The sequence below is a fragment of the Streptomyces sp. NPDC047028 genome, from assembly GCF_040644095.1.
GTDB lineage: Bacteria > Actinomycetota > Actinomycetes > Streptomycetales > Streptomycetaceae > Streptomyces.
The window spans coordinates 171,836-228,424 of record NZ_JBEYVS010000005.1; the positions used below are offsets into that span (position 1 = coordinate 171,836).

The following is a 56,589-nucleotide window of genomic DNA, read 5'->3' on the forward strand; positions in this document are numbered from 1 at the left end:
CGTCACCGCCGAGGAGCTGGGCGGCGGCGAGGTGCACTCCCGCACCTCGGGCGTCACCGACCACCTCGCCGAGGACGACGCGCATGCGCTCAGGATCGTCCGGAACATCGTCGCCACGCTCCCGGCCCGGCGGTCCCTGCCCTGGGAGGTCGTGCCGGCCGTCGAGCCGAAGGTGGACCCCGCCGGGCTGTACGGCGCGGTTCCGGTGGACTCCCGCACCCCCTACGACGTGCGGGAGATCATCGCGCGCGTGGTCGACGGCTCGCGGTTCGCCGAGTTCAAGAGCGAGTACGGCCAGACACTGATCACCGGCTTCGCCCGGATCCACGGCCACCCGGTGGGGATCGTCGCCAACAACGGCATCCTGTTCGGCGAGTCCGCCCAGAAGGGCGCCCACTTCATCGAGCTGTGCGACCAGCGCGGCATCCCGCTGGTGTTCCTGCAGAACATCTCCGGTTTCATGGTCGGCAAGGACTACGAGGCGGGCGGCATCGCCAAGCACGGCGCCAAGATGGTGACGGCCGTGGCGTGCACGCGCGTGCCCAAGCTGACCGTCGTGGTCGGCGGTTCGTACGGGGCGGGCAACTACTCGATGTGCGGCCGGGCCTACTCCCCCCGCTTCCTGTGGATGTGGCCCAACGCCAAGATCTCCGTGATGGGCGGCGAGCAGGCGGCCTCCGTCCTCGCCACCGTCAAGCGCGACCAGTTGGAGGCGCGCGGCGAGGAGTGGGCGGCTCAGGACGAGGACGCCTTCAAGGCGCCGATCCGCGCGCAGTACGAGCGCCAGGGCAGCGCCTATTACGCCACCGCCCGGCTGTGGGACGACGGCGTGATCGACCCCATGGAAACCCGTCAGGTGCTCGGGCTCGCCCTGACCGCCTGTGCCAACGCGCCTCTGGGAGACCCCCAGTTCGGCGTCTTCCGGATGTGAGGACAGGAACCGTGTTCGACACAGTGCTGGTCGCCAACCGGGGCGAGATCGCCGTCCGGGTGATGCGGACGCTGCGTGCCATGGGCGTGCGTTCGGTGGCGGTCTTCTCCGACGCCGACGCCGACGCACGGCATGTGCGCGAGGCCGACACGGCGGTCCGGATCGGCCCGCCGTCCGCGACGGAGAGCTATCTGTCCATCGACAACATCCTTCAGGCGGCCGCCCGTTCCGGCGCGCAGGCCGTCCACCCGGGGTACGGGTTCCTCGCCGAGAACGCGGCCTTCGCGCGGGCGTGCGAGGAGGCGGGGCTGGTGTTCATCGGCCCGTCGGCGGACGCGATCACCCTGATGGGCGACAAGATCCGCGCCAAGGAGACGGTGAAGGCGGCCGGGGTCCCGGTCGTGCCCGGCTCCAGCGGCAGCGGGCTGACGGACGAGCAGCTCGCCGAGGCCGCCCACGAGATCGGGACGCCGGTGCTGCTGAAGCCGTCGGCCGGCGGTGGCGGCAAGGGCATGCGCCTGGTGCGGGACGCCGAGAAGCTGGCCGAGGAGATCGCCGCCGCCCGCCGCGAGGCCCGCGCCTCCTTCGGCGACGACACGCTCCTGGTCGAGCGCTGGGTGGACACCCCCCGGCACATCGAGATCCAGGTGCTGGCGGACGGCCACGGCAACGTCGTCCACCTGGGCGAGCGCGAGTGCTCGCTGCAGCGCCGCCACCAGAAGATCATCGAGGAGGCGCCCAGCGTGCTCCTCGACGAGGAGATCCGGGCCGCGATGGGCGAGGCGGCCGTGCAGGCGGCCCGCTCCTGCGGGTACCGGGGCGCGGGCACGGTGGAGTTCATCGTGCCGGGCGGCGACCCGTCGTCGTACTACTTCATGGAGATGAACACCCGTCTCCAGGTGGAGCACCCGGTCACCGAGCTGATCACCGGCCTGGACCTGGTGGAGTGGCAGCTGCGGGTGGCGGCCGGGCAGCGCCTGGGCTTCGCCCAGGAGGACATCACCCTCACCGGGCACGCGGTGGAGGCCCGCATCTGCGCCGAGGACCCCGCGCGCGGCTTCCTCCCGTCCGGCGGCACCGTGCTGCGGCTGGCCGAGCCGCAGGGCGACGGCGTCCGCACCGACTCCGGGCTCAGCGAGGGCACCGAGGTCGGCAGCCTGTACGACCCGATGCTGTCCAAGGTGATCGCCTACGGCCCCGACCGCGAGACCGCGCTCAGGAAGCTCCGGTCGGCGCTGGCGGGCACGGTGACGCTGGGGGTGCAGACCAACGCGGGCTTCCTGCGCCGGCTGCTGGCCCACCCGGCGGTCGTGGCGGGCGACCTGGACACCGGACTGGTCGAGCGGGTGGTGGACGACCTGGTCTCCACGGACGTACCCGAGGAGGTGTACGAGGCGGCGGCGGCCGTCCGCCTGGACGCGCTCCAGCCCCGCGCGGAAGGCTGGACCGACCCGTTCTCGGTGCCGGACGGCTTCCGTCTCGGCGGCACCCCGAAGCCGCCCGTCTTCCACCTGCGGGCGCAGGAGCCGGTGGCGTACACCCCGCGCGGCGCGCACACCGTCACCGGGGACCGGGTGACCGTCACCCTGGACGGCGTCCGGCACACCTTCCACCGGGCCGCCGACTGGCTGGGCCGGGACGGCGACGCCTGGCAGGTCCGCGACCACGACCCGGTGGCCGCGTCCCTGACCGGCGCCGCGCACGCGGGCGCCGACTCCCTCACCGCGCCGATGCCCGGCACCGTGACGGTGGTGAAGGTCGCCGTCGGCGACGAGGTGGCCGCCGGGCAGAGCCTGCTGGTGGTGGAGGCGATGAAGATGGAGCACGTCATCTCCGCCCCGCACGCCGGCACGGTCGCCGAACTGGACGTGACTCCGGGCTCGACGGTCGCCATGGACCAGGTGCTGGCCGTCATCGCCCCCACCGAGGAGGCGGCGCAGTGAGCACCGACGGACTGCCGATGACCGTCCCGGCCCTGGATCTGCCCTCCCGGGTGCGGATCTACGAGGTGGGCGCGCGCGACGGCTTGCAGAACGAGAAGGGGGCCGTGCCGACGCCGGTGAAGGCGGAGTTCATCCGCCGGCTGGCCGACGCGGGCCTGACGACGATCGAGGCGACGAGCTTCGTCCACCCCAAGTGGGTGCCCCAACTGGCCGACGCCGAGGACCTGTTCCCGCAGATCTCCGGCCTCGACGCCGAACTGCCCGTCCTCGTCCCCAACCAGCGCGGCCTGGACCGGGCCCTCGCGCTGGGCGCCCGCGGCATCGCGGTGTTCGCCAGCGCCACCGAGTCCTTCGCCAAGGCCAACCTCAACCGGACGCTGGAGGAGTCCCTCGCCGTGTTCGAGCCGGTGGTCCGCCAGGCCAAGGACGCCGGGGTGCGCGTGCGCGGCTACGTCTCCATGTGCTTCGGCGACCCCTGGGAGGGCGGCGTCCCCCTCCCCCAGGTGGTCCGCGTCTGCACGGCCCTGCGTGACATGGGCTGTGACGAGCTGAGCCTCGGCGACACGATCGGCGTGGCCACCCCGGGCCATGTGCGCGCGCTGCTGGGCCGGTTGAACGAGGCGGGCGTGGCCACGGACACGATCGGCGTCCACTTCCACGACACGTACGGCCAGGCGCTCGCCAACACGTACGCGGCCCTGCAGCACGGCGTGACCACGGTCGACGCCTCCGCGGGCGGCCTCGGCGGCTGCCCGTACGCCAAGTCCGCCACCGGCAACCTCGCCACCGAAGACCTCGTCTGGATGCTGCACGGACTCGGCATCGAGACCGGGGTCGACCTCGGCCGTCTGACCGCCACGAGCGTGTGGATGGCCGAACAGCTGGGCCGGCCCAGCCCGTCCCGCACCGTCCGCGCCCTCGGCACAACGACACAGCCCCACAAGGACAAGTGATCAGCATGGACCACCGTCTCAGCCCCGAGCTGGAGGAACTCCGCCGCACGGTGGAGGCGTTCGCGCACGACGTCGTGGCGCCGAAGATCGGCGACTTCTACGAGCGCCACGAGTTCCCCTACGAGATCGTCCGCGAGATGGGCCGCATGGGCCTGTTCGGCCTGCCGTTCCCCGAGGAGTACGGCGGCATGGGCGGCGACTACCTGGCCCTCGGCATCGCCCTGGAGGAACTGGCCCGGGTGGACTCCTCGGTGGCGATCACCCTGGAGGCCGGGGTCTCCCTCGGCGCGATGCCGCTGCATTTGTTCGGCACCGAGGAGCAGAAGCGCGAGTGGCTGCCCCGTCTGTGCTCCGGCGAGATGCTGGGCGCGTTCGGCCTGACCGAGCCGGACGGCGGCAGCGACGCCGGCGCCACCCGCACCACGGCCCGCCTGGACGCGGACACGAACGAATGGGTGATCAACGGCACCAAGTGCTTCATCACCAACTCGGGCACGGACATCACCGGGCTGGTCACGGTCACCGCCGTCACGGGCCGCAAGCCGGACGGCCGCCCGCAGATCTCGGCGATCATCGTCCCGTCCGGCACGCCGGGCTTCACGGTCGCCGCGCCCTACTCCAAGGTCGGCTGGAACGCCTCCGACACCCGCGAGCTGTCCTTCCAGGACGTCCGCGTCCCGGCGGCCAACCTGCTCGGCGAGGAGGGCCGGGGCTACGCGCAGTTCCTGCGCATCCTGGACGAGGGCCGCATCGCCATCGCCGCCCTCGCCACGGGTCTGGCCCAGGGCTGTGTGGACGAGTCGGTCAAGTACGCCCAGGAGCGCCACGCCTTCGGCAAGCCGATCGGCGCCAACCAGGCGATCCAGTTCAAGATCGCCGACATGGAGCTGAAGGCGCACACGGCCCGGCTCGCCTGGCGTGACGCCGCGTACCGGCTGGTGGCCGGCGAGCCTTTCAAGAAGGAGGCGGCGATGGCCAAGCTGTACTCCTCGACGGTCGCCGTCGACAACGCCCGCGAGGCCACGCAGGTCCACGGCGGCTACGGCTTCATGAACGAGTACCCGGTGGCCCGCATGTGGCGCGACTCCAAGATCCTGGAGATCGGCGAGGGCACGAGCGAGGTCCAGCGGATGCTGATCGCCCGCGAGCTGGGGCTCGCGGGCTGAGACCGGGCGGGCGGACCGCGTGCACTGCGCGGTCCGCCCGCGTCGGCCCCGGCCGGTGCCGGGCCGGGACGGTCAGCCGGCCGAGGACGCCTCTTCCGGGGCGTTCAGCAGGGCCTGCGGCAGGTAGGCCGACCGGACGTTCAGGTCCCAGCCGTGCACCTGGACCGCCAGCGCCGCCAGGGCGATCGTCTTCAGCGGGAGCAGGCTCCGGGGCGGCGCGTCCGAGGGCACGCTCTCCCGGTGCTGGACGAGACGCCGCTGGAGCGCCTGCTCGAACGCCGGCTGGTTGTCCTCCACGAGCACCCGCAACAGCCGCTGGTCCGGCGTCAGTTCACCGAGGGCGTTCAGCAGCAGCGCGCCGTCGAGGCGTTCGTCGACCTCCGGCATGCACAGCGTCCGCGCCGGCCAGTCCCGGGGCAGGTGCCCGGAAGCCTCGGTCAGATAGCAGGCGAGGGTGTCCATCTCCGCCAGCTCGCCCGGGTCCGAGACGGAGTCCAGCTTCGAGTAGGGCACCCCGTCCCGGATGGCGGGCGCGTGGTCGTTCCGCAGGACGAGCCCGATGGCGCGGTCCTGTTCCCGGACCAGTCCGCTGACCACGCACAGCGCGAAGGCGTCCAGCCAGTCCCCGGCGGTGGACGCGTGCTCCACCGCCTCACCCAGGGCCAGGTCCTCGCTGCTGAGGCTCTCTCCGATGAGGGGAAACGAGATCTCCTGGTCTCCGTCGGGAAAGGAGCCGAGGTCCAGGTAGCCCAGGGCGCACTCCGCCGCAGTGCGCAGGGCGAGGCGCGAGGGGCCGGAGCCGAGCCGGGGGTCCGTACGCGTGCGGGCGCCGACGTGGTCCAGGAGATCGTCCCGCGTCGCCCGCAGTTCCTCGTCGGCGTAGCAGTCGTACCTCATGGTGTGCCAACGGCTGTGCACCCGGTGGGCGATGTTCTCCAGCGCCCGCTCGATCCGCCGCTCACTCACCTCGTGGCCGGCCACTTCGATGATCGTCATGGACATCATCCTGGCACCGGACGCTGACACCGCCGCCACACCCCCTGGACGTTTAGTGAGGTTAGGCTAACCTATCTTCAACGTGTCCGACGGGCGTCCCGCCCCGGTCGAAAGCAGTCATGCCCATGTTCCGTAGCCCTGCCCCCTCCCTCACCCGCCGCGGTCTCCTCGCCGCGGGCGGCGCCCTCGGACTCGGCGCCGCGCTCGCCGCGTGCGGCGACGAGAAAAGCGGGAGCGACGGCTCCGGGACCGCGGCCAAGGGCGGGCCGTCCGGCCCCTGGAGCTTCAAGGACGACCGCGGTGCGACGGTGAAGCTGGACAAGGTCCCGGCGAACATCGTCGCCTTCACCGGAGTCGGCGCGGCCCTCCACGACTACGGCGTCCAGGTCAAGGGCGTCTTCGGCCCGACGACGACCAAGGACGGCAAGCCCGACGTCCAGGCAGGCGACATGGACGTCAGCGAGGTGACCGTCCTCGGCAACAGCTGGGGGCAGTTCAACATCGAGAAGTACGCCTCGCTCGCGCCGGACGTCCTGATCTCCACGATGTTCGACGACGCCGGCACGCTCTGGTACGTCCCGGAGGAGTCGAAGAAGAAGATCGCCCAACTCGCTCCCAGCGTCGGCATCTCCGTCTACGACCGTCAGCTCACCCAGCCGCTCCAGCGCATGTGGGCACTGGCCGAGTCGCTCGGCGGCGACATGAAGGCGGCGAAGGCGGTCGACGCGAAGAGGCGGTTCGAGGAGGCGGCGGGGCGGCTGCGGGCGGCGGCCAAGGCCAAGCCGGATATCAGGGTGATGGCCGGGTCCGCGAGCGACCAGCTGTTTTACGTGTCCGGTACCAACCTCTCCATCGACCTGGAGTACTTCAAGGCGCTCGGGGTGAACTTCGTGGAGCCGCCGGAGAGTGCGAAGAAGCAGGGTGGGGGTTGGTACGAGTCGCTCAGCTGGGAGAACGTCGACAAGTACAGGGCGGACATCATCATGATGGACGACCGGACCTCGGCGATCCAGCCCGCTGATATCAGCAAGGGGACGTGGAGGAAGTTGCCTGCGGTGCGGGCGGGGCAGGTTATCGGGCGGTCGCCCGAGCCGATTCTGTCTTACGACAAGTGTGTTCCGTTGCTTACGGGGTTGGCCTCCGCCCTGGAGAAGGCGAAGAAGGTCAGTTGAGATCTGCGGGTGCGTGGGGGCCGCGCCCCTAAGCAGGTCTGCCGCAGGCATGGTTGCAAGTTCGACGCTCATTCAGGAGTCTCTATGACTACCGCCGTTGCCAATCCCTACCGGTTCTTCTCGCTTCACGTGGTCCGCACTCTGCGGCTTGGGCCTTCTCTCGTTCGGGTTACTTTCGGCGGACCGGAGTTGGAAGCGTTCCGGTCTCTCGGGTGCGATCAGTCGCTGTCGGTCTTTCTGCCGCAGCCGGGGCAGGTCGAACCCGTTGTGCCCCTCGATCTCGGGGACGGATGGTGGCAGGCGTGGCGGGAGTTGCCCGAGGGGGTGCGGGCTGTGATGCGGTCGTACACCTTGCGGGCGTTGCGGCGGGAGCCGGACGAGATCGACATCGACTTCGCGCTGCACGGGGTGGGGCCGGCGTCCTCGTGGGCCGGGCGGGCCGGCGTCGGGGACCGGGTGCTGGTGCTCGGGCCGGCGGTCGCCGACAACCGGGCGATCCGGTTCCGGTCGCCTGAGGGGACCGATCTGGTGGTGATGTGGGGTGACGAGACCGCCGTACCCGCCGCGACCGCGATCCTTGAGGCCCTGCCCGCCGGGACGCGGGTGCGTGCCTGGCTGGAGGTGCCGCACGCCGGGGACATCCAGGACGTGGTGACGCGGGCGGACGCGGAGATCACCTGGCTGGTACGGCACGACGGGGCCCCCATGGCCGTCGACGCGGTACGGGCGGCGCGGCTGCCGCACGCCGAGCGGCCGTACGTGTGGATCGCGGGCGAGTCCGGGCGGGTGAAGGCGCTGCGCCGGCACTTCGTCGGCGAGCGGGGTGTCGACCGCCGCCGGGTCACCTTCGTCGGGTACTGGCGGCAGGGGATGACCGAGGAGCAGTTGAGGGCCGTCGGCGAGTAACTGGCCCGGGCCGCAGGGCGGTCGGGGCACACGCATGTCCATGAATCAATAACTTAGGTTAGGCTAACCTAAGTTGAAGCCCACTTCGGAGGACCCCCACATGCGCTCGCACCTGCTCAATGGCCTCACCGCGGAGCACTACCGCCGCTCCGTGACCGAAGGAGTCGAGCGGGTGGCGGCCAAACTCGCCACCACCGAGCGGCCGTTCACCGGCGTCACCGTCGACGCTCTCGCCCCGCGCGTCGACCGCGTCGACCTCGACCGGCCGCTCGGGGACACCGCCGCCGTCCTCGACGAGCTGGAGGAGGTCTACCTGCGGGACGCGGTGTACTTCCACCACCCCCGCTACCTCGCGCACCTCAACTGCCCGGTCGTCATCCCGGCCGTCCTGGGAGAGGCCGTGCTGTCGGCGGTCAACTCCTCGCTGGACACCTGGGACCAGTCTGCCGGCGGCACCCTGATCGAGCGGCGGCTCATCGACTGGACGGCCGACCGCATCGGCCTCGGCCCCGCCGCCGACGGCGTGTTCACCTCCGGTGGCACCCAGTCCAACCTCCAGGCGCTGCTCCTCGCACGGGAGGAGGCCAAGGCGGAGGCGACGGACCGGCTGCGCATCCTCGCCTCCGAGGTGAGTCACTTCAGCGTGCGGAAGTCCGCCAAACTGCTGGGGCTCGGGGAGGACTCGGTCGTCCCCGTGCCCGTCGGGCGGGACAAGAGGATGCAGACGGTCGCGCTGGCGCGCGAGCTGGAGCGGTGCCGTGCCGAGGGGCTGGTTCCGATGGCCGTCGTCGCCACCGCCGGGACGACCGACTTCGGCTCCATCGACCCGCTGCCCGGGATCGCCGAACTCTGCGGCCGGTACGGCGTCTGGATGCACGTGGACGCCGCCTACGGCTGCGGGCTGCTGGTCTCCCCGACCCGGCGCGACCTCCTCGACGGCATCGAGCGCGCCGACTCGGTCACCGTCGACTTCCACAAGTCCTTCTTCCAGCCGGTGAGTTCGTCCGCCGTACTGGTCCGGGACGCGGTCACCCTGCGGCACGCCACCTACCACGCCGAGTACCTCAACCCGCGCCGCATGACGCGCGAGCGCATCCCCAACCAGGTCGACAAGTCCCTGCAGACCACCCGCCGCTTCGACGCGCTGAAGCTGTGGCTGACGCTGCGCACCATGGGCGCCGAGGGCGTCGGCGCGCTGTTCGACGAGGTGTGCGCCCTGGCCCGGGAGGGCTGGCGGATGCTCGCCGCCGACCCGCGCTACGACGTCGTCGTCGAACCCTCGCTCTCCACGCTGGTCTTCCGCTACATCCCGGCGGCCGTCACCGACCCGGCGGAGATCGACCGCGCCAACCTGTACGCCCGCAAGGCCCTGTTCGCCTCCGGGGACGCCGTGGTCGCGGGCACCAAGGCGGGCGGCCGCCACTATCTGAAGTTCACCCTGCTCAACCCCGAGACGACCACGGACGACATCGCCGCCGTCCTCGACCTCATCGCCGGCCACGCCGAGCAGTACCTGGGAGAGTCCCTTGACCGCGCGTCCTGAAACGAGCCTGCACACCCACGACTTCGTGGGGATCGGCCTCGGCCCCTTCAACCTCGGCCTCGCCTGCCTCACCGAGCCGATCGACGGGCTGGACGGCGTCTTCCTGGAGAGCAAACCCGGCTTCGAGTGGCACGCGGGCATGTTCCTGGACGGCGCCCACCTCCAGACCCCGTTCCTGTCCGACCTGGTCACCCTCGCCGACCCGACCTCGCCGTACTCCTTCCTCGCCTACCTGAAGGAGCGGGGCCGACTGTACTCGTTCTACATCCGCGAGAACTTCTATCCGCTCCGCGTGGAGTACGACGCCTACTGCCGCTGGGCGGCCGGCAAGCTGAGCAGCGTCCGGTTCGGCTCGACGGTCACCGAGGTGACGTACGAGGACGGTGTCTACGTGGTGCGGACCGCCACGGGTGACACCTACCGCGGCCGCCACCTGGTTCTCGGCACCGGCACCCCGCCGTACGTCCCCGAAGCCTGCCGGGACCTCGGCGGCGACTTCCTGCACAACTCCCGCTATGTGCAGGGCAAGGCGGTACTCCAGCGCAAGGAGTCCATCACCCTGGTCGGCAGCGGCCAGTCGGCGGCCGAGATCTACCACGACCTGCTGAGCGAGATCGACGTCCACGGCTACCGGCTGAACTGGGTCACCCGCTCCCCCCGCTTCTTCCCGCTCGAATACACCAAGCTCACCCTGGAGATGACGAGCCCCGAGTACGCCGACTACTTCCACGCCCTCCCCGAGGCCACCCGCTACCGGCTCACCGAACGGCAGAAGGGCCTGTTCAAGGGCATCGACGGTGACCTGATCGACGCCATCTTCGACCTGCTGTACCAGAAGAACCTCGCCGGTCCGGTGCCCACCCGGCTGCTCACCAACTCGGCGCTCACCCAAGCCCGTCACGAGAACGGCACGTACACGCTGTCCTTCCGGCAGGAGGAGCAGGAGAAGGACTACGAGATCGAGTCCCAGGGGCTCATCCTCGCCACCGGCTACCGGTACACCGAGCCGGAGTTCCTCGCCCCCCTCCGCGACCGGCTGCGCCACGACTCCCACGGCAACTTCGACATCGCCCGCAACTACGCGATCGACGTCACCGGCCGGGGCGTCTTCCTGCAGAACGCCGGCGTGCACACCCACAGCATCACCAGCCCCGACCTGGGCATGGGCGCGTACCGCAACAGCTGCATCATCCGCGAGCTGCTCGGCACGGAGTACTACCCGGTCGAGAAGTCCATCGCCTTCCAGGAGTTCGCCGCATGACCCCCGCCCACACCAGCCCCGCCACCGCGCCGCCCGTCTTCACGTTCCGGCCCGTCGACCCGCTCACCGACGCCGAGCTGCTGCACTCCTGGGTCACCCACCCCAAGGCGGCGTTCTGGATGATGCGGGACGCCCGCCTCGAGGACGTCGAGCGCGCCTACATGGAGATCTCCGCCGACGACCACCACCACGCCCTCCTCGGGCTGCGGGACGGCACACCGGTCTTCCTCATGGAGCGCTACGACCCCGCCCGCCGCGAACTGGTCGGCCTGTACGAGCCGCAGCCCGGCGACACCGGCATGCACTTCCTCGTCCCGGCCACCGGTACCCCCGTGCACGGCTTCACCCGGGCCGTCATCACCGCCGTCATGGCCCACCTGTTCGAGGACCCGGCGACACACCGGGTCGTCGTCGAGCCGGACGTCCGCAACACGGCCGTGCACGCCCTGAACGCGGCCGTCGGGTTCCTGCCCGAGCGGGAGGTCAACAAGCCGGAGAAGACCGCGCTGCTGAGCTTCTGCACGCGCGAGCAGTTCGAGAAGGCGGTCTCCATATGACCCTCCCCGCCCTGCACACGCCCCACGCCGACGCCGTCTCCCACCTCTCCCCCGAGCGCTGGGAGACCGCCAACCGGCTCCTGGTCCGCAAGGCCCTCGCGGAGTTCGCGCACGAGCGGCTGATCACCCCCGAGGCGGACGGCGAGGGCTACGTCGTCCGCAGCGACGACGGGCTGACCGCGTACCGGTTCACCGCCACCCGGCGCGCCCTCGACCACTGGGACATCGACGCGGACTCCCTCACCCGGCAGCGCTCGGGCTCCGAACTTCCGCTTGCCGCACTGGACTTCGTCATCGAGCTGCGGCGGTCGCTCGGGCTGGGCGACGAGGTCCTGCCCGTCTACCTGGAGGAGATCTCCTCCACCCTGTCCGGCACCTGTTACAAGCTCACCAAGCCGTCCGTCCCGGCCGCCGAGCTGGTCCGGGCCGGGTTCCAGGACGTCGAGACCGGGATGACGGAGGGGCACCCCTGCTTCGTCGCCAACAACGGGCGACTCGGGTTCGGCGTCCACGAGTACCTGTCGTACGCCCCCGAGACCGCGAGTCCCGTACGGCTGGTGTGGCTGGCGGCGCACCGCTCGCGGGCCGTGTTCACGGCGGGCGCCGGCCTCGCGTACGAGCCGTTCGTCCGGCAGGAGCTGGGCGAGGACACGGTCCGCCGGTTCCACGCCGTCCTCACCGGGCAGGGCCTCGACCCCGCCGACTACCTGTTCATCCCGGTCCACCCCTGGCAGTGGTGGAACAAGCTCAGTGTGACGTTCGCCGCCGAGGTCGCCCGCCGCGATCTGGTGTGCCTGGGCGAGGGCGACGACGCGTACCTGGCCCAGCAGTCCATCCGGACGTTCTTCAACACCTCGCACCCGGAGAAGCACTATGTGAAGACGGCCCTGTCCGTGCTCAACATGGGCTTCATGCGGGGCCTCTCGGCCGCCTACATGGAGGCCACCCCGGCGATCAACGACTGGCTCGCCCAGCTGATCGACGGTGACCCCGTGCTCACGTCGACCGGCCTGACGGTCATCCGCGAGCGGGCGGCCGTCGGCTACCGGCACCTGGAGTACGAGCGGGCCACCGACCGCCACTCCCCGTACCGCAAGATGCTCGCCGCGCTGTGGCGGGAGAGCCCCGTCCCCACGCTCGCGGAGGGCGAGTCGCTCGCCACCATGGCCTCGCTGCTGCACGTCGACCACGAGGGCGCGTCCTTCGCGGGCGCCCTGATCGAGCGCTCGGGTCAGGCCCCGACCGAGTGGCTGCGCCAGTACCTGCGGGCCTACTTCACCCCGCTCCTGCACTCCTTCTACGCCTACGACCTGGTCTTCATGCCGCACGGCGAGAACGTGATCCTCGTGCTGGAGGACGGGGCGGTGCGGCGGGCGGTCTTCAAGGACATCGCCGAGGAGATCGCGGTGATGGACCCGGACGCCGTCCTGCCGCCGGAGGTGCGGCGCATCCGCGTCGACGTCCCCGACGACAAGAAGCTGCTGTCCCTGTTCACCGACGTCTTCGACTGCTTCTTCCGGTTCCTCGCGGCCCGGCTCGCCGCCGAGGGCGTCCTGGCGGAGGACGACTTCTGGCGCACGGTCGCCGAGGTCACCCGTGAGTACCAGGAGTCGGTGCCCGAACTCGCCGACAAATTCCGGCGGTACGACCTCTTCGCCCCCGAGTTCGCCCTGTCCTGCCTGAACCGGCTCCAGCTGCGCGACAACCGGCAGATGGTCGACCTCACCGACCCGTCCGGCGCGCTCCAGCTGGCCGGCACCCTGAGGAACCCGATCGCCGCGTTCTGATCGCCGCGTTCTGAGGGAGCGGACGGACGGGCACCCCGGAGTACGGTCCTCCGGGGTGCCCGTCACTCATGTGTCTCTAGTCCTGCCAGGGGACCTCCGGTGAGCGGAAGTAGCCGATGCCTAGGGCGTCCCAGCGGGGGCCCTGGGCGGCGAGGCGCACCTTGTAGGTGTCCCAGTCGTGGGTGGCCGCCGGGGACCAGCCCAGCTCGGCCGCGCCCGCGAGGCGGGGGAAGGCCATGTACTCGATGTCGGCGGACGTGGTCAGGGTCTCCGACCACAGGGGAGCCTCCACGCCCTTGACCGCCGACGCCGGGGCGCCGGGGAGGTAGCTGCCCGGGTCCCAGTCGTACGACCGCTTCACGCCGACCAGACCGGCCCATTCCAGGCCGAGCTTGGTGTCCTTGCTGTACTTCATGTCCAGGTACACCCGGTCGGCCGGGGAGAGGATCAGCCCGGTGCCGTGCTGGGCGGCCTTCGCCACCTGGGCCTTCTCCGCCGCGCTGGTGCCGTCCAGTCCCCAGTACTGGGCGAGCGCGCCCGGCACGGGGGTGGCGCCGGTCAGCTGATGCCAGCCGATGACCGTCTTGCCGTACTTGGTGACGATCGGCTGGACCTTGTTCATGAAGGTGACGTAGTCGGCGTGGCTGGTGGAGTGCGCCTCGTCGCCGCCGATGTGCAGGTAGCGGCCGGGGGTGAGCGCGGCCAGTTCGCGGATGACGTCGTCCACGAAGTCGTACGTCACCTGCTTCGGCACGCACAGCGAGCTGAAACCGACGTCGGTGCCGGTGTAGAGCGGGGGCGCGATGCCGTCGCAGTTGAGTTCGGGGTAGGAGGCGAGGGCCGCGTCGGTGTGGCCGGGCATGTCGATCTCGGGGACGACCTCGACGTACCGCGCGGCCGCGTAGCGGACGATCTCCCGGTAGTCGGCCTTGGTGTAGTACCCGCCCGGGCCGCCGCCGACCTCGGTGGAGCCGCCGTACGGGGCCAGGCGCGGCCAGGAGTCGACGGCGATGCGCCAGCCCTGGTCGTCGCTGAGGTGGAGGTGGAGTTCGTTGATCTTGTACAGGGCCAGCTGGTCGATGTAGCGCTTGACCTGGGAGACGCCGAAGAAGTGCCGGGAGACGTCCAGCATGGCGCCCCGGTAGCCGTAGCGCGGACGGTCCTCGACGGTGCCGCCCGCTACGGTCCACGGGCCGGGCTGGACGGTCCTCTTCTCGACGGACGCCGGCAGGAGCTGACGCAGGGTCTGGACGCCGTGGAAGAGCCCGGCGGGCGCGCTCGCGGTCAGCGTGATCCCCGCCGGGCCGCTGTGCAGGCGGTAGCCCTCGGCACCGAACGGGCCCTCGGCGAGCCGGAGCCGGATGCCGCCGGTGCCGTGGTCGGTGACGGGGAGCCGGTATCCGGTGGAGGGCCGCAGCACGCCGGTGAGGTACTCGGCGATCCGGCGGACCTCACCCGAGCCGGACGCGGAGCCGGAGCCGTCGATACGGACCCGGGTGCCGCGCGTGATGCGGTACGGCGAGCCGCCGGGCGTGACCGAGGCGGGCGCGGGGACCACCCGGTCCAGGGGCGTGGCCGCCGCGTGGGCCGGCGCGGGCGCGGCGCCCATGGTGGTGGCGCCGGCGGCCGCCATGAGCAGCAGCGACCCGAGGAGGCGGGTCATGCGGGGGGTCGTACGAGACGTCGTACGCGGGGTCGTACGAGACGTCGCGCGGGAAGTCGTTCGGGGAGTCGTGCGGTGATGCCGTGTCACATGCGCTCCCTTCGGAAGTGGTAGAGACCACTCTCCCGCAGAACCGGTGGAACAATCCCCGCATGGCGGAAATCATCCAGAAGGACGGCACCTGGGCGTTCGACGGCGACGCCCTGCGGCTGACGCCCGGCCGGGACCGGAACACCGGACCGCTGCGCGCGGAGCTGGGCGAACTCGTCGTACCGCTCGGGGCGTTGGCCGGGGTGTCGTTCGAGCAGGGCCGGCGGGCGGGCCGGCTGCGCCTGCGGCTGCGCGCCGGCGCCGATCCGCTGCTCCAGGCCACGGCCGGCCGGCTCACCGACCCCCAGGACCCCTATCAGCTGACCGTGGAGTCCGACCGGTACGGCGTCGCCGAGTACTTCGCGGAAGAGGTGCGCGGCGCCCTGCTGCTGGACTCCGTCTCCCCCGGGCCGGTGGACGAGTACCTGCTGCCCGGCCCGGCGGTCCCGCTGTCCGCCTCGGCCGGCGACGGCACCGCGTCCTTCGACGGCGAGCGGGTGCTGCTGGAGTGGAACTGGAAGACGGAGGACGCCAAGGCCGCCGGCGGGCCCCGGACCATCCCGCTCACGGAGATCTCCGGCGTCCAGTGGCAGCCGGCGGCGGGGCTGGAGAACGGGCACCTGCGCTTCACCGTGCGCGGCGCGCCGGTGACGACACCGCCGAAGTTCGATCCCCACGCGGTGGAGTTGTGGGGCTTCAAGAAGGACCCGCTGATGGCGCTGGTCGCGGCGGCCGTCCAGGCCCGGCTGCCGCACCCCTCGGCCCCGGCCGACGGGACGGACCTGGAACCCGAGCGGGTGCCGCTCGCGAAGGCGGCCGCCGCCGAGGACACCCACGACGCGCTGCTGCGGCGGCTGCGGGAGCTGGGTGAGCTGCGCCGGGACGGGGTGCTGACGGAGGACGAGTTCGCGATGGCCAAGCAGGCGGTGCTCAAGCGGATGTGAGCGCACACGTAACCGGCACGAAAGGGACGTGCTACCCCATCCCGGTCTCACGTCGGCGCATCACTGCCCGATATCGGGCAGGATTCTTGCGAAGAGGCGTCCGGTACCCCAGGATCTACCGGGTGCACGACGAACTCGTTGATCATCTGACGCGCTCCACGCCCCTCAGCCGGGGCGAGGCGCTGCGGGTGGTCCAGGACGTGCTCGCCTACTTCGACGAGACGACGGAGGAATACGTCCGTCGCCGCCACCGCGAGCTCCAGGCGCAGGGCCTGGTGAACGCGACGATCTTCGAACAGATCGGGGCGGACCTGAAATACCGGGCCGTCGCACCGCCGGAGCTGACCCTCCGGCAACTGCGGCGCATCGTCTACGGCTGACCGCGCCGTCGCGGCGCGGCCGAACCGAAAACTTGGGGATACCTCTATATGTGCGGAATTGTCGGATACATCGGGAAGCGTGATGTGGCGCCGCTGCTCCTAGAGGGGCTGCAGCGCCTGGAGTACCGGGGCTACGACTCCGCGGGCCTCGTCGTCACCTCCCCGAAGACGGCCGGCCTGAAGATGGTGAAGGCCAAGGGCCGGGTGCGCGACCTGGAGGCGAAGGTCCCGGCCCGCTTCAAGGGCACCACGGGCATCGCCCACACCCGCTGGGCCACGCACGGCGCCCCGTCCGACCTGAACGCCCACCCGCACATGTCGGCCGACTCCAAGGTCGCCGTCGTGCACAACGGCATCATCGACAACGCCGCCGACCTGCGCCGCAAGCTGGTGGCGGACGGCGTCGAGTTCCTCTCCGAGACCGACACCGAGGTCCTCACCCACCTGATCGCCCGCTCCGAGGCCGAGACGCTGGAGGAGAAGGTCCGCGCCGCGCTCCGCCTGGTCGAGGGCACGTACGGCATCGCGGTGATGCACGCCGACTTCAACGACCGCATCGTCGTGGCCCGCAACGGCTCCCCGGTGGTCCTCGGCATCGGCGAGAAGGAGATGTTCGTCGCCTCCGACGTGGCCGCGCTGGTCACGCACACCCGGCAGATAGTGACCCTCGACGACGGCGAGATGGCCACCCTCAAGGCCGACGACTTCCGCACCTACACCACCGAGGGCACCCGCACCACCGCCGAGCCCACCACCGTGGAGTGGGAGGCGGAGTCGTACGACATGGGCGGCCACGACACCTACATGCACAAGGAGATCCACGAGCAGGCCGACGCCGTGGACCGCGTGCTGCGCGGCCGCATCGACGACCGCTTCTCCACCGTGCACCTGGGCGGCCTGAACCTGGACGCCCGCGAGGCCCGGCAGATCCGCCGCGTGAAGATCCTCGGCTGCGGCACCTCGTACCACGCGGGCATGATCGGCGCCCAGATGATCGAGGAGCTGGCCCGCATCCCCGCGGACGCCGAGCCCGCCTCCGAGTTCCGCTACCGCAACGCGGTCGTCGACCCCGACACCCTGTACGTCGCCGTCTCCCAGTCCGGTGAGACGTACGACGTCCTCGCCGCCGTGCAGGAGCTGAAGCGCAAGGGCGCCCGGGTCCTCGGCGTGGTCAACGTGGTCGGTTCGGCGATCGCCCGCGAGGCGGACGGCGGCATCTACGTGCACGCGGGGCCCGAGGTCTGCGTGGTCTCCACCAAGTGCTTCACCAACACCACGGTCGCCTTCGCCCTGCTGGCGCTGCACCTCGGCCGCACCCGCGACCTCTCGGTCCGCGACGGCAAGCGGATCATCGAGGGCCTGCGCAAGCTGCCCGCGCAGATCACCGAGATCCTCCAGCGGGAGGACGAGATCAAGAAGCTGGCCGAGAGCTACGCCCAGGCCCGCTCGATGCTCTTCATCGGCCGCGTCCGGGGCTACCCGGTGGCCCGCGAGGCCTCCCTGAAGCTCAAGGAGGTCTCCTACATCCACGCCGAGGCCTACCCGGCCTCCGAGCTGAAGCACGGTCCGCTGGCCCTGATCGAGCCCGCCCTGCCCACGGTCGCGATCGTCCCCGACGACGACCTGCTGGAGAAGAACCGCGCCGCCCTGGAGGAGATCAAGGCCCGCAGCGGCAAGATCCTCGCGGTCGCCCACCGCCACCAGGAGAAGGCCGACGAGACGATCGTCGTCCCCAAGAACGAGGACGAACTCGACCCCATCCTCATGGGCATCCCCCTCCAACTCCTCGCCTACCACACGGCGTTGACCCTGGGCAGGGACATCGACAAGCCGAGGAACCTCGCCAAGTCGGTAACGGTGGAGTAGGCGCCCCAAAGGGGCGCGGGGAACTGCGCGAGAACCCCAACGCACCCGCAGCGGCCGGACAACAGAACGGACCCCCACGTGACGCCACCAAGAGCACGCGGGGGTCCATTCACATGTGCTGCTCAGCCGGCGGCCGTCACCCCCCGGCCCGCAGCACGCCCGGGAAGGGCCGTCGGCCAGTGCGCGTACGCCGCAGTCGCCGCGTACCAAGCCGCCGCACCGGCGACGGCCGCCACCCAACCCCCCACCTTCGTCAGCGCGGAGCTGTCGGCGAAGGCCGCGACGGCCAGCACCAGCATCGCCAGGAACAGCAGCCCGTGCGTCAGCTGGCCGAGGCTGTCCCCGCCGGCCATGGTCAACGTCAGGGCCACGAGGGCGAACAGGACCAGGAACAGGCCGGCCCCGTTGTCCGACATGGTGCCGCCGGCCGCGACGGCCCAGGTGAACCACAGGGCGCCGAGCGCCACATAGCCCGTACCGGACCCGCCGTCACCGAGGCGGAAGGCCAACAGGCCTATGAGGAACAGGGCGACGCCGCCCACATAGCGGGCCAGCGAAACCGAGTCGGACGCCGTCACGCCGTCGATCACGCCGGTCGTACCGATGCCGAACGCCAACAGGGTGATTCCCAGGGCGAGTCGGCCGACCACGGTAGTGCTTGCGCTTCCCGCAGAGACGTCGTTGTCCACGGCGGGCTCCCTTCATGCATGTGCTTTGCGCGGTGACCGATATATGCCCTTCACAAGAGCACAAACCACCTCTACCGATGAGTAGTTTTCCGCTGCACAAAGGGAGTTGGGCCGAACCGCGGGACGCGACGGCTCAAGGAATGACGATCACGGGCCGCTGCGCCCGCTTGGCCAGCCGGCCCGCGACGGAGCCGAAGATGCGGCCGACGATGCCGTGCGTGGACCCGACGACGATCGCGTCCGCCTCGTACTCCCGTCCCACCTCTTCGAGTTCGTGGCAGATGTCGCCACCGCGCTCGACGAGGATCCAGGGCACCTCGGCCAGATAGTCGGCGCACGCCAGTTCCAGCCCGAGCACCTCGGTGCGGTGGTCCGGCACGTCCACGAACACCGGGGGTTCGCAGCCGGCCCACACCGTGGTGGGCAGCCGGTTGGCCACGTGCACGATGATCAGACCCGAGCGGGTGCGGTGGGCCACGCCGATCGCGTAGGCCAGGGCACGCTCACTGGAGGTGGAACCGTCGAAGCCGACGACGACTCCGTGCTTGAAGGCGGGATCGCAGGAAGGGCGCGTCGCTTCCGCCGCCAGGGGCTCGGCCGCCGTGGGATCGGCGACCGGTCGCTTGCGGTCCGCGGGTTCGAAGAATTCGTGACCGGCCATGGCTGTCTCGGCGTTGTGATCCTTGTTGTCGGGACGGACGACAGTGTGCACAGGAGCTGTGTCCGGGAAACATCTTCCCAAGCCCATACCCCCAAGGGTACGGCGGCACGCCTCCTCGGCCCAGATCCCGCGCACGCTCCGTGACGGGGCGCCCCCGTGTCGCAGGGGTTCACCGGAGCATGCACGAGAGGCGCACGTAACGCAATGGTTGCTGCCCCGTACAGGCGGTTTGCACAGGATTCGCTGATGCGGCGGTGACCGACTGATCGAACTGGCGTTGAACCCGGTGTGCCGCCGCCGAGGGAGTACGAGATGACCGGACCCGGATCCACCCGCGAACCGCAGTCCGCGCCGGACACCGTGAGCGACGTGATCCGCTGGGCCGCCTTCAGCTGCGTCCTCGTCCCGCTGGTCCTCGTCTGGTACGGCACCTCGCTCGCCGGGGCGGCCGGCGCCGCCCTCGGACTGGCCGCCGTCACCGCCGTGTGCCGGGTGCTGCTGCGCCGCTCGGAGCGTTGCGCCGCGCAAAGAGGGGGACGTCACACCAGGGGCCGTACACCGGTCGACTGACCGGTTTCCGCACCCTCGAACGCATATTTTCAGCCAACTTCTCGACACCGGCCGGGAAGCGCCCCAACCACCCCCCAACCCCCGTTCCACCTGCACGGAAAGGGTCTGCGGGGCCCTGCGCACCCTACGCGGTTTGGCCACGGCGACAAGGCGTACTTCCCTGCGGGCCCCGCGAGTGCAACGCTTCGTGATCGAATGCTTCACGCCAAGTTGTCATGTCGACAATGTGCCGCGTGCGGAACTGGTCACCGCGGGACCGCGGGAACCAGTAGATTCGATCTTGACTTTCTTTACGGCGGGGGACTCGTGCAGGACCGAGGGGAAACGTGCAGGTGCGACACAACCGAGGAGCCGCGACCACCGAGGGGGGCTTAGCAGGATGAGCCACGACTCCACTGCCGTGCCGGACGCCGCGGCCCGGAAACTCTCCGGGCGACGCCGCAAGGAGATCGTCGCGGTGCTGCTGTTCAGCGGCGGCCCCATTTTCGAGAGCTCCATACCGCTTTCGGTGTTCGGGATCGACCGCCAGGACGCCGGAGTACCGCGCTACCGACTGCTGGTGTGCGCCGGTGAGGAAGGCCCGCTGCGGACCACAGGGGGCCTGGAACTCACCGCGCCGCACGGGCTGGAGGCGATATCGCGCGCCGGGACGGTCGTCGTGCCGGCCTGGCGATCGATCACCTCGCCGCCACCGGAGGAGGCGCTCGACGCGCTGCGCCGGGCGCACGAGGAGGGCGCCCGCATCGTCGGACTGTGCACGGGCGCGTTCGTCCTCGCGGCGGCGGGCCTGCTGGACGGCCGTCCGGCGACCACCCACTGGATGTACGCGCCGACGCTGGCCAAGCGCTATCCGTCGGTGCACGTGGATCCGCGGGAACTGTTCGTCGACGACGGTGACGTGCTGACGTCGGCCGGTACGGCGGCGGGCATCGACCTGTGTCTGCACATCGTGCGCTCGGACCACGGCAACGAGGCGGCCGGCGCGCTCGCCCGGCGCCTGGTGGTCCCGCCGCGCCGCAGCGGCGGTCAGGAGCGCTACCTCGACAGGTCTTTACCAGAGGAGATCGGCGCCGACCCGCTGGCCGAGGTCGTCGCCTGGGCGCTGGAACACCTCCACGAGCAGTTCGACGTGGAGACGCTGGCGGCACGCGCCTACATGAGCCGCCGTACGTTCGACCGCCGGTTCCGTTCACTGACGGGCAGTGCGCCTTTGCAGTGGCTGATCACCCAGCGGGTGCTGCAGGCGCAGCGGCTGCTGGAGACGTCGGACTACTCGGTGGACGAGGTGGCGGGGCGGTGCGGCTTCCGTTCACCGGTCGCGCTGCGCGGGCACTTCCGCCGCCAGCTCGGCTCGTCCCCGGCGGCCTACCGGGCCGCCTACCGGGCGCGCCGTCCGCAGAGTGACCGGCACGGCGAGGCGGACGCACCGGTGCCGTCCCCCGGCCCGTCGGCCCCGCCCGGTCTGGGCGGCCCCGGTCCGGGTCCGGTCGGACCGGTTCCGGCCCTGCTGCACCCCGACGCGGGGGTGCCGCTGCAGAGCCGGCGCCAGGCGGCGGGCGCGGTGAGCCTGCTGCCGGGACCGCGCACCGCGAGCTGACCGGACAAACGGCCCAGAGCGAGGGGGCGGGCATCTGCCCGCCCCCTCGTCGCGATGCCGGGGCCGGCACGGGGAGCCACAAATGCGAACGTCAGCCTTAGGGTGGTCGCATGAACGATCGCATGGTGTGGATCGACTGCGAGATGACCGGCCTCTCGCTGTCCGACGACGCTCTCATCGAGGTGGCCGCCCTCGTCACGGACTCCGAGCTGAACGTGCTCGGCGAGGGTGTGGACATCGTTATCCGCCCGCCGGACCGGGCGCTGGAGACGATGCCGGAGGTGGTGCGCCAGATGCACACCTCCTCCGGGCTGCTGGCCGAGCTGGCCGGCGGCACCACGCTGGCCGACGCCGAGGAGCAGGTCCTCGCCTATGTCCGGGAGCACGTGAAGGAGCCGGGCAAGGCCCCTCTGTGCGGCAACTCCGTCGGCACCGACCGCGGCTTCCTGCTGCGGGACATGCCGACCCTGGAGGACTACCTCCACTACCGGATCGTCGACGTCTCCTCCATCAAGGAGCTGGCCCGCCGCTGGTACCCGCGCGCCTATTTCAACAGCCCGGAGAAGAACGGCAACCACCGCGCGCTCGCCGACATCCGCGAGTCGATCGCCGAGCTGCGCTACTACCGCGAGGCCGTCTTCGTCCCCCAGCCCGGCCCCGACTCCGAGACGGCGAAGTCGATCGCCGCGCGGCACGTCCTGCCCGCCCGGTAGGGACCCTCGGGCCCTGCTCTCCGGCCCACCGAAAAGCCGTGCGCGAGCACCCCTTCGGACCCTGTACACTTTTTCTCGGCCGGTCGGGGAGACGAAAGTTTCCAGCGCCGGTCGTGGTGGGTGTAGCTCAGATGGTAGAGCACCTGGTTGTGGTCCAGGATGTCGCGGGTTCGAGTCCCGTCACTCACCCTGAATGATCAGCCGGTGATCGTGTCGTATGACGCGGTCACCGGCTGATCGTCGTTTACGGCCTCAGCCATGCCTCCGAATGGTACCGTGATGTGGTACCACTCCAAGGAGGTCGGCGTGTCGATATCTGCCAGCGAGGCCCGCAAGCGGCTGTTTCCGTTGATCAAGGAAGTCAACGACAACCGCAAGCCGGTCGAGATCGTCTCCAAGGACGGGCGCGCGTACCTGGTGGCGGCCGACGACTACGAGTCCATGGAGGAGACCGACTACCTGCTCCGTTCTCCGGCCAACGCCGCCCGGCTGCTCGCTGCCGCCGAACGCGTCCGCGAGGGCAACAGCCTCGTCACCAAGAGCATGGAGGAGCTGTCCGCTCTCGCAGAAGAGGGCGAGGACGGGTGAGGGACATCCGTTTCGACAGCCAGGGGTGGGAGGACTTCAGCTACTGGGCAGTGGCGGACAAGAAGTTGCTCCGTCGCCTGCTTCGCCTGATCGAGGAAGTACGGCGAACCCCGTTCGAGGGCATCGGCAAGCCCGAACCGCTGCGAGGGAACCTGACCGGTTTCTGGTCCCGCCGAATCGATGACGAGCACCGCCTGGTGTACGCGGTGACCGAAGACAGCGTCATCATCGTCCAGGCGCGTTACCACTACGAGTAGCGCCCCTACGACGACGCCCGCGTCACCAGTTCCGTCGGCAGTACCGCGTGCCTGCGTTCCAGGCCGCGTGACGCCGCCGGGCGGCGGTCGGCGACCTCGGCGAGGAGGAGGTCGATCATCGCGCGGCCCATCTCCTCGATGGGCTGGCGGACGCTGGTGAGGGGCGGGTCCATGTGGCGGGCGATGGCCGAGTCGTCGTAGCCAACGAGGGCGACGTCGTCCGGGATACGGCGGCCCTGCTCGCGCAGCACCTGGCGGGCGCCCGCCGCCATCACGTCGGAGCCGGCGAAGACGGCGTCGAGGCCGGGGTGGCGTTCCAGCAGCGTGGTCATCGCGCGGCGGCCGCCCTCCTCGGTGAAGTCCCCCTGCTCTATGAGCTGTTCGTCGACGGAGTGGCCGGCGTCCCGCAGGGCGTCTCGGTAGCCGTCGACGCGGCGCTGGGCGCCGTACACGTCGAGGCGCCCGGTGATGTGCGCGACCGTGTGCCGGCCCCGGCTCAGCAGGTGCTCCACGGCCGACCGTCCGCCGCCGTAGTTGTCGGAGTCGACCGACGTGAGCGTCTCCCCGCCCGAGCGGGGGCCGCTGATGACCGCCGGGATCTCCAGCTGGGCCAGCATGTCGGGGAGCGGGTCGTCGGCGTGGACCGAGACCAGCAGGACGCCGTCGACGCGGTGCGCGGCCAGGTACTGGGCCAGCCGCTGCCGCTCCCGGTCGCTGCCCGCGAAGATCAGCAGCAGCTGCATCTCGGTGTCGGACAGTCCGGCGCCGACACCGCGCAGCATGTCGGAGAAGTACGGCTCCGCGAAGAAGCGGGTCTCCGGCTCGGGGACGACCAGGGCGATGGCGTCGGTGCGGTTTGCGGCAAGGGCGCGGGCGGCGGTGTTCGGGACGTAACCGAGTTCCTCGACGGCCGCCTCTACGGCGGCCCGGGTCGCGTCGCTGACCCGGGGCGAGCCGTTGATCACGCGCGAGACCGTGCCCCGGCCGACCCCGGCACGGGCGGCGACCTCTTCGAGCGTCGGCCGCCCCCCGCTCCGGCCCCGCACCCCGTGGCTTGCCATGGGTTCCGCCTTCCTAGACACCAAAGCCGACACTCACACCGACACCCAACCGACGTCCACATCGACGTCGACGGTGACGTCCACCTCGACGTCCGCATCGGACGTCCACAGTGACGTCCGCAGCGACATCGGCGCCTGCATCCCGGCTGGCCTGGAATCTAACAGGCCGGGGCCCGCCCACACCCGTCGCGCGTCCCCGAGCACCCGTCCCGCATGCCGAGCACCGGCCCCCGCTCCCGGCCCCGCGCGCCCCCGCCCCCCTCTGCGCCCGCAACCCACCCCGCCCCACCGCACCCAGCCCCGCTTCCCCCGGCCATTGCAGACGAACAGGTCACAGCTGGCGAACGAGCCCGTGAAGCACCCTTACCCGGCCCCGGCCCGAGCGGGCAGAGTCGGTGCCGGACACCCGAGCCGGAGGCCGTGCGAGGAAAAGTCTCGAAGAGATATCGCCGCGTTCCCTCCCTTGACACCCCGTCCCGGACCGGCGACTCTTCAACACATCACCTGTGGGAGCGCTCCCACGGGCCCTGACACATACACAACCCGCACGTTCCCCGCCCGAGCCGCAGCCAGCACGAACGGGCCCAATTCCATGCAGTTGGCCGGGGGGTCGGCACGTCAGGCAACAGGAGGACGCAATGCGCACGAGCATCCGCCGGTCCCACCGGCTGGTGGCCTTCACGGCCGTGGCCGCTCTGGCCACGGGGCTGCTGGCCGGCTGCGCCAACGACTCGGACGACGGCTCGTCGGACGCCTCGGGCGGCAACGGCAAGGGCAAGATCACGCTGACCGTCGGGACCTTCGGTGTCTTCGGCTACAAACAGTCCGGCCTCTACGACGAGTACATGAAGCTCCACCCGGACATCAACATCAAGGAGAACGTCACCACCCGTACCGACGTCTACTGGCCCAAGGTCCTCACCCGCCTCCAGGCCGGCTCCGGCACGGACGACGTCCAGGCCATCGAGGTCGGCAACATCACCGAGGCCGTGCAGACGCAGGCGGACAAGTTCGTCGACCTCGGCAAGGAGGTCGACAAGTCCCAGTGGCTGGACTGGAAGAACGCCCAGGCCACCACCAAGGACGGCAAGCTCATCGGGCTCGGCACCGACGTCGGCCCGATGGCCATCTGCTACCGCAAGGACCTGTTCAAGAAGGCCGGGCTGCCCACCGACCGGGAGACGCTCGCGAAGGAGTGGAAGGGCGACTGGGCGAAGTACGTCGACGTCGGCAAGCAGTACATGAAGAAGGCGCCCGACGGCACCAAGTTCGTGGACTCGGCCTCCTCGGTCTACAACGCGGCCCTCGGTGGCGGCAGCGAGCGGTACTACGACAAGGACGGCAACGTCATCTGGGACAAGTCCACGGGCGTGAAGAAGGCCTGGGACGTCGCGATGAGCGTGGCCACCAGCGACATGTCGGCCAAGCTGAAGCAGTTCGACAAGCCGTGGGACCAGGGCTTCGCCAACGCCAAGTTCGCCACCGTGGCCTGCCCGGCCTGGATGATCGGCTATATCGAGCAGAAGTCCGGTGACTCGGGCAAGGGCAACTGGGACGTGGCGGCGGCGCCGACCGCGGCCAACTGGGGCGGCTCGTTCATCGGTGTGCCGAAGGCGGGCAAGCACCAGAAGGAGGCCATCGCCCTCGCCAAGTGGCTGACCGCCCCGGCCCAGCAGGCCAAGGTCTTCGCCAAGCAGGCCAGCTTCCCGTCGACCCCGTCGGCGTACGCGAGCCTGAAGCCGGCCGCGGACACCACGGCGTACTTCTCGAACGCGCCGATCACCCAGATCTTCGCCGCCTCGGCCAAGACCATCCCGGTGCAGTACTTCGGCACCAAGGACCAGCCGATCAACTCCGCCCTGACGGACGTCGGCATCCTCCAGGTCGAGCAGAAAGGCAAGTCGCCCTCGCAGGGCTGGGACGCCGCGAAGAACGAGATCAAGGACGTGCTCGGCCAGTGACCAGCTCCAAGCAGGCTCTCGCGCGCCCCGCGACGAGCGCCGACACCGCGCCCGGCACCCCGCCGGGCGCGGCCCGGGGCGCTCACGGTCCCGGTACTCCGGCGGGCGACGACTCGTGGCGCCGCCGGCTGTACCGCTGGGACATGAAGGCCGCGCCGTACGCGTTCGTGGCCCCCTTCTTCATCCTCTTCGGGGCCTTCTCACTGGTCCCGCTGCTCTACACGGCCTGGTACTCGCTGCACGACGTGCAGTTGTCCTCGCTGGACCACCAGACGTGGGCGGGGCTGGACAACTACCAGCGCCTGCTGTCCTCGGACTTCTTCTGGAACGCCCTGAAGAACACGTTCACCATCGGACTGATCTCGACCGTGCCGCAGTTGCTCGCGGCGCTGGGGCTCGCCCATCTGCTGAACTACAAGCTGCGGGGCTCCACCGCGTGGCGCGTGGTGATGCTGACCCCGTACGCCACCTCGGTGGCGGCCGCGACCCTGGTGTTCACGCTGCTGTACTCGTGGGACGGCGGCATGGTCAACTGGGTGCTCCACTTCTTCGGCGTGCACCCGGTCAACTGGCGTGAGTCCGACTGGGGTTCGCAGTTCGCGGTGTCGTCCATCGTGATCTGGCGGTGGACCGGTTACAACGCGCTGATCTACCTCGCGGCGATGCAGGCGATCCCCGCCGACCTCTACGAATCGGCGGCGATCGACGGCGCCAACCGCTGGCAGCAGTTCCGGCACGTGACGGTCCCGCAGCTGCGGCCGACGATCCTGTTCACGGTCGTCGTCTCCACCATCGGCGCCACCCAGCTGTTCGGTGAACCGCTGCTGTTCGGCGGGGTGAGCGGGTCCAAGGGCGGCTCCGAGCACCAGTACCAGACGCTCGGTCTGTACATGTACGACCAGGGCTGGGTCATCGGCAACCTCGGCAAGGCGTCCGCGATCGCCTGGACGATGTTCCTGCTCCTGCTGATCATCGCCGCGGTCAATCTGCTGCTCACCCGACGGCTGAGGAAGTCCCAATGACCACCAGTGAACTCACCCTGCCCAAGGCGGCGACGGAGAAGCCCGGGCGGCGCCGGGCGACGGGGGCGGGCAAGCAGCTGCACGCCGGCCCGGTGACGTACGTCGTGCTGACCGTGTTCGCGCTGGTGTCGCTGGCCCCGCTGGTGTGGACGGCGATCGCCGCCTCGCGCACCGACCGGCGGCTCGCCGAGACCCCGCCGCCGCTGTGGTTCGGCGGCAACCTGTTCAAGAACCTCCAGGCCGCCTGGGACCAGGCCGGACTCGGCACGGCGATGCTGAACTCGGTGATCGTCGCCGGCACGATCACCGTGAGTACGGTGCTGTTCTCCACACTGGCCGGCTTCGCCTTCGCCAAGCTGCGGTTCCGGTTCTCCGGACTCCTGCTGCTGCTGACCATCGGCACGATGATGATCCCGCCGCAGCTGGCCGTCGTACCGCTGTACCTGTGGATGTCGAACCTGGGCTGGTCCAACCAGTTGCAGACGGTGATCCTGCCGAGTCTGGTGACCGCGTTCGGCACGTTCTTCATGCGGCAGTACCTCGTGCAGGCGCTTCCGACGGAGCTGATCGAGGCGGCTCGGGTGGACGGGGCGAGCAGTCTGCGCGTCGTCTGGCACGTGGTGTTCCCGGCGGCGCGGCCCGCGATGGCCGTGCTGGGGCTGCTGACGTTCGTGTTCGCCTGGAACGACTTCCTGTGGCCGATCATCGCCCTCAACCAGCAGAACCCGACCGTCCAGGTGGCCCTCAACGCCCTCGGCACCGGGTATGTCCCCGACCAGGCGGTGATCATGGCGGGCGCGCTGCTCGGCACGCTGCCGCTGCTGATCGCCTTCCTGCTGTTCGGCAAGCAGATCGTGGGCGGGATCATGCAGGGCGCGATCAAGGGCTGACCGGCCCGGTACGACGACCCCAGGGGCCGCCGGTCCACCACCGCTCCGGCCCCTTCCCCTCCCCCTCACCCCCTTCTTCTTCTCGTCGGTCTTCACGACCCCCAATGGGAGCGCTTCCATGCCTGAGCCCGTTACCCCCGTGACCTTCCCTCCCGCCTTTCTCTGGGGCGCGGCGACCTCCGCGTACCAGATCGAGGGGGCGGTGCGGGAGGACGGCCGTACCCCCTCCATCTGGGACACCTTCAGCCATACGCCCGGCAAGACCGCCGGCGGCCAGACCGGTGACGTCGCCGTCGACCACTACCACCGCTACCGCGACGACGTGGCGCTGATGGCGGACCTGGGCCTGAACGCCTACCGCTTCTCCGTGTCCTGGTCCCGGGTGCAGCCGACCGGCCGGGGCCCGGCGGTCCAGGTGGGCCTCGACTTCTACCGCCGGCTGGTGGACGAGCTGCTCGCCCACGGCATCAAGCCGGCCGTCACCCTCTACCACTGGGACCTGCCGCAGGAGCTGGAGGACGCGGGCGGCTGGCCGGAGCGGGACACCGCCCTGCGGTTCGCCGAGTACGCGCAGATCGTCGGCGAGGCCCTCGGCGACCGGGTGGAGAACTGGATCACCCTCAACGAGCCCTGGTGCAGCGCGTTCCTGGGCTACGGCTCCGGTGTGCACGCCCCCGGCCGCACCGAACCGGCGGCCACCCTGCGCGCCGCCCACCACCTCAACCTGGCGCACGGACTGGGCGCGACGGCCCTGCGGTCGGTGATGCCGGCCCGCAACCAGGTGGCGGTCAGCCTCAACTCCTCGGTCGTGCGGCCCCTTTCGCAGGACCCGGCCGACCTGGCGGCGGCCCGCCGGATCGACGACCTGGCCAACGGCGTCTTCCACGGTCCGATGCTGCACGGGGCGTACCCCGAGTCGCTGCTCGCCGCCACGGCGTCGCTCACCGACTGGTCGTACGTCCACGACGGCGACCTGGACACCATCCACGTGCCGCTGGACGCGCTGGGCCTGAACTACTACACCCCGGCGCTCGTCTCTGCGGCCTCGGAGCGGCTGACCGGCCCGCGCGCGGACGGGCACGGCGCCAGCGAGCACTCCCCGTGGCCCGGCGCCGACGACGTGCTGTTCCACCAGACGCCGGGTGAGCGCACGGAGATGGGCTGGACGATCGACCCGTCGGGCCTGCACGAGCTGATCATGCGCTACACCCGGGAGGCGCCGGGTCTGCCCCTCTACATCACGGAGAACGGCGCCGCCTACGACGACAAGCCGGACGCCGACGGCCAGGTCCACGACCCCGAGCGCATCGCCTATCTGCACGGCCACCTCGCGGCAGTCCGCCGGGCCATCACGGACGGCGCCGATGTGCGGGGCTACTACCTGTGGTCCCTGATGGACAACTTCGAGTGGGCGTACGGCTACGACAAGCGGTTCGGCGCGGTCTACGTGGACTACGCCACGCTGGAGCGGACGCCGAAGTCGAGCGCCCGCTGGTACTCCGGGGCCGCCCGCACCGGGGTGCTGCCCGCGGTGGAGACGGCCTGACGGGCACCGCCTGACGGGCGCCCGAACAGGGGGGGGCGGGGCGCGGCACCCCAGAGGAGTGCCGCGCCCCGTTTGCCGTGCCCTTCAGCTCAGTTGAAGGCCCCGAACGCCTTGGAGAAGGCGAACTTGTCCTGGCTGATGGAGCTGCACGTGGCGTCGGCGGTGGGCTTGGTGCCGCCGGCGCAGGCCTTGTCGCGGGTCGCGGACCACATGGCCAGCCAGCCGAGGCCCTTGGACTTGGCGAAGTTCACCAGCTGGGTGGCGTCGTCGACCTTGAAGACCTCGGCGGAGACGTCGTTGACGCCGATCATCGGGGTGACCGCGACCGCCTTCCAGGCCGCGCTGTCGGACAGCCCGAGCACGCTCTTGACCTGGGCCTGGGTGGCGGTGGCCGCCTGGATGGCGTAGTCGCCCATGTCACCGTTGAACGAGGCGCCGTAGTCCATCGCCATGATGTTGACGGCGCTCGTCCTCACGCCGTTCGCCTTGGCGTTGGACAGCAGGTCGACGCCGTCCTGGGTGAGGCCCTGGGGCATCACCGGGAGGGTGAAGGAGACGTCCAGGCCGGGGTACTGCGCCTGGAGCTTGGCGATGGCCTGGGCGCGGCGGGTGTTGGCGGCGGTGTTGGGCAGCGCGCCGCCCTCGATGTCGAAGTCGACCTTGGTCAGCTTGTAGGCGTCGATGACCTTGCCGTAGGCCGCGGCGAGCTGGTCGGCGGAGGAGCAGGTGGTGCCCAGTTCGGAGCCGGAGGCGCCGCCGAAGGAGACGCGGACGTCACCGCCCTTGGCGCGCAGGGCGCCGATCTGGGAGGCCACGCCGTCGCTGTTCAGGTCGGTCACGCCGCCCCACTTGGGGGTGCAGCCGCCGCCGTCGGTGATGAAGGCGAGGTTGTAGTTCTTCACGCCGGTGGCGTCGGCGGAGCCGAGCAGGTCGAACGCCGGGTAGAGGGAGGTGTCGACGTAGGGGGAGAAGCCGGCCGAGGAGGTGGTGCCGGTCCCGGTGCCGGTGCTGTGGGAGGGCGTGGGGGTGGGGGTCGCGCTGTGGCTGGGGGTCGGGTTGGGCGTCGGGGCGTCGGTGGGGCGGCCGCTCGGTTCGGGGGTGGGGCCGTCGTCCGCGGAGCACTTGGTGTCGTCGACGAGGCAGTGGGCCGGGTCGCCGGTGCCGCTGACGACGAAGCCGACGGTGACGGACTTGCCGGGGGCGAGACCGGCGGTGTCCCACTTGGCGGGCTTGACGGTGACGTGCTGTCCGCTGACGCTCGACTCGCCGTTCCACAGCGAGCTGAGCTTGGTGCCGGCCGGCAGGTCGAACTCGAGCGTCCAGTCCTTCTCGGCCTGGCCGCTGTTGTTGGTGACGACGTACTGCGCGGTGTAGCCGGTCGACCAGCTGCTGGTCTTGGTGTACGCGGCGTTCACCCCGGCCGCGTTGGCGGTCCCGGTGAGCAGGAGGGCGCCGCCGCCGACCACCGCCGCGGCGACCACGCCGCCTATCGCCTTGTTCCTGCCGCTGATCCTGCGCCGGTGGGTGCTCATGCGCGTGCCTGCCTTCACTGCTCACTGGAGGGGGGTAACAGGGGATGTCACAGCCCTGTGGGGTGCGGCAGCACGTTAGCGATACGGAATCGGACAATCGGCTTGATGCGGACGGCGGTTGGCGTCCTTAGGGTGCACTTAAGGAAGGGATCGGGGGCGGTTAAAGGTAGAGACCAGTTTGCCCGTACGGCGTCTGCGGACGCGGTGTCCGAGGCGGGCCGGGCGCCGTCCGTCGAGCTGGAACCAGATCCGCACCTCGGTCCCGCCCAGCACCGAGGAGCCGATGCGGACGTCCCCGCCGGTGGATTCGGCGAGGCGGCGCACGATGTCCAGGCCGAGGCCGGTCGAGCCGTCGCTGCCGGAGCCGCGGCCGCGGGCCATCGCCGCCTCGGGGTCGGGTATGCCGGGGCCCGCGTCGGAGACCAGCACGATCACCGCGTCCTCGCCGTTGTGCACGTCGACCGCGAAGGCGGTGCCCTCGGCGGTGTGCCGGAACACGTTGCCGAGCAGGGCGTCGAGGGAGGCGGCCAGGTCGGCGCGGGCCACGGGTATGCGCACCGGCCGGTCCACGCCGGCCACCCGCCACTTGCGGCCCTCGTCCTCGGCTAGCGCCGACCAGAACTTCATGCGCTCGCGGACCACTTCGGCGGCGTCGCAGCCGGCCCCGGCCCCGGCCGCCACGGTCTGCGGCTTGGCGTCGCGCGCGGTCCGGATGATCGTGTCGACCTCCCGTTCCAGCTGGGCGACGGCCGCCCGGGTCTGCTCGGCGGCGGGACCGGCCCCGAGGGAGGCCGCGTTCAGCCGGAGCACGGTCAGCGGGGTGCGCAGCCGGTGCGAGAGGTCGGCGGCCAGCTCCCGCTCGTTGGCGAGGAGCTGTACGACCTGGTCGGCCATGGAGTTGAACGCGACGGCCGCCAGCCTGAGTTCGGTCGGACCGTCCTCCGGGACCCTGGCCCCCAGCCGGCCCTCCCCCAGCTCGTGGGCGCCCTCGACCAGCCGCCGCGCGGGCCGCACCATGCGCACCCCGAGCCGGTCGGCGACGGCGACCGAGCCGATGATCAGGGCCAGGCCGACGGCGGCGAGCACCGCCCAGGCCGTGCCGACGCCGTTGCTCACCTCGGACTCGGGCACGTACACCTCGACGACGGCGATCGCGCCGGAGCCGAGCGCGACCGGTTGCAGCAGGGTGAAGCCGCCGCTGACCGAGGTCGTGGAGGCGCGGCCCATGTTCCGTACGGCGGTCACGTCACGGCCGGCGGCGCGCTGCCGGCCGATGTCGACGGCCGGTCCGGAGCCGTCGGCGGGCAGGTGGACGGCCATCCCGGAACCGGCGCCGGCGGAGGCGACGACCCGCTCCAGCTTGTCCCGGTCGGTGGTGATGGACAACGCGGGGGCGACCGCGGCGGCCTCCCGCTCGGCGCCTGCGAAGGCGCGGTCGCGGGCCATCTCCTTGACCACGAGTCCGAGCGGGACGGCGAAGGCGACCACGACCATCGTGGTGACCGCCAGGCAGACCTTGACCAGCGCCCATCTCATCGCGGTGGCTCCCCCGGTGCGGGCGGCTCCAGCTTCACCCCGACACCCCGGAGGGTGTGCAGGTAGCGGGGCCGGGCGGCGGTCTCCCCCAGCTTGCGGCGCAGCCAGGACAGATGGACGTCGATGGTCTGGTCGTCGCCGTAGGACTGCTGCCACACCTCGGCGAGGAGTTCCTTGCGCGGGACGACGACGCCGGGGCGGCCGGCGAGGAAGGCGAGCAGGTCGAACTCGCGGCGGGTCAGGTCCAGTCGCGCGCCGTCCAGGTCGGCCTGCCGGCGCAGCGGGTCGACGGTCAGGCCGCCGACGCGCAGCACGGGCGAGGGCGGGGCCTCGCCGCCGCCGGACCGGGCCCGGCGCAGCACGGCGGCGATGCGCGCGGACAGGTGCTCGACGGAGAACGGCTTGGTCAGGTAGTCGTCCGCGCCCGCGTTCAGCAGCCGGACGACCTCCGACTCGTCGTCGCGCGCGGTGGCGATGATGACCGGCACGTCGGTGATGCCGCGCAGCATCTTCAGGGCCTCGGAGCCGTCCAGATCGGGCAGTCCGAGGTCCAGGATGACGACGTCGAAACGGAGATGGGCGACCTCGCGCAGCGCCTCCAGTGCCGTACCGACGCTGCGCACGGTGTGCGAGGCGTCGGTCAGGTGCCGGATGAGCGCCGAGCGTACGAACTGGTCGTCCTCGACCACGAGCACACTTGCCATGCGCCGCACCGTACGCCATCCGCGCGAGCCGCATCCGGGCCTGTGGACAACTCGGCGGTTGTGGAAAACCTCTCCTCGTCGACGGGACGCGGGACACCCGTGGGACGGGTGGGGCAGTATGGCCCGACGATGCGCAGAGGACTCGTTCACGTACTGGCCTGGCTGCTCGCGACGGGCGCGGCGGTCACGCTGTCGTGGTGGGGTGTCCACACGGTGATGGCCGGCACGGCGTACGACCCGCCGCGCGCCCTGCCCATCACCGCGGCCGAGGTGTCGGCGCAGCGCTCCGGGGCGCCCTCGTCACCGCCGCCGCCCCCACCGCCGTCGCACAGCGGCTCTCCCTCTCCCTCCCCCACCCCGCGCACGTCCGCGCCGCCGAGCCACCGGCCGTCGCACTCCCCTTCTCCCTCGGCGTCGGCGTCCGGCCGGGTCAAGGCGTACGACACCGACGGCGGCCATGTCGTCTTCGCGCTGGCGTCGGCGGACGCCACCCTCGTCTCGGCGACGCCGGGGACGGGCTGGTCGATGCAGGTGTGGAAGACGGAGACGTGGATCCGGGTGGAGTTCAGCCGGGGCGCGGACCGTGTGTCGGTCTTCTGCGACTGGCACGACGGCCCGCCGCACGTGGACGTGGGCACCTACTGACCGCTCCGTGGCACCGCGTTCATCCCGTTGACCGCGCGTCGCGGAAGACGGACGCCGGCGGGGCCGGGGAGGCCGTGGCCGTGGCGTCCGTGACGGGGGTCGCGCCGCCGGTGAAGTCGATGAGGGGTCTGCCGTGTTCGAGCCGGCCGGGGTGCGGGTCGGAGGCGGCCCGGCGGGTGAGGTCGGCGAGCGGGAGGGTCCGGTCGGCGGCGACGAGGATCGCGTTGCCGAAGCGTTTGCCGCGCAGCACGGGCGCGTCCGCGATCAGCGCGAGGTCGGTGAAGCGGGCGGCGGCGGTGGCGATCTGGCCGCGCAGATGGGCGAGCGGCGGGCCGTCGGCAAGGTTGGCGGCGTAGAGACCACCGGGGGCGAGGGTCCGGCGGACCTCGTCGAGGAACTCGGTGGACGTGAGGTGGGCGGGGGTCCGGGCGCCGCTGAAGACGTCGGCGACGACCAGGTCGGCCCAGCCGTCCGGCACCTTGGCCAGGCCCTCGCGGGCGTCGGCCGTCCGCACCCGGATGCGGGCGCCCTGGTCCAGCGGCAGGGCGCGGCGGACCAGCTGGACGAGGGCCGCGTCCCGCTCGACGACCTGCTGGGTGGAGCGGGGCCGGGTGGCGGCGACGTACCGGGCGAGGGTGAAGGCGCCGCCGCCCAGGTGCAGGGCCCGCAGCGGTCTGCCGGGCGGGGCGGCGAGGTCGATGACATGGCCGAGGCGGCGCTGGTACTCGAAGGAGAGGTGCGCCGGGTCGTCGAGGTCGACGTGCGACTGCGGCGCCCCGTCGATCAGCAGCGTCCAGGCCCGGGGGCGGTCCCGGTCGGGTATGAGCTGCGCGAGTCCGCCGTCGACGTCTTCCGCCACGGCCTCGGCGGCCGCCGTGCCGCGCCGGGTGTTCCTGGACCTGCCCATCGGACCATTTTCGCAGGCGGCGGGAAGGCGCGCCGTGCGGGACCTCAGCGGCAGCTGTCCGCGGCCTCGATCATGCGGGCCGCCTCGCCGAGGGCGCGGCGCAGCACCGCGGGGTCGGTGGCGGGGTGGGCGCCGCCGGGGGGCAGCAGCCAGTCGGAGCCCTCGACCGGGGGTTCGGGGTTCAGCCGCAGTCCGCGCCCGTCGGTTCTGGTGCAGGTGCTGCCGGGCACGTCCCAGCCGGCGGCCGTACCGGCCGGCACCAGGAAGCCGAGGGTGTCGCAGCCGTCGTCGTGCAGCACGGGCCCGACGGTCTCCCCGATGCCGCGGCGCAGGATGTCGACCGCCTCCAGGCCCTGCCGGGTCGGCACCGTCACCAGGTCGCACAGCGGCGGGCCGCCGGGCGCCCCCGTCCCACGCGCCCATGACAACGACGTACAAGGATCGTTGCTCTGGCTGGTCTCCATGCCGGCCTCCACCACACTGCCTTGTTGCGGTCCATGGAGTTCAACGCGCGAGCGCGTCAACGGCTACGGCGGAAGTGCGCCGCAAAGGATGGCAGTTCATGGCAGATCGTGGATGAGATATCCGGTTTGTAGCCAAACACCGCGTAGCGGGTCCGGCACAGCAGGTACGTTCTTGCCCGCCGGAACCAGGGCGCCTTGCGGACAACTCGTCCGAATCCGCCCCGGCTCCGGCATGGTTCGACGGTTCGCACGAGAGGACCCGGCCATGGCGCTGTCAACCGAGACCTCGTCCCAGCCCGACCAGCCACCGCGGCCCAACCTCGCCTTCCGGCGGTTGCGCGGCCACCGTTCACCGGCGGAGTTCGCCGCGCTGGTACGGCGGGCCGCCTGCGAGATCGGTGAGCGGGTCAGCTGCGACGCGCGGTACGTGGGCAGGGTGGAGGCGGGTGAGATCCGCTGCCCCAACTACGCCTACGAACGGGTGTTCCTGCACATGTTCCCCGGCCGCACGCTCACCGACCTCGGGTTCGCGCCGCGCTCGTCCGTCCGCGGACGCGCGGCACGTCCGGCGCCGGACGACCCGGTCGTGCCCCCGCCGAGGTCACCGGGCCCGCTTGAGACGTGGGGGGCGTGCGAGCCGTATGAGCCGTACGAGCCGTACGGCGAACCGCACGAGCCGTACGACCCTCACGAGCCGTACGAGAACGACCACCTGAACCACGAGGAGAGCGACGTGCTGCGTCGCGCATTCATGACCGGCACCGGCGCCACCGTCGCCGCCGCCACCCTGGGCCCGCTCGGGTTCGCCACCGACGCCGCGGGGGCCGGCCGGCCCCCGCGCCGCGCCGGTACCGGTGAGGCCTCCGCCCTGGAGGAGGCCGTCCGCCGCATCCGGCTGCTCGACGACCGGCACGGCGCGGACGGCCTGTACCAGCGCGCGGCGGCACCCCTGCGCGCCGCCTACGCGCTCCTGGACGCCGGCGCGACCCGGCAGACGACCGCGGAGCGGCTGCACTCGGGCGCCGGTGAACTCGCCATCTCCGTCGGCTGGCTGGCCCACGACTCGGGCCGCTTCGACGACGCCCGCTCGCACTACGCCGAGGCCCTGGCCACCGCCCGGGTCACCGGTGACCCGGCCCTGGAGGCGCACGCCTTCTGCAACACCGCGTTCCTCGCCCGGGACGCCGGCCGGCCCCGGGAGGCGGTCCGCGCCGCGCAGGCCGCCCAGCGCGTGGCCCGCCCCGTGGGCTCCGCCCGCCTGATGTCCCTGCTGGCCCTGCGCGAGGCCGGCGGCTGGGCGGGCCTCGCCGACCGCACCGGCTGCGAGCAGGCCCTCGCCCGCGCGCGGGCCCTGTTCGACCGAGGCCACTGCGACGCCGACCCCGAGTGGATGAGCTTCTACGGGGAGGCCGAACTGGAGGGACTGCAGGCGCAGTGCTGGTCCACCCTCGGCGACTGGCGCCGCGCGACCCGCCACGCCCGCCGGGCCACCGCCCTCCAGGACCCGCACTTCACCCGGAACATCGCCCTCTACACCGCCGAACTCGCCGACGACCTGGCCCGCGACGGCCGCCCCGACGAGTCGGCGACGGCGGCCCTGCGCGTCCTGTCGCTCCTGGACCAGGTCCAGTCCTCCCGCATCCAGACGATGCTGGCGGGCACGGCCCGGGTGCTCCTGCCGCACCGACGGGCCTCTGGCGTCTCGGAGTTCCTGGAGAGGCACGCCTCGCTGCCGCGCGGGGTGCGGGCCTGACGCGTCCCCTCCGTCACCGGTCCCGGCCCGTCAGGACGTGTTGCCGCTCGGGCCGAAGAACTCGATCTCCGCGATGGCGACCTGTTTCTTCGACGACGTCAGGAACGACGACTCGATGGTGAAGCGGACCTTGGTGACCTCGCCGACACGGAACTGGACCGGTTGCGCGCCCGAACCCTGGTCCAGGGTGATCTCCCGGTCGACGACCGTGCCGTCGTCCCGGGTGATCGTCGCCTTGACGCGGTGCGGGAGCGCCGACGTGGTGTTCTTGTCGGCGTGCGCGGAGACGCCCGGGGTGATGAGCAGGTCGAGCAGCCTGGTCGGCTGGTCGAACTTCGCCTCGATCCACTGACCTTCGCCGGGCCCCGCGACGCCCGGCCCCCACCACGTGTTGCTCTTCTTGTCGATGACCAGCAGCGGTTTGTGGCCCGGGAAGGTACGGGACGCGCTGATGGCGTCCGGGGTGACCTCGGAGCGCTTGGCGAAGTGGTCCTTGGTCGCCTGGATGCCCTTCGGCAGATTGACGGCGGCGACGATCAGCGCGGCCAGGACGATCGCGTAGCCGGCCCAGCTCAGGATCCGCCCGAAGGTGCGGCGCAGCCGCGGCCGGTCGCCCGCCCACGGGGTCTCGCCGCGCCGTCCGTCGAGCAGCCGCCGCCACCAGGGGCGCGGCGGCGGTGGCTCGGAACCACCGGCCATCGGCATCGCACACCGGGTGCAGTAGTGGCGGTCGGGCCGGTTGGGCGTGGCGCACCAGGGACAGGCGACACCGCCGCCGGTGCCGAGTTCCTCGCCGGGGGCGCGCACCGACTGGGGGCGCTGGGGTGTGGGACGGCCGGGCAGTACGGGGACGACGGACGGGGTGGCGGCGGGCCGGGGCTCCGGGTCCTGGACCGGGACCAGCAACTGCCGGGCACGGTCGTTCAGGTCGTCGCCGCCCTGAGCGGGCAGGGGCGGGTACGGGCCGACCGGTTCGGCGTCCGGTGCCGGGTCCGCGTCCGGTACGGGACCGGGTCCCGGCATCGACCCTGCGTGCGGCACCGGACCCGAGCCCGGCATGGGACCCGCGTGCGGTATCGGTTCCGTGGGGGCGGTGTCCTCGACCGAGCGCGGGCCGCCCAGGGGGGCCGCGTCCGGGGCCGTGTTCGGGCGGTCGCGCAGATCCGCGTCGGGGGCGTAGCCCGCCCCGCCCGTTCGGCCCGCCCCACCGGTCTCGTCTGCCCTGCCCGCCGCGCCGGCGTCGGCCGTATCGGCGGCGGGATCCCGGCGGCCGGAACCCGTGGGCGCCGTACCCGAGGCGGCGCCGGGTACGGGCCCCACGCCCGGGGCCCGCTGCGACCGCGCGGCGGAGCCAGAGCCCGGGACGGCCGCCGACCCCGCTGCGGCGGCAGCACCGGGCCCGTCGTGCGCCGCGCGGGTGGCGGGACGCGCACCCTCGTCGGTCCGCGCGTAAGCGCCCCTGCCGGGGACGCCGGCGGCGCCCGCCGCGACAGGCGCCGTGGCTCCCGCACCCGTAGCGGTACCACCGGTCGCGGCGCCGGAAGCCCCCGCAGGCCCGGCCGAAACGCCGGAGGCCCCCGCCCAGCTCAGTACGGCACCGCAGGCGTCGCAGAACGACTGGCCAGGCTCCGCGCGGGTGCCGCACTCGGCGCAGTTCTGGGTGGTCGTCATCTCTCCTGGGTCCTTTCAGCGGGTTCGTCCGGCGACCCGGCGGGCGCGGGACGAACCCGCCCCGCGGCCCGGGTCACCTGGACCGTGTACGGCATGTGGGCGGGGCGGGCGGCGGACACCAGGGTGTCCAGGCGGTGTTCGTCCGCGCGGGTCGGGTGGGGCAGCCGGATGAGCACGTGCAGCCGGGGCCGCGTCTCGCCGGGGACGGGGCCGAGCGGGCGGGCGCTCCAGTCGGCGGCCCCGCTCTCCGTGATCTCCGGTTCGACGCCGAAGGCGAGCCGCACCGCCTCGGCGAGTCCACGCCGGGTGCCGCGCACCCGGTGCAGACGGGCGGCGGCGGCCACGGCGGCGCGCAGCCTGTCCTCCGGTTCGCTGCCGTCGGTCTCGGCGCCGATCCACGCGCCCAGGTACTGGGTGAAGTCGAGTGGTGCGAGGGACGGCGTGAAGTAGGCGTCGACGCAGTCGAGCACGTTGAGGATCGGCGCCACGGTGTCGTCGAGGCCGCCGACGAACCGCTGTGCGAGGTCGTCGTCGGCGAACACGGCCGGCAGCATCGGGCCGATGGGCGCGGACGAACCGAGCCCGTCGATCGCGCCCCTCATCCGTGCCACCCCCCGTCGCGCTGAACGGACCTGCTCACGAGCCCTCCCCGATGACGCGGACGCGGTGGTCGAAGGAGAACACCAGGGACGGCGCGTCCAGGTCGATGCGGTCGGTGGCCTCGCCGCGTTTGCCGGTGAGCGGGTCGGCCGCGTGCAGGATCACCTGGTCGACCAGTTCCACGCCGGGCACCCGTTGCAGGACCGCGAAGATCTCGCCAGACTGCACGGGCCGTCCGAACGGCCAGCCCCTGCCGTCCGCTCCGCCGGTCAGCGGGTCGATGTGGCGGTAGAGCGCGTCGTGGGCCTCGCGGCGTACCCGGTCGGTGTCGACGCCCTTGAAGGCGTGCACCGTGGCGACCACCGTGACGCCCTGGTAGAAGGGCGGTCCGACCGCCAGCCGGGTGCCGATCAGCCGCCGTTCGTCGAGATGGCGGGTGATGCGTTCCAACAGACTGTCTCCGGGGACGAGTTGCTCGAATCTGAGCCGCCCGCCGGGGTCCGGTACCGCCTGCGGCACCACCAGCACCCGCACCGCGTAGGCGCCGTGCTCGCTCTCCTCGCCCTCCAGGCAGGTGATGCGGGCGGTCTCGGGGGCGGCCCGGCGGGCCAACTCCTCGTAGTCCCGCAGGGTGACGGCCCGTTCCTGGGCGCGCAGGGTGATGGGCGCGCGGACCTTCGCCTCCTCGACGGTCTCGCCGTCGACGCCGCCGCGCGCGGCCTCGCGGTTGGCGACCTCGGCGATGTACGGGATGGAGGTGCGCAGGATCTGCACGGCGCCGCGGGCGACGTTGCCGGCGCGGCCGCCGCCGGTGCGGTAGCGGCGGGCGCGCAGGACCGCGCCCTTGGGGGCGACGGCGCCGAACTGCCGTAGTGTGCCGTCGGGTTCGCGGACGGCGGGACCGAAGGCGATCTCCCCGGTGGTGGCGTCCAGGGTGATGTGCCGGTCCCCGGGTCCGGAGGCGGCGAAGTGCGGGACGACCTGCCAGTCGGTCCAGCCCTCCTCGTACTCGGCGCTCTGCAGCAGCAGCGGCGGGTGGTCGCCGACGACGGGCGCGTGCTGGAGGCGGAGCCGCTGGCCGGGCAGGCCGGTGGACTCGCCGAGTGCTTCGTCGTGGACGGTCTCGGCGTGGACGGCGGGGGTGGTGCCGCCCATCGTGTAGCCCTCGGCGGAGCGGACGGTCGGGGAGGTCGTGTAGAACGGCTGGGCGGGGTGCGGTTCGGTGACGCGGCAGCGCAGCCAGCCCGCCTCCTGGCCGCCGTTGCGGGACAGGATGTGGCCGCCGGGCACGTGCAGGACGACCTCGCCGGGCCGGTTGAGGCCGCCGGTGCCGTCGCGGTCCACCTCGCAGGGCTGCCAGCCGTCCGCGGTCCACGCCTCCCACTCCAGCGGCGGCTGGCGCGGGTCGACGCCGACGCCGTCCACGCGGGAGTCGAGTTCGAGGACGACCGCGCAGTGCGGGACGGCCGCGCTGAGGCCGATGAGCATGCAGTCACCGGGATGGGGCGACTCGGCGAACACCATGAGGTCCTTGGCCTCGGCGAGGTCCGCGGTCAGGTCGGTGACGGCCTGACCGCTCGCCTGCGTCAGCAGGAACCGCACCTCGCACGGTACGACGGCCAGTTCCCGCTCGGTGGCGAAGACGACCGCGTCCTCACTCTCGGTGCGCAGCGTGGCGACTTCCGCCCCGAGGGGCACCTGCACGACGTCCTCCTGCGGCGCCGACAGCCAGAACGTGACGTCGGTACGGGCGGCGGCCGGGGGGAAGAGGGTGATGCCGACGAGGTCCAGGAACGCGAGGTGGTTCTTCTCCGGCACCCGGTTGAGCCGGTAGACGATCTGGTCGGCCATGTGCGCGACCGTCTCGACGAGGGTGACACCGGGGTCGGAGACGTTGTGGTCGGTCCACTCCGGGGCGCGCTGCTGGATGTAGCGCTTGGCGTCGTCGACGAACTGCTGGAACCGGCGGTCGTCGAGGTTCGGGGAGGGCAGGGGCATCAGCGGTCGCTTTCGGGGGAGTTGCTGCCGGGGCCGTCGCCGAAGGGGCCGCCGGCGCCGTCCTCCTCGTGGGAGGGGATGACGTAGAACGGGAAGACGAGGCTGCGCGGGTTGTTGGTGCCGCGGATCTCGTAGCGGACGTCGATGTAGAGGACGCTGCGGTCGGTGCCCGCGGTGACCGCGACGTCGGTGACCTCGATGCGCGGCTCCCAGCGGTCCAGTGTGGTGGCCACCTCGTGCTGGATGCGGCCCGCGGTCTGCTCGTTGACCGGGGCGAACACCAGGTCATGGATGGCGCAGCCGAACTCGGGCCGCATGGGCCGCTCCCCCGGCGCGGTCGACAGCACGAGCCGGATCGACTCCTCGATCTCCCGCTCGCCGCTGACCAGGGCGATGCCGCCGGTCGGCCCGATACGCAGCGGGAACGACCACCCGGAGCCGACGAACTGTTCGGACATCAGAACCACACCCGCCTTCGGGGGACACGAACCCTGCACTCACGGCGGCGACGGCCACCGTCCACCGCCCGGACCCCGCCGCCCCTCACGGCACCACCCCCACGATCGGGAACGTGGTGACGACGAACAGCTCGCTGGCGATCGCCGTCGACATCGCCTTGATCGTCGTGTTGGCGACCGAGTTGATCTGCACCGTGCCCTCACCGCTGAGGGACAGCAGACCGACGGCGTTCACGTTGAGGGCGCCGCCCGCGACCAGACCGATCTCGCCGCCGGCCTTCACGTTGACCATGCCGCCGCCCTCGATGCTGACCGCGCCGCCGCTCTTGATGTCCACGCTGCGCCCGCCGGTCAGGGACAGGTCGGCGCCCGCGGTGACGCTCACCGAGCGGCTGCCCTTGATGCTCACCGAGCCCTTGCTGTCGATGGTGATCTCGGTGTTGGTGCGGTCCATGTTGATGGTCAGCTGCCGGTCACCGGTGGTCAGCCGGACGCCCTGCTTGCGCAGGGCGGTCTTCTGGCTGAGCAGGTCCATACGGTTGCCGTCGCGGTCGGAGACGGTGTGCCGGGCCGCCTTCTTGCGCACGGCGTCGATCAGCGGCACGTCCCCGACGGTGGTCGGCCTGTCCTTGCCGTTGTAGAGCCCGCCGATCACGAACGGGTGGTCGAGCGCGCCGCGGTCGAACGCGACGAGCACCTCGTCGTTGACGTCCATCGGGAACACCCCGCCGCCGCCCAGGCCGCCCATCTGCACCGTGCGCGTCCAGTCGCTGACGTACGTGTCGTCCAGCCAGGGGAACTTGAGCCGGACCCGGCCCTGCTTGAGCGGGTCGTTCACGTCGGTGACGAGGGCGTTGGCGACGCCCGGCAGCTTGGCCCCGGTGCCCGTGCCGCCCCCGCCGGAGGTCAGCCCGAACAGGGAGCGCCACTGCCGGCCGCTGACGGTCACCCACGACTCGTAGTGCTTGCCGTCGTCGAAGACGTGCCGTACGGAGGTGGCCGTGTACTTGCCCTCGAAGGGCTTGCCCGTGTGCGTGAGCGTCACGGGGACGCCCGGCCGCAGCTTCGGGTTGCCCCGGGCGATCACCTCCACCTCGGCGAAGGAGGCAGTGACGTCGTCGGCGAGGGCGTCGGAGGCGTACCTCACCTCGGCCGACTTGTCGTACGGAACGGAGGTCTCGACGAGTTTGCCCGGCTTGAACCTGGCCGCCGCCTTGGCCGGCGAGCTGCCGATGGCGAATTCCGTGTTGGCGGTGGCGGGCGAGACGGAGCTGAGCGCCTTCTTCTGGGTGACGTCCCAGCCGCGCGCCTCGACCTTCCCGATCTGGTCGGACGCGGTCACCGCCGCCCTCAGCCGCAGGATGTCGTGCCCGGCCTGGAGAACGAACGGGCTCTTGTCGCCCTCCGTGCTCGTCGCGGGTGCCCCCGAGGCCGGTTTCGGCCGCACGAACTGGAACATGCCGTCCGCGTCGACGGACATGACCATCTCGTTCTCGTCGGCGAGCCGCGCGAGGAAGTCCCAGTCGGTGACGTTGGACTGGCTGATGAACTCGTACACCGTCTTCGTCGCCTCCACCGTGCCGACCGGCACGCCGTCCTTGGCGGCGAGCTTGCGGGCGATGTCGGACGCGGACTGGTTCCGGTACGCGGCGACCCGGCGCTGCCGCATGAGCCGGTGCCCGAAGTCGTAGCCGCGGATGACGGTGTACGTGCCGGTGCCGTCGTAGTCGGCCTCGAACCCGGTGATCTCGCCGGTCAGCAGGGTGTCGCCGACGCCCTTGCCGTCGGCGACGGTCGAGATGGTGACGCGGCTGCCGAAGTCGGCGTTCAGCTGGTGCGTCATGATCCGGAACGGGTCGCGGAAGCTGAGCTGGAAGGCGGCCGGCACCCCGGCGCCCTGGTCGACCCGGCCCTCGACGAGCGCGCGGGCCGCCGTGTCGGGCAGCTTCCTGCCGTCGATCTCGACCCTGAGTACGGCGGACGTCGCTGGACGCACCATCAGCCTCGCACCTCCGATGCGGCGGGCAGGATGAGCTGCGTGCCCGGGAACACGTGGGCCGGGTTGTCGATGCCGTTGGCCTCGGCGATCGTCCGCCAGGCGTTCGCGTCGCCGTACTCCCGCCAGGCCAGCGACTGCAGTGAGTCCCCGGCGACGACCCGGTGCACGCGCTGCGCCGTGAGCGCCCCGGACGTCGGGTTCTGCCCGGCCGTCCTGCTGGGGATCTCGGTCAGCTGGAGCTGGACGGCGGCCCGGATGGGCATGCCGCTCGTGCCGAACAGGGAGTAGGTGCTGGACAGCGAGGACACGTACGCCGTGAAGCGCGCGGTGGAGAAGGACCCCCACTGGAAGACCACCCACGGCGGCGAGGGCTTGTTCGCCGCGATGGACGTCGAGGTCACCTCCAGGCACAGCAGCAGCGATTCGACCATCTTCATGACGTCGTTGCTGTCCGGGTCGTCGGAGCGGTCCAGGAAGATCTCCAGGCTCATCTCCGTGGGCTCCACGCCCATGAACTCCGGTGTGGGCCCCTTGCGTTCGGCCTTGACCGGGGTGACGCCCCACTGGGCGCGGCGGCTCAGCTGCAACTGTGCGGGGTTGTACTCGAACTTGAACGTCTTCATGAGCGCGCCGGGCGTGGTGCTGCCCTCGCCCAGGGGCGGTTCGTGGATCGCGAGCGTGGCCCGGACGAGGCTGCTGCCGATGTGGGGAATGCTGACCATGGTCGGAGATCTCCTTCCGGTTCCTTCGTTTCCAGTCCGTTTCAGTCTGTGAAACCGTGGTGGGTGATCTCCAGGACCTCCGTGGCCACGGCCGGGCTGGCGGGATCGAAGGAGGGGCCCTGCCAGCTGACCGGGAGCACGTCGAGCAGACCCCAGGTGGCCACCTCGGACCCGTCGGCCCGCAGCGCCCGGATCTGCCCGGTGGGCCGCGAGATCCCGGTCTGGACGGAGGAGATCCACGCGGCGACCTTCGCGGTCTCCGGTGTGATCGGCCGGGTGAGCCGGATGTTGGAGAAGGTCACCCGGGTCGGCAGCTGCCACACGAAGCCGTTGTTGCCGCCCTCCTGCCGCTGCTCGACCTCGACCTGGGAGGACAGCCCCTCGCACCCGTTGAAGTAGCCGAGGTCCTCACCGTCGATGGACAGGGAGAACCAGATGGTGGAGCCCGGGTCCATTCTGGACATCGAGAGGGCCTTTCTTGAGGGGCTGTTCGGTACGGCTGGGGTGGTACGGCTGTGGTGGTACGGCGGTGGCGGCTGCCGCCGGCCGGTGTGCTGCTCAGTGCCTCGGGTCGCGGAGTCGGCCGATCCGCTCGCGGTCCATGCGGAGTTCGGTGCGGAGCTGCCGTGTGATCCTGGGGATGATCAGTCGCACCAACTGGTCGAGCTGATGCTCGGTGAGGGCGCGGGGGGCGAACCCGTTGCCGGGATTCTCCGAGTACGCCGGCAGCCCGCCGGCGCCTCCCGGGCCCGCGGAGTACGGCGGCGGGGCGTCGCCACTTGGGCCGGCCGAGGTGCTCCTCCGGGTACGGCGCATCCGGCCCAGCGTGGAGGAGACGGTCGAGGCGGCAGAGGCGGCGAGGGTGCCGATGGCTCCGGAGGATGACAGGGCGCGCTGCACCGGGGCCGGGTCCGGACCCGGGGGCGAGGGGGGGCTGCTCGGGAGGACGGGCGGGCGGCTCAGGACCGGGGGTGGACCGCTCGGGCCGGTCGGCGCCCCGGACCCGCCGCCGGGGGCCGCGGGCAGCGGCAACGGCGGCTGAACGGCGGGCGAGGCCAGCGGGGCGACGGGGAGGGGGGTGCGCTGGACCGTGGGGGTGGGGCCGGAGGGAGCCGATGCGAAGGGAGGAGGCCAGGGCGCGGGGGCCGCCGGTGCTGAGGGCTGGGACCGTGCGGGGCGCGCGGCGGTCGGGGCGGGGGCGGCGATCGGGACGCGAGCCGGTCGGGCGGCGCCGCGCCGGACGGTGGGCGCGGAGAGGGACGCGGCGTTCACGGGCGCGGCGGAGAGGGGGGCGCCGATGGCAGGGGTACGCCGGGCGTCCGCGACCGGGGGCGCGGCCTGCTTGCGCTGAACGAGAGGAGGGGCAGCCGGGATTGCGGATGGCTGAGGAGGCGGCGCGGGCGTGCCCGTCAACGGCGAGGCCGGCGGGGCTACGGCCACGGGCGCCGGGCCCGCACCGGAGCGTACGGAAGTCGGGGCGCCGAGACCGAGCCGCGGTGGCTTGCCATGGGCGGTGCGCTGGACCTGGGGCAGGGCTGAGGGCGGCGCGGCCGGGCGCGGGGTGCCCGTGGGGGCCGGTGGCCGGGCGAAACCAGGGGCCGGCTGCCGGTCCGGGGACGAAGTCGATGGAGAAGACGACGCGGGAGTCGACGGCTCCGCCGAGGTGGCGGACGAGGGCCGCACCGGGGGTGCGGGATCGATGGGCGTGCGCGGCGCACCAGCGTCTTCCGCCGACGAGGGACGGGTTCCCGCGGGACGCACAGCCGCGCGCTGAACGGGCGGCTGCGTGGAAGCGCCTTCAGCCCCCGGTGCGGCCTCCCGCCGCGGTGACGCGGGGAGAGCTGCGCTGCGGGGCCCTGGAGCGTGGGGCGTCGATGCGGGCAAGGCCGCGGCTCCCCGGGACTCCGTGGTGGCGGGGGCGCCGCCGGGCGGCTGCCCGGCGGGCCGAGGCGTCTGCGGGCGCGCACCGGGCGGCGCGGACCGCCGGACAGCGACGACTGGCGGCTGCCCGGCGGGCCGAGGTGTCTGCGGGGCAGGCTGGGTCTGCGGGGCTCGCGGCCCGTGAGGAGCGACGGGACCTCCCGGGCTCGCGGTGGCCGAGCCGGAGGCTTCGGCAGGCTGCACGGGAGCGGACGGCGTACGGCTCGCTTCCTCGGCCCGACCGGGCAGCGCCGGGGACGCCGACGACGGTGCGGTGACGGCGCCGGGAGCGGACGGCACCGACGCCCCGGGACCGCCCCGGCCCGCAGGGGATGCCGTCCTGCCAGGTACCGCCGAGCGCTGGACCGGAGCCTGCGCTCCCTGAGAGGCACCGGAGGAAGAGCCACTGGCGGAAGCGGCGGACCCGCTGAGAGCGGACGAACTCCGCGCACCGGAGCGCCCTGTGGCCACAGCTCCCGGCCCGGAGGAACCCGTGCCCGAGGAACCCGTGCCTGAGGGGCCCGTGCCTGAGGGGCCCGTGCCTGAGGGGCCCGTGCCTGAGGGGCCCGCAGCGGAAGAGCCCATGCCGGGGGTCCCCGCCGCCGAGGAGCCCGCAGCCGAAGACCCCCGGGCCGAGGAACCCACACCGGGAGAGCCAATGCCCGGCGGTCCCATGACAGAACGCCCCACCGCCGAGGAACCCGCAGCCGAAGACCCCCCGGCCGAAGAACCCACACCGGGAGAGCCCGTGACCGGCGGTCCCATGACAGAACGCCCCACCGCCGAGGAACCCGCAGCCGAAGACCCCCGGGCCGAGGAACCCACGGACGAAGGTGCCGCGTCCGTGGACCTGGTGGTCGGCGGGCCGCCCGGCACGTTTGCCGCCTCCGGGTCTCCCGAGGAGTGTGGCGCGGGCGCCTGGACCGGGAGCGGCGGGAGGGGGGCCGCGGGCGGGCGCGGTGAGGGCGTGGGCGGCTGGGCCGCGCCCCGGCGCACCGGTTGCCCGAGGCCTGTCGGACGGTTGCTCGGTGTCGCCGGTGCGGCCGGGGCTCCAGCCCCCGCGGGGGAGCCGGCTCCACCGGGACCACCGTCCGGGCCGTCGCCGCCCGGAGTCGGTGCGGGCGTGGTCTCCCGCCGGACGGCCGTCGGCAACGCGCGCCGCTGTACGGCCGTAGAGGCCGGCCGGGCCTGCGTCAGGGACGGCCGACGCGCCGGAACCGAGGGCGCGGGCACCGGGGTCGCGCGGACACCGCCCACCGGACGCGGGGCGTTCACGGGACGCGCCGCCGGCCGGACGGGCTCGACCTGAACCAGCGGAGCCGGCGAGGGGACAGCCGTAGCCGCCGGAGCCGGTTCCGTCACGGGAATGCGGCGCAGTGGCACAGCGGGCCTGCGCTGTGCCGGCGGGAGCCCGGCGTCCGCACCCGGTGCCTGCCCGAGCGCCCTCAAGGGCAGTGCTTCGGTGACCCCTTCGAGCCCCGGCCGCGCGGACCCCGGCGTCGAGAGGGAGCTCGCCAGCATCGCGCTCGTCGTGCCGTCGAGGACCGCGTGCGACCGCGTGTTCATGAAGGACGGGTTCTGCCAGGTGGGCAGGGAGCCGCCGAAACGCGCGTCGGCGACGCCCGCGTCCGCGCGGGACCCCGTGCGCGGGGCGAGGGCACGCTGAAGGGGCGGCAGCCTGGTCCACCCGGCCGCCGCCGCCCGCGTCGGGGCCGCCGAGCTCCCGGACGCCGTAGCAGTACCGTCCCCGGTGGAAGCGGCGGCACCCGGCTCCGGTGCCGCCGACGCCCCCGGCCCCGCCGAGGAACGACCCCGCCACCGATCCAACAACCCCACAGTTCAGTCCCCCGCTTCGCCGCGCGTCACCAGGGACGCGATCTCCTGCGCGTACCGGCGGCGGTCGTGGTGTTCCAAGTCCAGGATCTGGTCCAGGCCCCAGTGGAAGTGGTAGGCGACGTACGCGATCTCCTCGTGCAGTCGGTCGGTCGCGTACGTCACGATTCCCCCAGGCGGCTCCCGCCGAGTTCCACCTCGAAGGACTCCGAGCAGTGCGGGCACTGCACGGCTGCGCGGGTGTGGCCCTCCGCGTTGATCTGGCGGTAGAAGTCCTGGAGGAACGCCAGGTCGGAGGCGAACATGTTCTCCACCGTCCCGTCGTGCACCAGGGGCAGCGTGCCGAGCCGGGTGATGACCCGGCCGAGCAGCACCACCGACAGGAACGCCGGGTTCTCCTGCACCCGGACGTCCCGCAGCGGGATCAGCTCGTCCCGCGCGGTCGCCAGACGCATCACGCCGTCCCGGTGGACGGTGCCCGACTCGTCGACGTACCCGCGCGGCAGCTGGAAGGGGAACTCCGTGCGCAGCACCTGCTGTTGCTCGGGCGGCGGCTGGTGCGCGGCCGGCGCCGGTGCCGCGGCCCGGACCGCCCCGGAACCGCTCGCCGTCTCCGCCCCGGCGGCCCCCGCCGCCGCGTCCGGCGCGGCCGGGTCCGCGCCGGGGTAGGTGACGGCGGCGCCCCCGGCCCTGGCGGGCGAACGCCGCATTATTCGATGACCAGTTCTTCGAAGGTGATGGTCACGGTCTCGGTGAGCGCGGACGCCTCACCCGCCTTCACGGCACTCGCGTCGATCTTGCTGCACCACGCGTTGCGCAGGTGGTAGCGCTTGGTGGGGCTGTTGACGAAGTCCATGAAGATGATCGTGGCGTTCTTGCGGGCCGTGCCCATCTGCCCCTGGATCGACTCGTTGATCCACTGGGTGAACGAGGCCGACTGGGTCATGCCGCGTACGACCGTGCAGGTGCCGTTCTTCTTCACGCCGGGCAGGTTCTTGACCGTGTTGAGGCCGGTGGTCCCGGCGTTCTGCTGGTAGGTGATGACGTCCTGCTCGATGGACAGACCGCTGACCTCGGCGAGGTACTCGACCATGACCCCGTCGATCTGCAGGGCGAAATTGTGTGAGGTGAGGCTGTCACCCGGCTGGAGACTCATGTGTTCGCTGTCCTTCTGGAGCGGTCCGAGGGCGTGGTGGTGGTGACCTGCGAGGGGCGGGGCCCGGGCCGGGCTACTCCTCCAGCTCCCCGTTGCCGCTGGAGAACTGGGCCAGCCGGAAGATCACGAACTCGGCGGGCTTGACCGGCGCGATGCCGATCTCGCAGATGACCCGGCCGAGGTCCACCGACTCCGGGGTGTTGGTCTCGTCGTCGCACTTGACGTAGAAGGCGTCCTCGGCGCGCTGGCCGAACAGGGCGCCCTCGCGCCACTCGTTGACCAGGAACGCCGAGATGTTGCGCCGGATCCGCGCCCACAGGTTGTGGTCGTTCGGCTCGAACACCACCCACTGCGTGCCGATCAGGATCGACTCCTCCAGGTAGTTGAAGTACCTGCGGATGTTCAGGTAGCGCCAGGCCGGGTCCGAGGAGAGGGTGCGCGCCCCCCACACCCGGATGCCACGGCCGGGGAAGGAGCGGATGCAGTTGACGCCGATCGGGTTGAGCAGGTCCTGTTCACCGCGGGTGACCTGGTACTCCAGGTCGACCGCGCCGCGTACGACCTCGTTGGCGGGCGCCTTGTGCACGCCGCGCTCGGAGTCGCTGCGGGCCCAGATGCCGGCGATGTGGCCGCTCGGCGGGATGATGCGGGCCGCGCCGGTGGACGGGTCGAAGGACTTGATCCACGGGTAGTACAGGGCCGCGTACTTGGAGTCGTAGCCGGCGGTCTCCTGGCGCCACACCCGGATCTGGCGGGCGTTCAGGCCCGGTGGCGGGTCGATCACCGCGACGCGGTCGCCCATCAGCTCGCAGTGCGCGATCAGGCCCAGCTGGACGGCCTTGACGGCCTCCAGGTCGATCGCGCCGCGCTGGTAGGCGGCCATCAGGTCGGGGACGGCGACCATGGAGACCTCGTCGACGGCCTCCAGACCACCGAAGCCGGTACGGTCCGCGGAGTCACCGAGGTACTCGGCCGGGCCGGGGTGCGCGTCGTCCTGGCCCTTGGCTGCGGGGACCGGCGCGGGGGCGGGCGCCGGCGCCGCCAGGGCCAGCGTCTGGTTGTCGGGGCGGGCCAGCTGGGCGGCGGGCACGGCCTCGATGACGGTGATGAGCTTGGACCGCTCCTTCACCTGGGTGACGACGTAGTTCCGGCCGCCCTTCTTGGCGGTCACGTCGAAACTCTCGACGGTCTGGTCGCCGTCCTTGACGTTCAGCCTGAAGCGTTCGGCCGGCCCTTCGCCGTCCGCGTCGGCGACCTCCACGCTCAGCCGGCCGCCGCTGGGGGCGGAGCCGGTCGCGGACACCGAGAAGGTGCCCAGCTGTGCCGGTTCGCCCGCGGACAGCGCGGCCCGGGAGGCGGCGCCGACCGCCGGGGCGGACGTGCCGCCGGCGTTCGCCCGGTCCAGGGGGGCGCCCTCGGCGGAGCCGCCGACGCGGACCACGTAGGCGGCCGTACCGCCGTTGTTGAAGAAGCCGTAGACGGAGTGCGCCAGGTAGTACCCGTCGGTGAACTCGCCGAAGTGGGCGACGTACTGGGTCCAGTTGGTCACCAGGGTCGGCTCGTTCAGCGGACCGCTCGGGGCCAGGCCCACGAAGGCCGCCACCGACGTCCCCACTCCCTCGATCGGGCGCGAGCCGCTGGCCACCTCCTCGACGTAGACGCCGGGTGACAGGTAGGACGGCATGCTCTGCTCTCCTCGTGGTACGAGCCAGGAACCACCCCAGCCTCACGCGCGCGGGGCGAGGCGGAAACGGCCCCGGGGGCCAGGTACGGGGCATGCCCGTTGCCCCCGCTGCTGCCCCTGAGGGCATCTCGGACGACGCTGCCCCGGAGGCCGTACGGGCAGGCCCGCGCGCGCCCCCCGCCCGTGCACTTTCGCGCAGCAAGCCTGCCCCGGCGCTCCTGTCCCGGCCCTCTCCCGCCGACTAACGTGCACGCGTGAGCCTGTGGACATCCCTCGAACCCGCCTCCGCCACCGTCGATCCGGGCAGCACCACCCGCGTGCGGCTGCGGCTGCGCAACACCGGTGACGTCGTCGACGAGTACCGCTTCGAACCGGTGGGCCCCGTCGCCCCCTGGACCACGGTCGAACCACCGTCCCTGCGGCTCTATCCCGGCACCACGGGCACCGTCGAGCTGACCTTCGCGCCCCCGCGCACCCCGGACGCGACGGCCGGCCCCAACCCGTACGCCGTGCGGATCACGCCCACCGAGCACCCCGAGGCGACCACCGTCCCCGAGGGAAACCTCACCATCACGCCGTTCACCGAGGTGCGCGCCGAACTGGTGCCGCCGACCGTCAAGGGCCGCTTCCGGGGCCGCCCGAAGCTCGCCGTCGACAACCTGGGCAACACCAGGCTCACCGCCACCGTCAACGGGGCGGACAACAGTGACCAGTTGGCGTACGACATCTCCCCGAGCAACGTACAGATCGAGCCCGGCCGGGCCGCCTTCGTCGACGCCACGCTCAAGCCGCGCCGGATCATCTGGTTCGGGACGAAGGAGCGCCATCCGTACAAGCTCTCCGTGCTCCGGTCGGGGTCCCAGCCCCTCGCTGCCGAGGGCACCTATCTGCAGCCCGGTTTCCTGCCCCGCTGGCTGGCGACCTTCTTCGGACTGCTGACGGCCCTCGCGGTCGCGTTCGCGATGTTCTGGTTCACCCACAAGCCGGGCGTGACCACCGCCGCCACCGAGGTCAACGCCGCCGAGGCCGGTGCGACGCTCCAGCCGACCCCGTCGCCCCCGCCCAGCCACAACACGGCCCCCGATCCCGTGCAGACACAGCCTGAGCAGAAGCCCAGCACCGGGGGCGGGCCTGGCGGCGGCGGGGCGCCGTCCACCCCGAAGCACAAGAAGCCCGCCCCCGTGGTGCCCGCGAGCAACGTCCTGCTCTACAACCCGACCACCAAGAAGTGCGTGGACATCCCGGGCTACGACAAGGGCACGATCAACGGCCCCGTACGGGAGTACGTCTGTGACGGCTCCGACCACGACAACCAGCTCTTCGACCTCGACGTGCAGGACGAACACGGCGGTCCCGGCGGCGCGGCCCTGTTCCTGATCCGCAACGTCAAGGACGGACTCTGCCTGGACCTGCCGTACAACGGGCCCGCGCCCGTCGGGCAGAAGATCACCGAGTACACCTGCGACGCCACGCAGGACAACCAGCTGTACTGGGCCGACAAACAGAAGAACGGCGAGTACTGGATCCGTAACTTCACCAGCAACCAGCTCTGCATCGGCGTGGACGGCGACTCCAACGGCGGAGACGACACCGACCTGGTCCTCGACAACTGCACCAACTACGAGGACCAGCAGTGGAAGATCGTGCACCCCGAACAGGGGTGATCGGTCCGGCTACCAGGTGCCCTCGCCGGGCACCAGCCGCCCCGCCTTGCGGTACTCACGGCGGGCCCCCTCCAGGAGGTCCGCCGTCGTCACCGTCTCCCCCCGGCCGGCTGCCAGGTAGGCCGCGGTGACCACGGCGGAGCGGATCGTGCCGCCCGCCAGCTCGAACTCCCGCGAGAGCCCGGCGATGTCGCGCCCCGCCTCGGCGCCGCCGGGCACGTGGGAGAGGCTGTGCCGCCACAGGGCGCCGCGCTGCTCCACGTCGGGGAAGGGGAAGTCGACGACGAGGTCGAGCCGGCGCGTGAACGCCTCGTCTATGTTGGCGCGCAGGTTCGTGGTGAGCAGCGCGATGCCGTCGAAGGACTCCAGGCGCTGGAGCAGGTAGGCACTCTCCATGTTGGCGTACCGGTCGTGGGCGTCCTTGACCTCGGACCGCTTTCCGAACACCGCGTCGGCCTCGTCGAAGAGCAGCACGGCGTCGGTGCGGTCGGCCTCGGTGAAGATCCGTTCCAGGTTCTTCTCGGTCTCGCCGACGTATTTGTCGACCACGGACGACAGCTGGACGACGTAGAGGTCCAGGCCGAGTTCGGCGGCGACGACCTCCGCGGACAGGGTCTTCCCGGTGCCGGACTCGCCCGCGAACAGGCCGAGCACGCCCCGGCCGCGCCCGCCGCCCGCGCTGAGCCGCCAGTCGCCGAGGACACGGTCGCGGTGGCGGGCGCGCAGGGCGAGTTCGCGCAGCTGGGCGAGGGGCTTGTCGGGCAGGACGAGGTCGCCCCAGTCGACGTCCGGGCTGATCCGGCGGGCGTGCCGTTCGAGCCCCGAGGCCCCTTGCTGGCGGGCGGCCAGCCGCAGGTGGGCGGCGGTGAGCGGGGCGCCGTCGAACCCGGCGAGGCCGCGCGCGGCCCGCGCCGCCCGGGCGACCCGGTCGCCGCCGAGCCGGTACGGCGCCACGGTGGCCGCCAGGTCGAAGCCCAACTCCTCTTCTTCGATGCCGCCTTGGCTCAGTCCGCTCGCCCAGGCGTGCGCCGCGCCCGCGTGCTGCCGGGGCGCCTCCAGGACCAGCGGGTCGTTCTCGCACCACTGCGGGTCGTAGGGGCGGGGCGCGACGAGGACCACGGGGAGATCCGGGGCGGCGGTCAGCGTCCGCAGCAGCTCCGCCGGTCGCTCCGGCAGCGAGGACAGGACCACGGCGCGGCCGCCCAGCCGGGCCTCGCGCAGCAGGCCGGGGACCTGGTCCTCGGGGCCGGTGCAGTGCAGGGCGGCCAGGCCCACGGTCCCGAGGGCGGCACGCACGGCGGCCAGGCCGTCGCCCTCGCGGCGCTCGTGCAGGTAGACGACGGTGGGCGGGTCGGTGGCGAGCCGCGCCCCGAGCCGCTTGGCGAAGTCGCCGCCGGCCGCCGTCTGCGTCCCGGGCAGGAGTTCGCTCACCTGCCCTGCCAGGGCCGGGTCCGGGGTGTCGTCGCCAAGGAGGTGGGCGAGGAGCCGGTCGGGCACCCGCAGGGCGCGGGAGAGGAAGGGGCGTTCGGGCTCTTCCACGGTGAGCAGCCCGAACGCGGTCAGCGGCGCCGCCGGATGGAAGCGGGCCCGCGCGTCCGCCAGGTGGGCCGGCAGCCCGCACAGGTCGAGGGCGAGGCCGACGGTGGCGCGGCGGCGGCTGACGTCGTCGTTGAGGTAGCCGTACAGCGGCTCGAAGCCGCGGTCCAGGTCCGGAGCGAGGGCGATGAGCAGGACGGTGGCGTCGAGTTCGGTCAGGCCCAGCCGCCGGGCGAGCCGGGTGAGCCGGTCGTCGCGGGCCGCGGTGGGCGGCTGCTCGGCGGGCGGCTGCTCGTTCGGCGGCCCCTGATGTGGTGGGCGGTGCAGCAGGTGCCGTACGGCGTCGTCGGACAGGTACAGGCCGCGCAACGGGTCACCGGCCGTCGGGTCGTCGGCGGAACGCCGGTCCACGAGCGCGCCGGCACGGGCGCGCAGCTCGTCGAGCCGGGCGAGCAGTGCGTCGGCGGGGGCGCCGGGGTCAGGGGTGGTGCCGCTCAACGCGCGCTGCCTTCGGCGGACTCGGAGATCTGTCCGGCCGTGCGCCGGGCAGCCCGGGCCGCCTTGGCCGCCTCGACCTGGCTGGTCCGGTGCCCGCGCGCTTCCGTGGCCTCCGGCGGGCCGTCGAGCCTGCGGGCCCGGACCACGGCGCCCTCGGTGACGGGCGGGCCGGCGTCGTACTCGGGGAACGCGGGGAACGGTGCGGTGACCACGAGGTCCAGGGACGGCTTGAGTTCGCCGCCGAGCGCGGACCAGATCTCCGCGAGGGACTTGGCCTCCGACTGGATTCCGGCCACCGACAGCGGCACGGCCAGGCCCAGCTCCCCGAGCGCGCCGGGCAGTTCGCTCGCGGGCAGCAGTTCCTGCGGCAGCAGCGTCGCCATCACCGCGGACAGCAGCCGGTGTTCGTCCTGCGGCTGCTTCGTCCACGCGGTCACCAGGTACGACAGCCGGAACCAGCGCGGTGGCTGACGGCGCTTGACGACGACGTCCCGTTCGTCGCGGATCTGCTGGTGACCGCGCTGGCGCCGGTGGGTGTCCTCACGGATGTCGTACAGGTAGCAGTTGATGGTGGGCGCGTTGCGGCGCGCCGCCCAGTCGCGGGTCGGCGCGTCCAGGGTCACGTCGACGCCGGAGCCCGCGAGCGCGCCGCCGGACAGCAGGCGCTTGAGCACCTCGTCCACCTCGTGGATCACCGTCACGCTCCCGAACCGTCGCGGCCGTCGTCGATGGGCCGGCCGTGTGTCCATCCTGCCGTTCACTCCACCCGGCCGCGCCAGGCACGGCGGGGCAGGCGTGTTGGCCCATAGGTGCTGTTCAAGTGCCCGTTCGGTCAGATGTAGCCTTCTCGGAGGGCATGGGCCACGGCATGTGCGCGATTGCGAAGACGCAGCCGTGTGGTCAGCCCGTGCATGACGTTCTTGACCGTGCGTTCGGAGTAGGACAGTTTGCTTGCGATCTCCCCGGTGTCGAGACCCTCGGCCACCAGACGCAGCACGTCCACCTCGCGCGGCCCGAGGCCCGAGGACGGTCCGCCGGGGCGGCCGGCCGCACTGCGGTGCAGCGTTCCCACCTGGCTGATGAGCCGGCCGAGCAGGTCGGAGGGCAGGTCCCCGTCACCGCGGGCGGCGGCGAGCACGGCCTGCACCAGACGGTGGCCGGTGGCCTCGTGGCGCCACACGATGGCACCGACCCCGCACTCGATCACTTCGAGCAGGTCGGTCTCGCGCAGCGCGGCCACGACGAGGACGGCCCGGCCGCCCTCGCTGCGCACGAGGCGGCGCAGCCGGGTCAGCGCGGGTTCGTCGAGCGCGTCGCTGATGAGGAGCGCGACCGTGCCGGGCCCGCCGTCCTCGTCCTGGCGCAGGTCGATCTCGGGGTGTCTGCGCAACTGGCTGAGCGCGCCCTCCCGGGAGATCGGGTCCGGGGCGTGCACCACCACCGGTATCCGCTCCGCCGGGACCGTAACGGTGCCTGTGGTGCGGTGTGTGCCGAGCAACCGTCTCCCCCATGTCCTTCACGCGCGCGCCACCTGGCCGGGTGGCGTGTGTGCCTGATCCACCCTGTCCGGGGAAGAGCGCGGCGCGCAATCGTGGA

Annotated in this window: 50 protein-coding genes and 1 tRNA gene (1 of these 51 running past the window's edge); 26 read left to right on the top strand and 25 right to left on the bottom strand. The window is 72.0% G+C overall.

Annotated elements, in window-relative coordinates; all coding sequences use genetic code 11:
• The 4 genes in view from ABZ854_RS07165 to ABZ854_RS07180 are tightly spaced (at most 11 nt apart) and all read left to right on the top strand, a layout consistent with a single transcriptional unit that may run on beyond the window.
• A protein-coding gene (locus ABZ854_RS07165; protein WP_361205541.1) for a carboxyl transferase domain-containing protein crosses the window boundary here: on the top strand, positions 1-931 show its 3' portion. Its footprint begins 686 nt before the window's first position; 931 of the gene's 1,617 nt are visible here — the last part of the coding sequence; its start codon lies beyond the left edge, outside the window; it ends in the stop codon at positions 929-931.
• A gap of 11 nt (positions 932-942) precedes the next feature.
• Positions 943-2,874, top strand: coding sequence for an acetyl/propionyl/methylcrotonyl-CoA carboxylase subunit alpha (locus ABZ854_RS07170; protein WP_361205544.1), 1,932 nt, complete (start codon positions 943-945; stop codon positions 2,872-2,874).
• Positions 2,871-3,827 carry a hydroxymethylglutaryl-CoA lyase gene (locus ABZ854_RS07175; protein WP_361205547.1) on the top strand — a complete coding sequence of 319 codons (957 nt, stop codon included), beginning with the start codon at positions 2,871-2,873 and terminating at the stop codon, positions 3,825-3,827. The genes ABZ854_RS07170 and ABZ854_RS07175 overlap by 4 nt, the downstream gene beginning before the upstream one ends.
• Before the next feature lie 5 nt (positions 3,828-3,832).
• Positions 3,833-4,993 carry an acyl-CoA dehydrogenase family protein gene (locus tag ABZ854_RS07180; RefSeq protein WP_361205550.1) on the top strand — a complete coding sequence of 387 codons (1,161 nt, stop codon included), beginning with the start codon at positions 3,833-3,835 and terminating at the stop codon, positions 4,991-4,993.
• Positions 4,994-5,065: 72 nt separating this feature from the next.
• Here ABZ854_RS07180 and ABZ854_RS07185 read toward each other — a convergent pair whose 3' ends face one another.
• Complete coding sequence (locus ABZ854_RS07185; protein ID WP_361205552.1) at positions 5,066-5,989, bottom strand: immunity 49 family protein; 924 nt, start codon at positions 5,987-5,989, stop codon at positions 5,066-5,068.
• Between the two features lie 119 nt (positions 5,990-6,108).
• Between ABZ854_RS07185 and ABZ854_RS07190 the strand changes: the two genes are divergently transcribed.
• From ABZ854_RS07190 to ABZ854_RS07215, 6 genes are all read left to right on the top strand, one after another.
• Positions 6,109-7,161 (top strand): ABC transporter substrate-binding protein, encoded by a 1,053-nt coding sequence (locus tag ABZ854_RS07190; RefSeq protein ID WP_361205555.1) that lies wholly within the window; start codon positions 6,109-6,111, stop codon positions 7,159-7,161.
• 84 nt (positions 7,162-7,245) lie between these two features.
• Positions 7,246-8,067, top strand: a complete 822-nt coding sequence (locus ABZ854_RS07195; protein WP_361205558.1) for a siderophore-interacting protein — start codon at positions 7,246-7,248, stop codon at positions 8,065-8,067.
• Between the two features lie 100 nt (positions 8,068-8,167).
• On the top strand, positions 8,168-9,610 hold the full coding sequence (gene desA, locus ABZ854_RS07200; RefSeq protein ID WP_361205561.1) for a lysine decarboxylase DesA: 1,443 nt from the start codon (positions 8,168-8,170) through the stop codon (positions 9,608-9,610).
• The gene (locus ABZ854_RS07205; RefSeq protein WP_361205564.1) at positions 9,594-10,871 is read left to right on the top strand and encodes a SidA/IucD/PvdA family monooxygenase; all 1,278 of its coding nucleotides are present in this window, start codon (positions 9,594-9,596) and stop codon (positions 10,869-10,871) included. The genes desA and ABZ854_RS07205 overlap by 17 nt, the downstream gene beginning before the upstream one ends.
• Entirely contained in the window at positions 10,868-11,428 is a 561-nt protein-coding gene (locus ABZ854_RS07210) for a GNAT family N-acetyltransferase (protein WP_361205567.1), read from the top strand. Before ABZ854_RS07205 ends, ABZ854_RS07210 begins: the two co-directional genes overlap by 4 nt.
• On the top strand, positions 11,425-13,215 hold the full coding sequence (locus ABZ854_RS07215) for an IucA/IucC family siderophore biosynthesis protein (protein ID WP_361205570.1): 1,791 nt from the start codon (positions 11,425-11,427) through the stop codon (positions 13,213-13,215). Before ABZ854_RS07210 ends, ABZ854_RS07215 begins: the two co-directional genes overlap by 4 nt.
• Before the next feature lie 76 nt (positions 13,216-13,291).
• On the opposite strand, the gene ABZ854_RS07220 is transcribed toward ABZ854_RS07215, so the two are convergent.
• The gene (locus ABZ854_RS07220; RefSeq protein WP_361205573.1) at positions 13,292-14,878 is read right to left on the bottom strand and encodes a beta-N-acetylhexosaminidase; all 1,587 of its coding nucleotides are present in this window, start codon (positions 14,876-14,878) and stop codon (positions 13,292-13,294) included.
• 152 nt (positions 14,879-15,030) lie between these two features.
• Here ABZ854_RS07220 and ABZ854_RS07225 point away from each other — a divergent pair, with 152 nt between their 5' ends.
• From ABZ854_RS07225 to glmS, 3 genes are all read left to right on the top strand, one after another.
• Positions 15,031-15,912: a DUF4429 domain-containing protein gene (locus tag ABZ854_RS07225; protein WP_361205576.1), complete on the top strand. Its 882-nt coding sequence runs from the start codon at positions 15,031-15,033 to the stop codon at positions 15,910-15,912.
• A gap of 122 nt (positions 15,913-16,034) precedes the next feature.
• Positions 16,035-16,292, top strand: a complete 258-nt coding sequence (locus tag ABZ854_RS07230; protein ID WP_129312032.1) for a hypothetical protein — start codon at positions 16,035-16,037, stop codon at positions 16,290-16,292.
• 48 nt (positions 16,293-16,340) lie between these two features.
• Positions 16,341-18,158, top strand: coding sequence for a glutamine--fructose-6-phosphate transaminase (isomerizing) (gene glmS / locus ABZ854_RS07235; protein WP_361205579.1), 1,818 nt, complete (start codon positions 16,341-16,343; stop codon positions 18,156-18,158).
• A 122-nt stretch (positions 18,159-18,280) separates the two neighbouring features.
• Here glmS and ABZ854_RS07240 read toward each other — a convergent pair whose 3' ends face one another.
• Together ABZ854_RS07240 and ABZ854_RS07245 are read right to left on the bottom strand one after the other, a co-directional pair.
• Positions 18,281-18,847 carry a GPR1/FUN34/YaaH family transporter gene (locus tag ABZ854_RS07240; RefSeq protein ID WP_361205582.1) on the bottom strand — a complete coding sequence of 189 codons (567 nt, stop codon included), beginning with the start codon at positions 18,845-18,847 and terminating at the stop codon, positions 18,281-18,283.
• Positions 18,848-18,980: 133 nt separating this feature from the next.
• A complete protein-coding gene (locus tag ABZ854_RS07245) occupies positions 18,981-19,508 on the bottom strand; it encodes a universal stress protein (protein ID WP_129312031.1) in 528 nt (175 codons plus the stop codon).
• Positions 19,509-19,820: 312 nt separating this feature from the next.
• Between ABZ854_RS07245 and ABZ854_RS07250 the strand changes: the two genes are divergently transcribed.
• The 6 genes from ABZ854_RS07250 (at position 19,821) to ABZ854_RS07275 (ending at position 23,233) form a co-directional block, all read left to right on the top strand.
• Positions 19,821-20,078, top strand: a complete 258-nt coding sequence (locus ABZ854_RS07250; RefSeq protein ID WP_361205585.1) for a hypothetical protein — start codon at positions 19,821-19,823, stop codon at positions 20,076-20,078.
• 379 nt (positions 20,079-20,457) lie between these two features.
• Positions 20,458-21,675 carry a helix-turn-helix domain-containing protein gene (locus tag ABZ854_RS07255; protein ID WP_361205588.1) on the top strand — a complete coding sequence of 406 codons (1,218 nt, stop codon included), beginning with the start codon at positions 20,458-20,460 and terminating at the stop codon, positions 21,673-21,675.
• Between the two features lie 110 nt (positions 21,676-21,785).
• Entirely contained in the window at positions 21,786-22,388 is a 603-nt protein-coding gene (gene orn / locus ABZ854_RS07260) for an oligoribonuclease (RefSeq protein ID WP_129309038.1), read from the top strand.
• 116 nt (positions 22,389-22,504) lie between these two features.
• Positions 22,505-22,577 (top strand) — tRNA-His (locus tag ABZ854_RS07265).
• 117 nt (positions 22,578-22,694) lie between these two features.
• Positions 22,695-22,976, top strand: a complete 282-nt coding sequence (locus ABZ854_RS07270) for a type II toxin-antitoxin system Phd/YefM family antitoxin (RefSeq protein ID WP_361205591.1) — start codon at positions 22,695-22,697, stop codon at positions 22,974-22,976.
• The gene (locus ABZ854_RS07275) at positions 22,973-23,233 is read left to right on the top strand and encodes a Txe/YoeB family addiction module toxin (protein WP_361205594.1); all 261 of its coding nucleotides are present in this window, start codon (positions 22,973-22,975) and stop codon (positions 23,231-23,233) included. The genes ABZ854_RS07270 and ABZ854_RS07275 overlap by 4 nt, the downstream gene beginning before the upstream one ends.
• 5 nt (positions 23,234-23,238) lie before the next feature.
• Here the strand turns inward: ABZ854_RS07275 and ABZ854_RS07280 are convergent, their stop codons facing one another.
• Positions 23,239-24,294 (bottom strand): LacI family DNA-binding transcriptional regulator, encoded by a 1,056-nt coding sequence (locus ABZ854_RS07280; protein WP_361205597.1) that lies wholly within the window; start codon positions 24,292-24,294, stop codon positions 23,239-23,241.
• 638 nt (positions 24,295-24,932) lie between these two features.
• Between ABZ854_RS07280 and ABZ854_RS07285 the strand changes: the two genes are divergently transcribed.
• The 4 genes from ABZ854_RS07285 (at position 24,933) to ABZ854_RS07300 (ending at position 29,713) form a co-directional block, all read left to right on the top strand.
• Entirely contained in the window at positions 24,933-26,255 is a 1,323-nt protein-coding gene (locus ABZ854_RS07285; protein WP_361205600.1) for an ABC transporter substrate-binding protein, read from the top strand.
• Positions 26,252-27,277, top strand: coding sequence for a sugar ABC transporter permease (locus ABZ854_RS07290; RefSeq protein WP_361205603.1), 1,026 nt, complete (start codon positions 26,252-26,254; stop codon positions 27,275-27,277). The genes ABZ854_RS07285 and ABZ854_RS07290 overlap by 4 nt, the downstream gene beginning before the upstream one ends.
• On the top strand, positions 27,274-28,167 hold the full coding sequence (locus tag ABZ854_RS07295; protein WP_361205605.1) for a carbohydrate ABC transporter permease: 894 nt from the start codon (positions 27,274-27,276) through the stop codon (positions 28,165-28,167). Before ABZ854_RS07290 ends, ABZ854_RS07295 begins: the two co-directional genes overlap by 4 nt.
• Before the next feature lie 118 nt (positions 28,168-28,285).
• Positions 28,286-29,713, top strand: coding sequence for a GH1 family beta-glucosidase (locus tag ABZ854_RS07300; protein ID WP_361205608.1), 1,428 nt, complete (start codon positions 28,286-28,288; stop codon positions 29,711-29,713).
• A gap of 89 nt (positions 29,714-29,802) precedes the next feature.
• Here ABZ854_RS07300 and ABZ854_RS07305 read toward each other — a convergent pair whose 3' ends face one another.
• From ABZ854_RS07305 to ABZ854_RS07315, 3 genes are all read right to left on the bottom strand, one after another.
• Positions 29,803-31,245, bottom strand: coding sequence for a cellulose binding domain-containing protein (locus ABZ854_RS07305; protein ID WP_361205612.1), 1,443 nt, complete (start codon positions 31,243-31,245; stop codon positions 29,803-29,805).
• Positions 31,246-31,383: 138 nt separating this feature from the next.
• Complete coding sequence (locus tag ABZ854_RS07310) at positions 31,384-32,781, bottom strand: HAMP domain-containing sensor histidine kinase (RefSeq protein ID WP_361205615.1); 1,398 nt, start codon at positions 32,779-32,781, stop codon at positions 31,384-31,386.
• Positions 32,778-33,485, bottom strand: a complete 708-nt coding sequence (locus tag ABZ854_RS07315; RefSeq protein WP_129309023.1) for a response regulator transcription factor — start codon at positions 33,483-33,485, stop codon at positions 32,778-32,780. The genes ABZ854_RS07310 and ABZ854_RS07315 overlap by 4 nt, the downstream gene beginning before the upstream one ends.
• 129 nt (positions 33,486-33,614) lie before the next feature.
• On the opposite strand from ABZ854_RS07315, the gene ABZ854_RS07320 reads away from it, so the two are divergent.
• A complete protein-coding gene (locus tag ABZ854_RS07320; RefSeq protein ID WP_361205618.1) occupies positions 33,615-34,130 on the top strand; it encodes a hypothetical protein in 516 nt (171 codons plus the stop codon).
• Positions 34,131-34,149: 19 nt separating this feature from the next.
• Here ABZ854_RS07320 and ABZ854_RS07325 read toward each other — a convergent pair whose 3' ends face one another.
• Entirely contained in the window at positions 34,150-35,037 is an 888-nt protein-coding gene (locus ABZ854_RS07325; RefSeq protein WP_361205621.1) for a fused MFS/spermidine synthase, read from the bottom strand.
• Between the two features lie 44 nt (positions 35,038-35,081).
• On the bottom strand, positions 35,082-35,501 hold the full coding sequence (locus ABZ854_RS07330) for a hypothetical protein (RefSeq protein WP_361205624.1): 420 nt from the start codon (positions 35,499-35,501) through the stop codon (positions 35,082-35,084).
• A 265-nt stretch (positions 35,502-35,766) separates the two neighbouring features.
• Between ABZ854_RS07330 and ABZ854_RS07335 the strand changes: the two genes are divergently transcribed.
• Positions 35,767-37,254, top strand: a complete 1,488-nt coding sequence (locus ABZ854_RS07335) for a hypothetical protein (protein ID WP_361205627.1) — start codon at positions 35,767-35,769, stop codon at positions 37,252-37,254.
• Positions 37,255-37,284: 30 nt separating this feature from the next.
• On the opposite strand, the gene ABZ854_RS07340 is transcribed toward ABZ854_RS07335, so the two are convergent.
• The 12 genes from ABZ854_RS07340 to ABZ854_RS07395 all read right to left on the bottom strand — a co-directional run bounded on the left by ABZ854_RS07340 (position 37,285) and on the right by ABZ854_RS07395 (position 51,295).
• Entirely contained in the window at positions 37,285-38,925 is a 1,641-nt protein-coding gene (locus tag ABZ854_RS07340; RefSeq protein ID WP_361205630.1) for a zinc ribbon domain-containing protein, read from the bottom strand.
• Positions 38,922-39,527, bottom strand: coding sequence for a phage tail protein (locus ABZ854_RS07345; protein ID WP_361205633.1), 606 nt, complete (start codon positions 39,525-39,527; stop codon positions 38,922-38,924). Before ABZ854_RS07345 ends, ABZ854_RS07340 begins: the two co-directional genes overlap by 4 nt.
• 34 nt (positions 39,528-39,561) lie before the next feature.
• Positions 39,562-41,523, bottom strand: a complete 1,962-nt coding sequence (locus tag ABZ854_RS07350; RefSeq protein WP_361205636.1) for a putative baseplate assembly protein — start codon at positions 41,521-41,523, stop codon at positions 39,562-39,564.
• Positions 41,523-41,981: a GPW/gp25 family protein gene (locus ABZ854_RS07355; protein WP_361205639.1), complete on the bottom strand. Its 459-nt coding sequence runs from the start codon at positions 41,979-41,981 to the stop codon at positions 41,523-41,525. The genes ABZ854_RS07350 and ABZ854_RS07355 overlap by 1 nt, the downstream gene beginning before the upstream one ends.
• A gap of 85 nt (positions 41,982-42,066) precedes the next feature.
• Entirely contained in the window at positions 42,067-43,980 is a 1,914-nt protein-coding gene (locus ABZ854_RS07360; protein ID WP_361205642.1) for a VgrG-related protein, read from the bottom strand.
• Positions 43,980-44,702: a LysM peptidoglycan-binding domain-containing protein gene (locus ABZ854_RS07365; protein WP_361205645.1), complete on the bottom strand. Its 723-nt coding sequence runs from the start codon at positions 44,700-44,702 to the stop codon at positions 43,980-43,982. Before ABZ854_RS07365 ends, ABZ854_RS07360 begins: the two co-directional genes overlap by 1 nt.
• 41 nt (positions 44,703-44,743) lie before the next feature.
• Positions 44,744-45,166, bottom strand: a complete 423-nt coding sequence (locus ABZ854_RS07370) for a phage tail protein (protein WP_361205647.1) — start codon at positions 45,164-45,166, stop codon at positions 44,744-44,746.
• Positions 45,167-45,260: 94 nt separating this feature from the next.
• Positions 45,261-45,602: a hypothetical protein gene (locus ABZ854_RS07375; RefSeq protein WP_361205650.1), complete on the bottom strand. Its 342-nt coding sequence runs from the start codon at positions 45,600-45,602 to the stop codon at positions 45,261-45,263.
• A 2,859-nt stretch (positions 45,603-48,461) separates the two neighbouring features.
• Positions 48,462-48,620 (bottom strand): DUF6760 family protein, encoded by a 159-nt coding sequence (locus ABZ854_RS07380; RefSeq protein WP_164992388.1) that lies wholly within the window; start codon positions 48,618-48,620, stop codon positions 48,462-48,464.
• Positions 48,617-49,165, bottom strand: a complete 549-nt coding sequence (locus tag ABZ854_RS07385) for a hypothetical protein (RefSeq protein WP_361205653.1) — start codon at positions 49,163-49,165, stop codon at positions 48,617-48,619. The genes ABZ854_RS07380 and ABZ854_RS07385 overlap by 4 nt, the downstream gene beginning before the upstream one ends.
• The gene (locus ABZ854_RS07390) at positions 49,165-49,611 is read right to left on the bottom strand and encodes a phage tail protein (RefSeq protein ID WP_129309007.1); all 447 of its coding nucleotides are present in this window, start codon (positions 49,609-49,611) and stop codon (positions 49,165-49,167) included. The genes ABZ854_RS07385 and ABZ854_RS07390 overlap by 1 nt, the downstream gene beginning before the upstream one ends.
• A 73-nt stretch (positions 49,612-49,684) precedes the next feature.
• Positions 49,685-51,295 carry a phage tail sheath subtilisin-like domain-containing protein gene (locus ABZ854_RS07395; RefSeq protein ID WP_361205657.1) on the bottom strand — a complete coding sequence of 537 codons (1,611 nt, stop codon included), beginning with the start codon at positions 51,293-51,295 and terminating at the stop codon, positions 49,685-49,687.
• Between the two features lie 254 nt (positions 51,296-51,549).
• Between ABZ854_RS07395 and ABZ854_RS07400 the strand changes: the two genes are divergently transcribed.
• The gene (locus tag ABZ854_RS07400; protein WP_361205660.1) at positions 51,550-52,959 is read left to right on the top strand and encodes an RICIN domain-containing protein; all 1,410 of its coding nucleotides are present in this window, start codon (positions 51,550-51,552) and stop codon (positions 52,957-52,959) included.
• A 9-nt stretch (positions 52,960-52,968) separates the two neighbouring features.
• Here ABZ854_RS07400 and ABZ854_RS07405 read toward each other — a convergent pair whose 3' ends face one another.
• The 3 genes from ABZ854_RS07405 to ABZ854_RS07415 form a co-directional block, all read right to left on the bottom strand.
• Positions 52,969-54,993, bottom strand: a complete 2,025-nt coding sequence (locus ABZ854_RS07405; protein ID WP_361205663.1) for an ATP-binding protein — start codon at positions 54,991-54,993, stop codon at positions 52,969-52,971.
• Positions 54,990-55,688: a DUF4255 domain-containing protein gene (locus tag ABZ854_RS07410; RefSeq protein WP_361205750.1), complete on the bottom strand. Its 699-nt coding sequence runs from the start codon at positions 55,686-55,688 to the stop codon at positions 54,990-54,992. The genes ABZ854_RS07405 and ABZ854_RS07410 overlap by 4 nt, the downstream gene beginning before the upstream one ends.
• Positions 55,689-55,825: 137 nt before the next feature.
• Positions 55,826-56,434 carry a LuxR C-terminal-related transcriptional regulator gene (locus tag ABZ854_RS07415; protein WP_361205666.1) on the bottom strand — a complete coding sequence of 203 codons (609 nt, stop codon included), beginning with the start codon at positions 56,432-56,434 and terminating at the stop codon, positions 55,826-55,828.
• Between the last annotated feature and the right edge of the window lie 155 nt (positions 56,435-56,589).

Coding starts and splice junctions, on each gene's coding strand:
- ABZ854_RS07180 (WP_361205550.1), top strand. CDS start 3,833: ATGGACCACCGTCTCAGCCCCGAGCTGGAGGAACTCCGCCGCACGGTG.
- ABZ854_RS07185 (WP_361205552.1), bottom strand. CDS start 5,989: ATGACGATCATCGAAGTGGCCGGCCACGAGGTGAGTGAGCGGCGGATC.
- ABZ854_RS07190 (WP_361205555.1), top strand. CDS start 6,109: ATGCCCATGTTCCGTAGCCCTGCCCCCTCCCTCACCCGCCGCGGTCTC.
- ABZ854_RS07195 (WP_361205558.1), top strand. CDS start 7,246: ATGACTACCGCCGTTGCCAATCCCTACCGGTTCTTCTCGCTTCACGTG.
- desA (WP_361205561.1), top strand. CDS start 8,168: ATGCGCTCGCACCTGCTCAATGGCCTCACCGCGGAGCACTACCGCCGC.
- ABZ854_RS07210 (WP_361205567.1), top strand. CDS start 10,868: ATGACCCCCGCCCACACCAGCCCCGCCACCGCGCCGCCCGTCTTCACG.
- ABZ854_RS07215 (WP_361205570.1), top strand. CDS start 11,425: ATGACCCTCCCCGCCCTGCACACGCCCCACGCCGACGCCGTCTCCCAC.
- ABZ854_RS07220 (WP_361205573.1), bottom strand. CDS start 14,878: ATGACCCGCCTCCTCGGGTCGCTGCTGCTCATGGCGGCCGCCGGCGCC.
- ABZ854_RS07225 (WP_361205576.1), top strand. CDS start 15,031: ATGGCGGAAATCATCCAGAAGGACGGCACCTGGGCGTTCGACGGCGAC.
- glmS (WP_361205579.1), top strand. CDS start 16,341: ATGTGCGGAATTGTCGGATACATCGGGAAGCGTGATGTGGCGCCGCTG.
- ABZ854_RS07245 (WP_129312031.1), bottom strand. CDS start 19,508: ATGGCCGGTCACGAATTCTTCGAACCCGCGGACCGCAAGCGACCGGTC.
- ABZ854_RS07250 (WP_361205585.1), top strand. CDS start 19,821: ATGACCGGACCCGGATCCACCCGCGAACCGCAGTCCGCGCCGGACACC.
- ABZ854_RS07255 (WP_361205588.1), top strand. CDS start 20,458: ATGAGCCACGACTCCACTGCCGTGCCGGACGCCGCGGCCCGGAAACTC.
- orn (WP_129309038.1), top strand. CDS start 21,786: ATGAACGATCGCATGGTGTGGATCGACTGCGAGATGACCGGCCTCTCG.
- ABZ854_RS07280 (WP_361205597.1), bottom strand. CDS start 24,294: ATGGCAAGCCACGGGGTGCGGGGCCGGAGCGGGGGGCGGCCGACGCTC.
- ABZ854_RS07285 (WP_361205600.1), top strand. CDS start 24,933: ATGCGCACGAGCATCCGCCGGTCCCACCGGCTGGTGGCCTTCACGGCC.
- ABZ854_RS07295 (WP_361205605.1), top strand. CDS start 27,274: ATGACCACCAGTGAACTCACCCTGCCCAAGGCGGCGACGGAGAAGCCC.
- ABZ854_RS07300 (WP_361205608.1), top strand. CDS start 28,286: ATGCCTGAGCCCGTTACCCCCGTGACCTTCCCTCCCGCCTTTCTCTGG.
- ABZ854_RS07305 (WP_361205612.1), bottom strand. CDS start 31,245: ATGAGCACCCACCGGCGCAGGATCAGCGGCAGGAACAAGGCGATAGGC.
- ABZ854_RS07310 (WP_361205615.1), bottom strand. CDS start 32,781: ATGAGATGGGCGCTGGTCAAGGTCTGCCTGGCGGTCACCACGATGGTC.
- ABZ854_RS07315 (WP_129309023.1), bottom strand. CDS start 33,485: ATGGCAAGTGTGCTCGTGGTCGAGGACGACCAGTTCGTACGCTCGGCG.
- ABZ854_RS07320 (WP_361205618.1), top strand. CDS start 33,615: ATGCGCAGAGGACTCGTTCACGTACTGGCCTGGCTGCTCGCGACGGGC.
- ABZ854_RS07325 (WP_361205621.1), bottom strand. CDS start 35,037: ATGGGCAGGTCCAGGAACACCCGGCGCGGCACGGCGGCCGCCGAGGCC.
- ABZ854_RS07330 (WP_361205624.1), bottom strand. CDS start 35,501: ATGGAGACCAGCCAGAGCAACGATCCTTGTACGTCGTTGTCATGGGCG.
- ABZ854_RS07335 (WP_361205627.1), top strand. CDS start 35,767: ATGGCGCTGTCAACCGAGACCTCGTCCCAGCCCGACCAGCCACCGCGG.
- ABZ854_RS07340 (WP_361205630.1), bottom strand. CDS start 38,925: ATGACGACCACCCAGAACTGCGCCGAGTGCGGCACCCGCGCGGAGCCT.
- ABZ854_RS07345 (WP_361205633.1), bottom strand. CDS start 39,527: ATGAGGGGCGCGATCGACGGGCTCGGTTCGTCCGCGCCCATCGGCCCG.
- ABZ854_RS07350 (WP_361205636.1), bottom strand. CDS start 41,523: ATGCCCCTGCCCTCCCCGAACCTCGACGACCGCCGGTTCCAGCAGTTC.
- ABZ854_RS07355 (WP_361205639.1), bottom strand. CDS start 41,981: ATGTCCGAACAGTTCGTCGGCTCCGGGTGGTCGTTCCCGCTGCGTATC.
- ABZ854_RS07360 (WP_361205642.1), bottom strand. CDS start 43,980: ATGGTGCGTCCAGCGACGTCCGCCGTACTCAGGGTCGAGATCGACGGC.
- ABZ854_RS07365 (WP_361205645.1), bottom strand. CDS start 44,702: ATGGTCAGCATTCCCCACATCGGCAGCAGCCTCGTCCGGGCCACGCTC.
- ABZ854_RS07370 (WP_361205647.1), bottom strand. CDS start 45,166: ATGTCCAGAATGGACCCGGGCTCCACCATCTGGTTCTCCCTGTCCATC.
- ABZ854_RS07385 (WP_361205653.1), bottom strand. CDS start 49,165: ATGCGGCGTTCGCCCGCCAGGGCCGGGGGCGCCGCCGTCACCTACCCC.
- ABZ854_RS07390 (WP_129309007.1), bottom strand. CDS start 49,611: ATGAGTCTCCAGCCGGGTGACAGCCTCACCTCACACAATTTCGCCCTG.
- ABZ854_RS07395 (WP_361205657.1), bottom strand. CDS start 51,295: ATGCCGTCCTACCTGTCACCCGGCGTCTACGTCGAGGAGGTGGCCAGC.